The following is a 57,671-nucleotide window of genomic DNA, read 5'->3' as shown; positions in this document are numbered from 1 at the left end:
ACTCGCCGACCTGCGAGAAGGCCGCGAAGTGCAGCACCGCGTCGAAGGAGGGGTCGAGCCACTTCTCGGCGTCGCGGATGTCGCCCTCGACGAAGGCGGCCCCGGCGGGGACGCCCTCGCGGAAGCCGGTGGAGAGGTTGTCGAGGACGGTGACCTCGTGCCCCGCCTCCAGCAGATGCTGGGCGACGACACTGCCGACATAGCCCGCGCCACCCGTCACCAGGTACTTCATGAACTCGCTACCTCTCGCAGTCGCTCGGCCGCGCGCTCCGGCGGCACGTCGTTGATGAAGACGTTCATGCCGGATTCGGAACCGGCGAGGAACTTCAGCTTGCCGGAAGTGCGGCGGATGGTGAAAAGCTCCAGGTGGAGTGCGAAGTCGTCGCGTGTCACCCCGTCGAAGCCGGTGAGTTCACCGAACGGCGCCTGGTGCCAGGCCGCGATGTACGGCGTCGGCGGTTCGTCCACGGTGCTCCCCTCCCCCTCCTGCCGCCCGAAGATCCGGTCGAAGCGCCTCAAGAGTTCCAGATAGACCTGGGGGAACTCTGTGCGCGCGGCCTCGTCGAGAGCGAGCAGATCGGGCACCCGGCGCTTGGGGTACAGGTGGACCTCGTAGGGCCAGTGCGCGGCGAACGGGACGAAGGCCGCCCAGTGTTCACCCTCAAGGACGACCCGGTCCCCCGCGAGTTCCCGTTCCAGGACGGTGTCGAAGAGGTTCTCCCCGCCGGTCCGCGCCTTGTGCTCGGCGAGCGAGCGGAGCATGAGCGCGGTGCGGGGGGTGACGAACGGGTAGGCGTAGATCTGGCCGTGGGGATGACCCAGCGTCACCCCGATCTCGGCGCCCCGGTTCTCGAAACAGAAGACCTGCTTCACGGAGGGCAGATGCGACAGCTCGGCGGTGCGGTCGGTCCACGCCTCCAGCACCAGCCGGGCCTGCTCGTCGGTGAGGGAGGCGAAGGACGCGTCGTGGTCGGAGGTGAAGCAGACGACCTCGCAGCGGCCGGAGTCGCCGGCGAGGGAGGGGAAGCGGTTCTCGAAGACGACCACGTCGTAGCCCGAGTCCGGGATCTCGCTGAGCCGGCCGTCCCGGCTGGGGCAGAGCGGGCACTCGTCGGCCGGGGGGTGGTAGGTGCGGCCCTGTCGGTGGGAGGCGACCGCGACCGAGTCGCCGAGCAGCGGGTCCCGGCGGATCTCGGAGGCGGTAACCGTGGGGTCCAGCGGGCGCCGGTCGACGGCGTCGCGGACCGTGTCGTCCGCCAGGTCGTAGTAGACCAGCTCACGCCCGTCGGCCAGCCGGGTCGAGGTCTTCTTCACGCCGGACTCCTCGCTCTCACTCAACACAATCAAACATAACAAACCACAACTCGACAACAGGCCGTACGATCACAATCGAACAAAGAACACCAACAGAACTGTTCAAATAATGAACGCCGCGGCGTAGGTTCCGCTCTGGATCAGTTCGCGCAACGAAGCGAGTTCTCATGCAGACCCCCCCGACCGGACCCGCGCCCCTGGCGGCGGGCCCCAGCTATCTGGCGGCGGAGCTACGGCTCCCCACCAACTGGCTCGACTACACGATCCTGGCCATCTACTTCGTCGTGGTTCTCGGCATCGGCTTCGCGGCCCGCCGCTCGGTGAAGACCAGCCTGGACTTCTTCCTCTCCGGACGCTCGCTGCCCGCCTGGATCACCGGCCTCGCCTTCATCTCGGCGAACCTGGCGGCCACCGAGATCCTGGGCATGGCGGCCAACAGCGCCCAGTACGGCGCCTACACCGTGCACTGGTACTGGATCGGCGCCATCCCGGCCATGGTCTTCCTGGGCCTGGTGATGATGCCCTTCTACTACGGCAGCAAGGTCCGCTCGGTCCCCGAGTTCCTGCTGCTGCGCTTCGACAAGGCAGCCCACCTGCTCAGTTCGATCCTGTTCGCCTTCGCCGCCATCCTCATCGCGGGCGTGAACCTGTACGCGCTGGCAATCGTGGTGGAGGCCCTGCTCGGCTGGCCGCAGTGGGTGGCCATCGTGGTGGCGGGTGCCTTCGTGCTCGGCTACATCACGCTGGGCGGCCTGTCCTCGGCGATCTACAACGAGGTGCTCCAGTTCTTCGTGATCCTGGCCGCCCTCATCCCGATCACCATCCTCGGCCTGAAGAAGGCCGGCGGCTGGGACGGCCTGACCCACAAGCTGGACGCGGCCCACGGCGCCAACTTCACCACCGCGTGGGGCGGCACCGGAATCGGCAGCGCCAACCCGCTGGGCGCCAACTGGCTGACCATCGTGCTGGGTCTCGGCTTCGTGCTGTCCTTCGGCTACTGGACGACCAACTTCGCCGAGGTGCAGCGCGCGCTGTCCGCGAAGAACCTCTCCGCCTCCAAGCGCACCCCGCTGATCGCGGCCTACCCGAAGATCTTCATCGTCTTCCTGGTGATGATCCCCGGCCTGGTCGCCGCCGCCCTGGTGCCGAAGATCGGCCAGCCCGGCTCCGGGCTCCAGTACAACGACGCGATCCCCTACCTGATGCAGGAGCTGCTGCCCAACGGCGTGCTCGGCATCGCGGTCACCGGTCTGCTCGCCGCGTTCATGGCGGGCATGGCGGCCAACGTGTCGTCCTTCAACACGGTGTTCACCACCGACATCTGGGCCCGCTACGTGAAGCCGGACCAGGAGGACGCCTACTACGTCCGCTTCGGCCGCTGGATCACCGTGATCGGTGTCGCCGCCTCGGTCGGCACGGCGTTCCTGGCGTCGTCGTTCTCGAACATCATGAGCTACCTCCAGACGCTGTTCTCCTTCTTCAACGTCCCGATGTTCGTGGTCTTCATCGTCGGCATGTTCTGGAAGCGCGCCTCGGCCAAGTCCGGCTTCTGGGGTCTGCTCGCCGGCACCGCGACCGCGATGGTCAACTACTTCGTGTTCTACAAGGAGGGCATCATCTCGATCCCCTCCGACCAGGGCGCCAACTTCGTCTCCGCCATCGCCGGCTTCGTGGCGGGCGCGGTCGTGATGGTCGCGGTGTCGCTGTTCACCAAGCCCAAGCCGGCCGAGGAACTCCAGGGCCTGGTCTACGGCACCAGCTCGCCGGGCATGTCCGAGGCGCCCGCCGAGGGCGACGACGCCTGGTACCGCAAGCCCGCCCTGCTCGGCTGGGGCGCGGTCGTCCTGGCCGCCGCCTGCTACATCCCGTTCTCGTTCTGATCGCGGGAGGATGAGGAAACCATGACCGAAGAATCCCCCCGCCCCGAGCACGGCGCGACCGAGCACGACGTCCAGCGCGAGGTCACCGAGCTGGAGGGCAAGTCCGCCACCGCCGCCCGCATCTTCGACCTGCGACGCATCATCGGCGGCCTGTTCGTGGTGTACGGCGTCATCGTCACCATCACCGGCCTCACCGACTCCCAGGCCGCGATCGACAAGGCCGAGGGCGTCAACATCAACCTGTGGACCGGCATCGGCATGCTGCTCCTCGGTGTGTTCTTCCTGGCCTGGCTGAAGCTCCGGCCGACCCCGCCGCCGCTGCCCGCGGAGGGCGCGGGTGACGACGAGCCCGTGCACTAACCGCGCGGGACCGAGCCGGAGCTGTGGACTACAGCTCCGGCTCCGTCGTGTGCGGGGCGGCACCGGCGCGGTCCAGCAGGCCGGTGCGGGCCGCGAGGGCGGCCGCCTCCAGCCGGGACCCGACGCCGAGCTTCATCAGCACCCGCTGCACATGGGTGCGGGCGGTGCTGGGCGCTATCCCCATACCGGCCGCGATCAGCCGGGTGTCCTCGCCGTCGGCGACCCGGACCAGCACCTCCACCTCGCGCGGGGTGAGCAGCCTGAGCAGCCGCTGGCCCTCGTCGTCGGGCTGGACGGCCGGGTTCAGCAGTTCCGCGAAGGCGCCCTGGAGCAGTTGCGGGGCGACGGCGGCCTCACCGGACCTGGCCTTCATGATGGCCCGCTCGACGCCCTCGATGCGCTCGTCGTGCCGTACGTACCCGGCGGCGCCCGCCGCGAAGGCGGCCGCGATGCCGCGCGGGGAGGGCACCGGGCCCAGGACGACCACGGCCACCTGCGGGCGCTCCCGCTTGATGCGGGCCACCGGGTCGAAGGCGCCCGGCTCGGCGGGTGCCGCCGTGCCCAGCAGGCACACCTCGGGCGCCCGCGATATCACCAGCTCGGCCGCGCCCGCGGCCGGCGCGGCCGCCGCGAGCACCCGGTGCCCGCGCAGCTTCAGCGCCGACGCCAACGCCTCCGCCAGCAGGCGGTGGTCGTCGACGACCATGAGCCGCACACCCATAGAGCAACCCCCCAGTCCTCATGTCCCGGAAGTTACACGCTCGGGGCGCCTGCCGTGCGGGCTTCGCTCAGTCGCGGGTGGCGAAGGCCACCACGCAGTTCTTGTCCTTGTCGAAGCTCCCGAGCGGCTTGGCCGCGTTCGGCGCCGCCATGAAGAGCTTGCCCTGCGCGTACCGGTACTCCGCGAGGCCGGGCAGCAGACCGGTCTGGACGCGGGGCTCGGCCATGTCGGGGGGCAGCTCCATCAGCGTCGTGGACCGGAAGGTCCCGCCGTCGATGCTGACGACCTGGCCGCCCTTGTCGTACGGCGGCTTCTTGTACGCGATCAGGTTGCCGCCGTCCATGCGGAGCGGGAACAGTTCGTAGTCCTCGCCGGCCGCGGCGCGCTGGCCGGTCTGCTTGCCGGTGGCGAGGTCGAAGGCCACGATCTCGTTGGTGCGGCTGCTCTTCCCGCTGCCCTTGTGCTCCTTGGTCGCCAGGAACAGCTTGCCCTGGCCCGCGATGACGCCCTTGCACGCCTCGACGACGGTGATGGTGTCGCACTCGCCGTCGTAGGTGTCGCCGGGCACCGGGATACGGGCCAGCAGCCTGCCGGTGCGGTTGTCGAGGGAGAAGTAGTCCGAGACGCCGCTGCCGCCGCTCGCGCTGTGCCCGGCGTCGGCGCCGACCACCAGCGGGTCGGTGGAGATGATGCCCGCGTACTCGATGCCGGCACCCATCTTGTACTCGGAGATCACCTTGCCCGAGGTGGGGTCGATGTTCTGGATGCTCAGGGTGCGGTTGCCGTAGGTGCCGCACTTGCGCACCGCGACCAGCCTGGTGCCGCCGCCGTATCCCGAGTCCTTGCAGTCGTCGCCGGGCTTGGGCTGCCAGAGCACCTTGCCGGTGCCGATGTCCCAGGCGGCGCCGCCGCCGAGGCCGCCGACCGCGACGGTCTTCCCGGCGACGGTGACGTTGGAGAACTGGGTGGCGAAGTCACCCGTGCCGACGGACCTGGTCCACAGCTTGGTGCCGGCACGGACGTCGATCCCCGCGACCTGGGTGCAGCCGGCGCGGTCGGTCTTGGTCGGCATCGAGGGCTGGTAGAGGATGCCCGTGCGGCCGTCGGCGGTGAGGTGCTCGGTGGCCGCGCAGACCGGGCCGGGGAGCTTGAGCGTCCACTTCTTGGTGCCGTCGTCCGGGTCGTAGCCGGTGATCTCGGCGATGCCCGTCTTGGCGTAGACCCGCCCGCTCAGCCAGGAGCCCGGCGTGGTGACGACGTTCTCCTCGGTCTTGGGCTCCGGGACCTTGAAGGCGACGTCGGCGGCCGGGTTGTCCGGCACCTTCTCCTTGCCGCCGGTCGCGGTGGCGGTGCCGTTCCTGCCGCCGCCGGAGTGCGCGGTGCCGCCCGCGTCGGAGGAACGGGCGTACCAGACGCCGGAGCCGATGATCAGCCCGATGGCGACGACGGCCGCGAGGACGATCAGGGTGATGGCGCGGTTCTCCCTGGCCCGGGTGCCGTCGTCCGCGACGACCGTGGGCGGCTGGGCGGGGTAGCCGTAGCCCGGCTGCTGGGGCTGGGCGGGGTAGCCGTAACCGGGCTGCGGCTGCGGCGGGGGTGCCTGCGGGTAGCCGTACACGGGCTGGGCGCCGGCGGGCGGGACGGGTGGCGCCGGCGGGGTGGGCGGCTGGTCCTGGGGCGGGCCGGAGGGCGGCTGGTCGGTCATCGCGGGGTACCTCGAAGCGGCTGGTGGGGACGGAAGGACGCGGGGAGGACGGCTACTTGCCGTAGGCCATCATCAGCTTCTCCTCGGAGTCGTCCTGGCCTCCGAGCCGGTTGGTGGCGATGAAGAAACGGCCGCCGGACCAGACCGTGCCGGCGTCGTAGAAACCGCTCTCGATCTTCGCCGCGCCGTCGGGGTTGCGCAGCAGCGTGGCCGGCCGGTGCGCGCCGGAGCCGGTCGGGATGGAGAGCACCCGGCCGCCCTGGGAGTAGGCGGCGTCGGCGTAGGCGATGAGGCTGCCGCCCTGGATGCCGATCGGGACCGTCGGGCGGTCGACCGGGGACTTCACCCGCCACTTCTCCTTGCCGTCGGCCAGACCGATGGCGACGATCTCGTTCGCGCTGTTGGTGGCCTCGGTGGGCAGGTAGAGGGTGGTGGCGTCCGCGGCGACGTCCCGGCAGCTCTGCAGGCCGCGCCTGAACGAGAGGAAGCCGCAGCCGAGGGCGAACTTCTCGTCCACCTTGACCTCGGCGCGGAAGCGGCCGCCGCTGTCGAGGGCGGAGATGTTCCACGCCTTCTTGTCGCGGTTGGTCAGGTAGACCACGAGCGGGTTCACCGACAGGACGCGCTCGGCCCGCCAGCCCTTGGAGACCGCCCGGGTCCACTTCGTACGGCCGGTGGCGGAGTCCAGTTCGCGGATCTCGTCGCGCTCCTTGGCACCGCCGGCGCCGCAGGAGGCGACCTGGACCAGGCGCCGGCTGTCACCGGCGAACGCGGCCGGGTAGCAGTCCGTGCCGTACTTCTTGAGGTCGTACAGCTTCTTGCCGGTGGCCACGTCGTACGCGGTGCCCGACTGGTCGCGGCCGACGATCAGGCTCTGGCCGGCGAGGGTCAGCTCGATGTCACGGATGCTGTCGAACAGACCGGTGCCCTTGGCGACTTCGGCGTGCCAGCCCTTCTTGCCGGTGTCGAGGTCGATCTGCTGGAGCTGGTTGCAGGTGGCGCGGTCGCTGACGCCGTTCATGTAGGCGACGACTATCTTGCCGTCGGCGTCGGCGCGCTTGGTGACCGCGCACACCTCGTGCGGCAGCGTGACCGGGTCCCAGGCGGGCGTGCCGTCGGCGACGCGGAAGCCGACGACCTCCTTGTACGCGGCCTTCACCGCGGTCTTCTCCGTGACCCACAGACCGGGCGCGTCCGCGCCGTCGGCGGGGGCGTCGGGGGCGGACCTGTACCAGAGGACCTTCGCCTCGCCGGGCTTGCGGCCCGCGTTGAGGTCCTCGACGTCCGTGCGTCCGTCGCCCTTGCCGTCGCCCTCGTCGACGGAGGGAGACGCGGTGGCCGAGTTCTTGGTGTCGCCGGTCGGGTGGGCGACGGGCTTGCCGTCGTCCCCGCCGCCGCTAGTGACGGCGTAGACGGTGCCGCCGACGAGCAGCAGGGCGGCGGCCACGGACCCGGCGACGAGCGCGGTTCGCTTCCGGCCCGGCGGCTTGCCGGGGGCGCCGGGGTACGGGGGCTGCGGGTAGGTCCCGTAGGGGGCGCCGGGCGGCGGTCCGTAGGGACCGGGGGCCTGGCCGTAGGGGCCCGGCTGGGCGTACGGGCCGGGGGGCTGCTGCGGGTAGCCGTAACCGGGCTGCGGCTGCTGCGGGGCGCCGAAACCGCCTTGTGGCGGCGGCTGTTGGGGAGCACCGAAGCCCCCCGGCGCCGGCCGGCCCTGCGGCGGCTGATCCTGCGGTGGCTGGTTCTGCGGTGGGCCGAATCCGCCCTGCGGCGGCTGACCGGGCGGCTGGCTCATCAGCGCTGCTCCCCCTCGTTCACTGATTTTTAGCCCTCGTACGGCCTTTCTATCACCGACCACCGACGGCACAGGGGCCCGTGCGGACCCCTGTGCCCAAGGACGAACCACCCCGTGATGCGCCCGTTACGCGCCCGGCGGTATGGCCGGATTCCGCCCCCTGCCCTACGCGTCCTCGGCCAGCTCCAGCCAGCGCAGCTCCAGTTCCTCGCGCTCGCCGGAGAGTCCGCGCAGTTCGGCGTCGAGTTCGGCGACCTTGGCGAAGTCGGTGGCGTTGTCCGCGATACGGGCGTGCAGCTTGGACTCCTTGTCGGAGATCTTGTCCAACTGGCGCTCGATCTTCTGGAGTTCCTTCTTCGCGGCCCGCTGGTCGGCGGCGCTCTTCTCCGCCACCGCCGGGGCGGGCGCGGCGGCGGCCGTCCGCTGGGCGACGGCCTCCTCCATGCGCAGGCGGCGCTCCAGGTACTCGTCGATGCCGCGCGGCAGCATGCGCAGCGCGCCGTCGCCGAGGAGGGCGAACACCTTGTCGGTGGTGCGCTCGACGAAGAACCGGTCGTGGGAGATGACGATCATCGAGCCGGGCCAGCCGTCGAGGACGTCCTCCAACTGGGTCAGGGTCTCGATGTCGAGGTCGTTGGTGGGCTCGTCGAGGAAGAGGACGTTGGGCTCGTCCATGAGCAGGCGCAGCAACTGGAGCCTGCGGCGCTCACCGCCGGAGAGGTCGCCGACGGGCGTCCACTGCTTCTCCTTGGTGAAGCCGAACGTCTCGCAGAGCTGGCCCGCCGTCATCTCGCGGCCCTTGCCGAGGTCGACGCGCTCGCGGACCTGCTGAACGGCCTCCAGCACCCGCGTGGCCGGGTCGAGTTCGGCGACCTCCTGGGAGAGGTAGGCGAGCTTGACGGTCTTGCCGACGGCGACACGGCCGCCCGCGGGCTGCGTCTCGCCCTCGGTGCGCGCCGCCTCCGCCATGGCCCGCAGCAGGGAGGTCTTGCCCGCGCCGTTGACGCCGACCAGGCCGACGCGGTCGCCGGGGCCGAGCTGCCAGGTGACGTGCTTCAGCAGTTCCTTGGGGCCTGCGGTGACGCTGACGTTCTCCAGGTCGAAGACCGTCTTGCCGAGCCGGGAGGAGGCGAACTTCATCAGCTCGCTGCTGTCGCGGGGCGGCGGCACGTCCTTGATCAGCTCGTTGGCGGCCTCGACGCGGAAGCGGGGCTTGGAGGTGCGGGCGGGGGCGCCCCGGCGCAGCCAGGCCAGCTCCTTGCGGACGAGGTTCTGCCGCTTGGTCTCCTCGGTGGCGGCGATGCGCTCGCGCTCGGCACGGGCGAAGACGTAGTCGGAGTAGCCGCCCTCGTACTCGTAGACGTCGCCGCGCTGCACGTCCCACATGCGGGTGCAGACCTGGTCCAGGAACCAGCGGTCGTGGGTGACGCAGACCAGCGCGGACCGGCGCTCGCGCAGGTGCCGGGCGAGCCAGGCGATGCCCTCGACGTCGAGGTGGTTGGTGGGCTCGTCCAGGACGAGGAGATCGTGCTCCTCGATGAGGAGCTTGGCGAGCGCGATCCGGCGCCGCTCACCACCGGAGAGCGGGCCGATGACGGTGTCGAGCCCCTTGGGGAAGCCGGCCAGGTCGAGCCCGCCGAACAGGCCGGTCAGCACGTCCCTGACCTTGGAGTTGCCCGCCCACTCGTGGTCGGCCAGGTCACCGATGACCTCGTGCCGGACGGTGGCCTCGGGGTCGAGCGAGTCGTGCTGCGTCAGCACCCCGATCCGCAGCCCCCCGGAGTGCGTGACCCGCCCGCTGTCGGCCTCCTCCACCTTGGCGAGCATCCGGATGAGGGTGGTCTTGCCGTCGCCGTTGCGCCCGACGACCCCGATCCGGTCCCCCTCCGACACACCGAGCGAGACACCGTCCAGCAGGGCACGAGTGCCGTAGACCTTGCTGACGTTCTCGACATTGACCAGGTTGACGGCCATTTCACTCCTGCGCAGGGGGATGGATCAGCCTTCAAGCGTAGGCCCTGCGGGGTGGGAGCGGAGCGCGAGGTGTCGGTCACCCTTTGTGATGACGGGGTCGGGACACGGCCGCTACCGTGGAGGGCAGGCAGCAGGATCTCCGTTCATGGGAGGCATGATGACCGCCGAGTCCGCCGAGCACCAGGTCGAGTGGCCGGTGCCGCCGCAGGACGGCTACACCGTGGATGACCTGTTCACGCTGCCCAATCTCCCGCCGCACACCGAGTTGATCGACGGGAGCCTGGTTTTCGTGAGTCCGCAGCGGCGTTTCCACTACCTTGCGATCAACCTGCTGTTCGACGGACTGCGCGCCGCGCTCCCTCCGGAGTTCAGCGCCGAACGGGAGATGACCGTCATCCTTGACGACCGCAACGGGCCCGAACCCGACGTCTGCGTGGTCCGCGCCGACGCGGTCACCGGGCTGGACCAGACCAGGTTCCGGGCCGAGGACGTGCTGCTCGTTGTGGAGGTCGTCTCACCCGAGTCCGGGTCCCGCGACCGCACGACGAAGCCGCAGAAGTACGCCGCCGCGGGAATCCGGAACTTCTGGCGTGTCGAACAGGACGGACCCACCGGCGGTCCACTCGTCCATGTCTATGAGATCGACCCGCTCACCAGCCGATACGTACACATGGGCCTGCACAGGGACCAGCTCAAGGTCGACAAGCCCTACCCGATCGGCGTCGACCTGACCGGCATCGACCGGCGCTGACCGGCTCAGACCACCGTCGCCCCCGGCGCAGGCCCCGCTGCCGTGCGGGTGGTGCGACAGGTGCCGGAGTCGCGAAGGGCCTGCGTCACCTGTGCCGCGGCGTCCGCGTCGCGGCACAGGAAGGCAGTCGTGGGACCCGAACCGGAGACCAGCACCGCCTGCGCACCCGCGCCGCTCCCCGTCTCCAGGGTGGCCGCCAGCTCCGGGTAGAGGGAGAGCGCGGCCGGCTGGAGGTCGTTGGAGAGGGCTGCCGCCAGGGCCTCGACGTCGCCCTTCGCCAGGGCCGTCAGCAGGGACGGGTCGGCCTCAGGGGCCGGGATGTCGTGGCCCTCCGTCAGGCGGTCGAACTCGCGGAACACCGCCGGGGTCGACAGGCCCCGCTCCGCCATCGCGAACACCCAGTGGAACGTGCCGCCGACCTCCAGCGGAGCCAGCTTCTCGCCGCGCCCGGTACCCAGCGCCGCCCCGCCGACCAGGCTGAAGGGGACGTCGCTGCCCAGCTCGGCGCAGATGTCGAGGAGTTCGGCGCGCGAGGCACCCGTACCCCACAGGGCGTCGCAGGCCAGCAGGGCGCCCGCGCAGTCGGCGCTGCCGCCGGCCATGCCGCCCGCGACCGGGATGTCCTTGGCGATGTGGATGTGGACCGAGGGCTCGATGCCCCGGCGCTCCGCCAGCACGAGCGCGGCGCGGGCGGCGAGGTTGGTGCGGTCCAGGGGGACCTTGTCGGCGTCCGGGCCGGAGCAGGTGACCCGGAGTCCGTCGGCCGGGGTGACGGTGACCTCGTCGTACAGGCCGACGGCGAGGAAGACGTTGGCCAGGTCGTGGAAGCCGTCGGGGCGGGCCGCGCCCACGCCGAGCTGGACGTTGACCTTGGCGGGGACCCTCACCGTGACGCTCACGCGGCGGCTCCCCCGTGTCCCTTGTGCTCGGCGATCCGCGCGAACTCCTCCACCGTCAGCGCCTCGCCGCGCGCCTGCGGGGAGACCCCGGCGGCGACCAGCGCGGCCTCGGCGGCGGCGGCCGAACCGGCCCAGCCGGCGAGCGCGGCGCGCAGCGTCTTGCGGCGCTGGGCGAAGGCGGCGTCGACCACGGCGAAGACCTCTGCCCGGGTGGCCGACGTCTTGACCGGCTCGGTCCGCCGGACCAGCGAGACCAGGCCGCTGTCCACGTTCGGCGCGGGCCAGAAGACGTTGCGGCCGATCGCCCCGGCCCGCTTGACCTCGGCGTACCAGTTGGCCTTGACCGAGGGCACGCCGTACACCTTGGAGCCGGGCGCGGCGGCGAGCCGGTCGGCGACCTCGGACTGGACCATCACCAGGGAGCGCTCGATGCTCGGGAAGGTCGCGAGCATGTGCAGCAGCACGGGGACGGCGACGTTGTAGGGCAGGTTGGCGACGAGCGCGGTCGGCGGCGGGCCGGGCAGTTCGTCGACGAGCATCGCGTCGGAGTGGACCAGCGCGAACCGGTCGGCGCGCGAGGGCATCCGGGCGGCGACGGTCGCGGGCAGCGCGGCGGCCAGGACGTCGTCGATCTCGACGGCGGTGACCCGGTCGGCGGCCTCCAGGAGGGCGAGGGTGAGGGAGCCGAGTCCCGGCCCGACCTCCACCACCACGTCGTCGGGGCGTACCTCGGCGGTGCGCACGATGCGGCGGACCGTGTTGGCGTCGATCACGAAGTTCTGGCCGCGCTGCTTGGTCGGCCGTACGCCGAGCACGGCCGCCAGTTCGCGGATGTCGGCGGGACCGAGGAGGGCGTCGGGGGTGGGGCTGCTCACGGGACAAGGGTACGGGGCGGCACGGGCGCCGCCGCCCGCCTCAGCCGCGCAGGCGCGCCCCGCAGTGCGGCCAGGGCGAGGTGCCGTGCCGCAGGTACAGCGTCTTGGCCCGGCGGGTCTGCTCCTCGGACGGCGCGTCCTGGGGGCGTCCGCTGCCGCCGAGGCCGTGCCAGGTGGCGGTGTCGAACTGGTAGAGCCCGCCGTAGGTGCCGGAGGGGTCGACGGCGTCGGGGCGGCCGCCGGACTCGCAGACGGCCAGCGCGTGCCAGTTCAGGCCGTCGGCGCCGGACGCGGTGGCCGGGCGCGGCTTGGTGCCGACGCGGACGACCTGCCGGCGTGGTTCGCGCACCACCTCGGAGCGCTCGCGGCGGGGGCGCTGCCGGACCCCGTTGACGGTGCGCAGCAGGTAGGTGGTGCGGCGCAGCCCGGGGCGCCCGGCCTGGTCGACGACCTCGGTGCCCTTGAGCAGGGTGGGGTCCTCGGTGCGGCGCACGGCGTACGGGATCTCCTCGTCGTGCGTCTCGTGGGTGCCGGTGATCCGCAGCACGGTGACGGTCTGGCCGTCGCGCGGGAAGGCGGTGCCGGGCACGGAGGTGGTGTCCTGGCCGTGCAGGGTGACCCCGGCCTCGCGCAGCACGTCGGCGACGGTGGCGGCGTTGGTGCGGACGGTGCGGGTGCGGCCGTCCGCCATGACCGTGACGGTGCGCTCGGTGCGGACGTCGAGGGCGAGTCCGGCGCGGCCGATGGGCAGGGAGCGGGAGGCGGACAGGTAGGCGCCCTCCGCGCGCACCCCGATCTGTCTGAGCGCGCCGTCGACGGTGTCGGCGGTGGTCCACACCTCGCGGCGTTCGCCGTCGATGGTGAGCCGGACCGGGCGGCCGTGGCGGACGGCGATCTCGTCGCCGTCGGTGAGCGGGGTGCCGGGGGCGGGCACGACGACGTCGTGCCGGCCGACGCGTACGCCCTCCTCGGCGAGGACTGCGGTGACGTCGTCGGCGAAGGTGTGCAGGGTGCGGGGGCGGCCGTCGACGGTCAGCTCGACCGCCTTGTCCTCGGCGACGAAGGCGGCGGTGCCCCCGGCGAGGAAGGCGACGACCAGTGCCTGCGGCAGCAGGCGGCGCACCGGGGACTCGGGCCGGGCGGCGGCCCGGCGTCCGCGCCCCGCCGGTCTCACGCCCTCCGGTGCCCTGCGGGGCGGGGGCACCGCCTCGTAGGCGGGGCGGTAGGTGTCGGCGGGCACGCCGTACGGCAGGGTCAGCGCGCTGTGCACCGACGGCACGGCCGGTTCGTCGCCGAGGGTGCCGTGGGGGCCGTACCGCTCGTAACTCTTGCTCACGCCGCCACGCTCCAGGGGCCTTCGCCGATCGGGCCCCCAGAACCTAGCGGAGCGGGCGTCACTCTCCAAAGCGGCACGACCACGCGCGGTGACGGCTCGAACAGGCGCCCCCGGTACGCCTCAGTAGCCGAAGGCGCGCGCGGTGTTGGCGCCGAGGGCGGCGGCGAGGGTGTCCTCGTCGGTGCCCCGTACGGCGGCCATGGCGCGCACGGTGACCGGGATCAGGTACGGGGCGTTGGGGCGGCCGCGGTAGGGCGCCGGGGTGAGGAAGGGCGCGTCGGTCTCCACCAGGATCAGCTCCGCCGGGGCCACCACGAGGGCGTCCCGGAGGTCCTGGGCGTTCTTGAAGGTGACGTTGCCCGCGAAGGACATGTAGTAGCCCTCGCGGGCGCAGACCTCGGCCATGTCGGCGTCGCCGGAGTAGCAGTGGAAGACGGTGCGCTCGGGGGCGCCCTCCTCCTTCAGCACGCGCAGGACGTCGGCGTGGGCGTCGCGGTCGTGGATGACCAGGGTCTTGCCGTGCCGCTTGGCGATCTCGATGTGGGCGCGGAAGGACCGCTCCTGCGCCTCCTTGCCCTCGGGGCCGGTGCGGAAGAAGTCGAGGCCGGTCTCGCCGACGCCCTTGACCTGCGGGAGCGCGGCGAGCCGGTCGATCTCGGCGAGTGCCTCGTCGAGCGCGGCGTCCCCGCCCGGCACGCGGGCACCCTGGCGGGACCACCCGTCGGGATCGCCGTGCACGATGCGCGGGGCCTCGTTCGGGTGCAGGGCGACCGTCGCGTGGACGCTGTCGTACGCGGCGGCCGTCTCCGCGGCCCAGCGGGAGCCCGCGAGGTCGCAGCCGACCTGCACGACCGTGGTCACGCCGACCGACGCGGCCTTCGCCAGACCCTCCTCGACGGTGCCGGACTGCATGTCGAGGTGGGTGTGGGAGTCGGCCACCTCGACGCCCAGGGGCGCCGGGAGCGGGGGCGGCGCGTTCTTGTCGCTCTTGGGGGCGTTCGCAGGCATGCCCCGATCCTACGAAAGGCGCCGGCTAGCCCGCCTTGCGCTGGAAGGGGTGCAGCAGGTCGGAGAGGTGCCAGTGGTGGGCCTGGGCGGGGATCTCGGGCTCCGGGCGCGTGCCGCGCACGGACGACACCTGTCCGGCGCGCATGATCCGTACGACGTGCCCGTCGCAGTTCTGGCACACCGGCCGGCTCAGCGGGGACGGCACGACGCCGCCCTCGACGACGTAGCGCACGCACTCGTGGCCCTCGGTGTCGGTGTGGTGCTCTATCGCGTACGACTGCTCCCAGCCGTGCCCGCAGCGCATGCAGGCGAACGCGTACGACTCGTGAACGGCGGCGATCTGTCCGGCGATCTCACTCATGCCAGCTCCTGCGGTCCACCGGCGCCCCGGTACGGGACGAGGGGACGGTTTCGGCCCCTTCGCCCAGTGGACGCCCGGACCGCCGCGAACGCACGCGACCTGTCGAGTGTTGGACGCGCCTTGGACGTTCCTTGCCAGAACGCCCCGCCCAGGGCCCGTCCCTTTGCCAGGCCGCACCCCGCGTTTGCCCACCCATGGGGCGCACACCCGCGCGACCCCGGGGGGTCCGGCTCAGCCCGTCGTGCGCTTGGACGCCACCACCGCGTCGAACACCACCCGCTTGGGCAGTCCCGCCTCCGCCGCGACCGCCGCGATGGCCTCCTTGCGGCGCTCGCCGGCCTCCTCGCGGATGCGGACGCGGCGGACGAGCTCCTCGGCGTCCAGTTCCTCGGGACCGGTCTCGGGGGCGCCCTCGACGACGACGGTGATCTCGCCGCGCACGCCCTCGGCGGCCCAGGCGGCCAGCTCGGCGAGGGGGCCGCGCTTGACCTCCTCGTACGTCTTGGTCAGCTCGCGGCAGACGGCGGCCCGGCGGTCGGCGCCGAAGACCTCGGCCATCGCGGCGAGGGTGTCGTCGAGGCGGTGCGGGGCCTCGAAGTAGACGAGAGTGCGCCGTTCGCCGGCGTTCTCACGCAGCCGGGACAGGCGTTCGCCCGCCTTGCGGGGCAGGAACCCCTCGAAGCAGAACCGGTCCACCGGCAGCCCGGACAGGGCGAGCGCGGTGAGCACGGCGGAGGGCCCCGGCACGGCGGTGACCTTGATGTCGTGCTCGACGGCGGCGGCGACGAGCCGGTAGCCGGGGTCGGAGACCGACGGCATCCCGGCGTCCGTGACGAGCAGCACACGGGCGCCGCCGCGCAGCTCCTCCACCAGCTCGGGGGTGCGCGCGGACTCGTTGCCCTCGAAGTACGACACCACGCGGCCGCCCGGACTCACCCCGAGGGCCTGGGTGAGGCGGCGCAGCCGCCGGGTGTCCTCGGCGGCGATCACGTCGGCGTCCGCCAGCTCCTTCGACAGCCGGGGCGGGGCGTCCGCGACGTCGCCGATGGGGGTACCTGCGAGGACAAGGGTTCCAGTCACGTCGACCATCCTCCCAGGGGTGCCGGGCGGGACGGAAAACGATCGCGTCCCAATCGGTACCGCGCTTGCGCGGGACTCACACGGCACGTTTCCCTACCATGGCGCGGTGACCAGTACCGCGTCCTCCACGGACCTCCGGCAGGGCCAGGCGCCGCCCGACGACGAGCGGCCGTCCTGGCAGCGGCGGCTGCGCCGATTCGGCTACGTACCTCCCGCGGGCGCCCCAGCGGCCGATGTACGGGACCGGCTCGTGCCGCCCTACGCGCGGTGCTCGCCGCGGATGTGGCAGGTGCTGGGCGCTCCGCCGCACCTGGCGGACCGGATCGACCGCTGGTCGGGCTGGGGCGGTCCGCTGCTGGTGACGCTGCTCGCGGGCCTGCTGCGGTTCTGGCACCTGGGCAGCCCGCGTGCGGTGATATTCGACGAGACGTACTACGCCAAGGACGCCTGGGCCCTCGTCCACCGGGGCTTCGAGGTCAACTGGGACAAGAACGCCAACGACGTCGTCCTCGCGTCCCACGGCCACCTCGCGATCCCCTCGGACGCGGCGTACGTCGTGCATCCGCCGGTCGGGAAGTACGTGATCGGCCTGGGTGAGCTGATCTTCGGGTTCGACCCGTTCGGCTGGCGGTTCATGACCGCGCTGCTCGGCACGCTGAGCGTGCTGCTGCTGTGCCGGATCGGGCGCCGGATGTTCCGCTCGACCTTCCTCGGCTGCCTGGCGGGCACGCTGATGGCGGTGGACGGCCTGCACTTCGTGATGAGCCGGACCGCGCTGCTGGACGGCGTGCTGATGTTCTTCGTGGTCGCCGCCTTCGGCTGCCTGATCGTGGACCGGGACAGGGCGCGGGAGAAACTCGGCGCCGCGCTCCCGGTCGGCCCGGACGGCGTGGCCCGCCCGGACGCGCGGACCGGGGACACCTTCCGGTTCGGCTGGCGGCCCTGGCGCTGGGGCGCGGGCGTGATGCTGGGCCTGGCCTTCGGCACCAAGTGGAACGGCCTGTACATCCTGGCCGCGTTCTGCGTCATGGCGGTGCTGTGGGACGTGGGCGCCCGCAAGGTCGCCGGCGCCCGGCACCCGTACGAGGCGGTGCTGAAGTACGACACCGGGATCACGTTCCTGGCGACGGTGCCGGTGACCATCGCGGTGTACGTGGCGTCCTGGACGGGCTGGATCCTCTCCTCCGCCGACGGTTCCGGCGGCTACTTCCGCAACTGGGCCGCGACCGACGGCCGGGGCGGTTCCTGGACCTTCCTGCCGGACTGGCTGCGCAGCCTGTGGCACTACGAGCACGAGGTCTACAACTTCCACGTCAACCTGTCGTCCCCGCACACCTACCAGTCCAACCCGTGGAGCTGGATCGTGCTGGGCCGCCCGGTCTCGTACTTCTACGAGTCCCCCACGCCCGGCGCCGGCGGCTGCCCGCTGGGCACGAGCGGGAAGTGCGCCCGCGAGGTGCTGGCGCTCGGTACGCCCGTGCTGTGGTGGGCGGGGTGCGCGGCGCTCCTGTACGTGCTGTGGCGCTGGGCGTTCCGCCGCGACTGGCGGGCCGGGGCCATCGCCTGCGGCATCGCGGCCGGGTACCTCCCCTGGTTCATGTACCAGGAGCGGACGATCTTCCTGTTCTACGCGGTGGTCTTCCTGCCGTTCCTGTGTCTGGGCGTGGCGATGCTGGTCGGCGCGATCATCGGCCCGCCGAACTCCACCGACACCCGCCGCGTGGTCGGCGCGACGGCGGCGGGCGTCCTGGTGCTGCTGATCGCCTGGAACTTCATCTACTTCTGGCCCCTGTACACCGGCCAGGCGATCCCGCTGGACCAGTGGCGGTCGCGGATGTGGCTGGACACCTGGGTGTAGGCCGGGCCGGGGGTCGGCGACACGCCAGGTTTCGCCACCCCCGCGGCGCCCCTGCCTGGGCGTTCGGAATTCGCCATCCGAACACGCCAGTCGAACACCATCGCGTCCGCCACCGGCAAACCCGGGCGAACCCCCATCCGGGGCCGGGTGCGGGCCGCTTGAGCGAGCGGGGCACTTGGGGTTTTCTCGTTCCCGGAGGCCCCAGGGGGAGAGCCTCCATCACGGTCCCCGTACGTGTGGGGCCCGGCTCCGGTCACGCACCCCGGAGCCGGGCGGGCGCGCGGGGACGGGGCGGATCCGGCCGCCTGCGTGCCGGCCGGGTCCGCCCCTCGTGCTTCGCGCCGTCCAACGTCTCCGTTCGGACAAGTATCGGCAACGGCCGCCCCAACTGCCTGCTGGGCACATACAGTTCCTCCGCACCATCTTTTGAACGCGTTCAGGAATCCGGTGCATCACGGGGAAACCACGGGGAGGAACAGCTTCATGGGCAGGGGAGTCAGAGTCGCGGTCATCAGCGGTGTGTGCGCGACGATGCTGGGCGGGGCCGGGTACGGGATGTACAACATCGCCTCCGCGCTGAGCAGCACCACCACCGGCGGCGGCACCGCCGCACCGACGGGGCCGCCCAGCCGCGAGGAGGTCGAGCGGACCACCCGTGCGTTCTTCGCCGCCTGGGAGAAGAACCAGCCGGACGAGGGCGCCGCCCTCACCAACTTCCCCGAGGCCGCGAAGACGCTGCTGACGGCGTACGGCTCGGACGCGCACATCACCGACCTGCACGTCACCCCCGGCAAGGCCAGTGGGGAGACGGTGCCGTTCCAGGTGAAGGCGACGGTGTCGTACGGGGAGCGGTCCCGGCCGCTGGCGTACGCGAGCAGGCTGACCGTGGTGCGCGGGGTGAACTCGCACCGGCCGCTGGTCGACTGGGACCCCGCGCTGGTGCACCCGAAACTGGGGAAGGGCGACTCGCTGACCGTCGAGGAGTCCGCCACCCCGCAGATCGAAGCCGTGGACCGGGACGGCAAGGTGCTGACCAAGGAGGAGTACCCCTCCCTCGGCCCGGTCCTGGACGAGCTGCGCAAGCGCTACGGGGACAAGTCCGGCGGCCGGTCCGGGGTGGAGCTGGTGATCCGGCACACCGAGAGCGGCACGGCCGACACCACGCTGATGACACTGGCCAAGGGCAGGGCGGGCAAGCTGCGCACCACCCTCAGCGCGGGCGCGCAGGCGGCGGCCGAGGCGGCCGTGAGCAACTACACCAACTCCTCCGTGGCGGCGGTCAAGCCCAGCACGGGCGAGATCCTGGCCTTCGCCAACCACCGCGACGACGGCTTCAACGCGGCCTTCCTCGGTGAACTGGCACCCGGCTCCACGATGAAGATCATCAGCGCCGCGACCCTCATCGACTCCGGCCTGACCACGGCGAGCGGTCCGGCGCCCTGTCCGCCGTCCGCCGTCTCGCAGAGCCAGACCTTCACCAACCTCAAGAACCTCGCGCCGAACGAGAACGCCACCCTCTCCGAGAGCTTCGCCCGCTCCTGCAACACGGCGTTCGTGAAGTTCGCGGACTCGGTGAGGCCGGACTCCCTGGCCACGGAGGCCGCGCAGCGGTTCGGCATCGGGCGGAACGACTGGAAGGTGGGCGTGCCCTCCTTCGACGGCCGGGTGCCCGCGCCGGACGGCCCCGACAAGGCGGCCGGGCTGATCGGGCAGGGCCAGGTCCAGATGAGCCCGCTGAACATGGCCTCGGTGACCGCGACCGCGAAGACCGGGACCTTCCGCCAGCCGGTGATCGTGCCGCTGGGTCTGGACGGCCGCGTGGCCGCCACCGCGCGGGGGCTGTCGCCGGCCACGTCGCAGCAGTTGCGGGTGATGATGAACCGCACCGCGCGCAGCGGCACCGCGGCGGGCGTGATGGCCGGTCTGAGCGGGAACGTCGGCGCGAAGACCGGCTCGGCGGAGGTCGACGGGCAGTCGCGGTCCAACAGTTGGTTCACCGGATACCGGAACGACATGGCCGCCGCCGCGATGACCGAGGACGGCGGACACGGCATCGACGCGGCCGGTCCGATTGTCGCAAGAGTGCTACGGAGTGCGGGCTGAGATCAGCCGAGTCCGCGAGGACTCTAGTCTGTTGAGGTCGTTGCGGACGTGTGAGGGCTGCGGGGACCCTGGGGAGAGCGCGGAGGACTTGGGACTGTGGGCAAGAGAAGGCGTGCCGCCGAACGGCCGAAGCGGAGACCCGCCGTACTCGGCGGCATGATCGCCGTCGTGGTCGGCGGCGCCGGGGTAGGCCTCTACGCGCTGTACGGCGGCGGGGCGTCCGCCGACGAGGCGACCACGCTGTCGGACCACAAGAAGACCGGACCGCCCAGCGCGCTGGAGGTGAAGACGGTCACCACCCGCTTCCTGACCGCCTGGCAGGGGGGCCGGATCGCCGAGGCCGCGGCCGCCACCGACGACGCGCCGGCGGCCACCGCGCTGCTCACCGGCTACACCAAGGACGCCCGGCTGATGGGCGTCACGCTCACCGCCGGAAAGCCCACGGGCGCGAAGGTGCCGTTCTCCGTCAAGGCGAACCTCGCCTACCGGGGCGTCAGCAAGCCGATGGCGTACGGCAGCTCGCTCACCGTCGTACGGCGGGCGAGCGACGGCGCGGCGCTGGTCGACTGGCGGCCCGGTGTCGTGCACCCGGAGCTGAAGGACGGCGACACGCTGGTCACCGGCGAGTCGGGCACCCCGCCGGTCAAGGCGCTGGACCGCACCGGGGCCGAGGTGACGGCCGCGAAGTACCCCTCGCTGGGCACCGTGCTCGACGGGCTGCGGGAGAAGTACGGCAAGACGGCCGGCGGCAAGGCGGGCGTGGAGCTGCGCGTGGTGCGCGGCAAGGCGTCGGAGAAGGCCGGGCTGTCCGACAAGACGCTGGCGGAGCTGAGCGAGGGCACGCCGGGCACGGTGAAGACCACGCTGGACCCCGAGCTCCAGGCGGCGGCCGAGCAGCAGGTGGCCAAGCGCAAGCAGGCGTCGGTGGTGGCGCTGCGCGCCTCGACCGGGGAGATCCTCGCGGTCGCCAACAGCGGGCACGGCTTCAACATCGCCTTCCAGGGCTCGCTGGCCCCCGGCTCCACGATGAAGGTCATCACCTCCTCGCTGCTGATCGAGAAGGGCCTGGCCGGGGCGGACAAGAAGCACCCCTGCCCGAAGACGTTCACCTTCGGCGGCTGGAAGTTCCACAACGACGACGACTTCGAGATCAAGAACGGCACGTTCAAGGCGAGCTTCGCCCGCTCCTGCAACACCGCCTTCATCAGCCAGGCGAAGAAGCTGAAGAACGACGACCTGACCAAGCAGGCCCAGCAGGTCTTCGGTCTCTCCATGAACAACTGGTCGGCCGGTGTGCCCACGCTGGACGGCTCGGTCCCGGTGCAGTCGGCGGCCCAGATGGCGGCCTCCCTGATCGGGCAGGGCGGGGTGCGGATGAACCCGCTGAACATGGCCTCGGTGGCGGCGACGGTGAAGACCGGCACGTTCCACCAGCCCTACCTGGTCGCTCCGTCCGTGGACCACCGCACCCTGGCGACGGCGTCGCGCACCATGTCGGCGAAGACCCTCGGGCAGCTCCGCGAGCTGATGAACTTCACCGCCGCGTACGGCACGGCGGCCGAGGCGATGTCGGGGCTCGGCCCCGACTTCGGCGCCAAGACCGGCTCGGCGGAGGTCGACAACCAGAAGAAGCCCAACGGCTGGTTCACCGCCTACCGGGGCGACCTGGCCTCGGCGGGCGTGGTGCAGGCGGGCGGCCACGGCGGCGACACGGCCGGACCGATCGTCGCCACGCTGCTGAAGACCGGCGGCTGATCAGTTCCGGACAGGTTCGGCCGTGTAGGTGCTCAGCAGGAACCGGGTCAGGGACTTCACGTCGAACTGGACCACGTCCACGTGCTGCGGGGAGTGGAACTCCAGCACGGCCTGCACGCGCCCGCACGGCCAGACCCGCACGTCCCCGCTCTCGACGGGGGCCCGCAGCCCGTCCTCCAGGAGGGCGCGCGAGAAGGTCCACTCGGTGGGGCCGGGCAGTCCGACCTGGACGGAGGAGGGGTCGGCGTCGGGGTCGTAGCGCAGCACCACGCGTACCGCGTCCGGGTCGTCCTCGGCGTCCGTGACGATGTGGGCGCGGGTGTACTGCTCGACTACGGACATCGGATCGCCCTCTCACGTTCGGTGACCCTCAGGAAGGCCGCAAGAGCCACTCCGTCTCTAATGTCGCATATTTTCCTATTTGCGCCTCAGGAGAATGCGGGCCGAGCCAGCCGAGACCACCTCGCTCTTGCAAGGCATTCGCAACAAGCGCTTAAAATCGAACGGTGCATGTACCCGACGGATTCATCGACGCCCCCACCTCCGCTGTCACCGGGGTGGTCGCCGCAGGCGCCCTCGCGGTGAGCCTGCGCGGCGCCCGCCGCGAACTGGACGAGCGCACCGCGCCGCTGGCCGGCCTGGTCGCCGCGTTCATCTTCGCCGTACAGATGCTCAACTTCCCCGTGGCCGCCGGAACAAGCGGCCACCTGCTGGGAGGTGCGCTGGCCGCGATACTCGTCGGCCCCTATACGGCCGTGCTGTGCGTGTCGGTCGTGCTGCTCATGCAGGGCGTGCTGTTCGCGGACGGCGGGCTGACCGCGCTCGGCGTGAACATCACGGACATGGCGATCGTCACGACCGTGGTGGCGTACGCCGTCTTCAAGGGGCTGCTCGCGGTGCTGCCGCGCTCCCGGCGCTCGATCACCGCGGCCTCCTTCGTCGCCGCGCTGCTCTCCGTGCCGGCCGCGGCCGTCGTGTTCACGCTGATCTACGCCATCGGCGGCACCACCGACGTGTCCATCGCCAAGGTGGCCACCGCGATGATCGGCGTCCATGTGCTGATCGGCATCGGCGAGGCCGTGATCACCGCGCTCACCGTGGCCGCGGTCGTCGCCGTCCGCCCCGACCTGGTGTACGGCGCGCGGGGCCTGCGGCAGAAGCTCCGGCTCCGGGTGAACGGCGAGCTGGTCGACGCGCCCGACACCGCCCCGGCCCCGGCCGCCGCGCGCACCTCCCGGCGCACCCTGTGGATCACCGGCCTGGTGACCTCGCTCGTCCTCGCCGGGTTCGTCAGCTTCTACGCCTCCGCCAACCCGGACGGTCTGGAGAAGGTCGCGCACGACAAGGGCATCGACAGGAAGACCGAGCCGCACCACTCCTCGGACTCCCCGCTGGCCGACTACGGCGTCAAGGACGTGACGAACGCCCGGCTGTCCGGCGGTCTCGCGGGCGTGATCGGCGTCGGCATCACCGTCGTCGCCGGTACCGCGGTCTTCTGGGCGGTGCGCCGCCGCCACGACCACGACGCCTCCCCCGCGAACACGAGCGTCTGACATGGGTGCCGGCCACGCCCACAAGCTCTACCGGCACGGGCACTCCCCCGTGCACCGGCTGCCCCCGCACACCAAGCTGGCGGCCGTCTTCGCCTTCGTCGTGGTGGTGGTCTCCACCCCGCGCGAGGCGATGTGGGCGTTCGGGGCGTACGCGCTGCTGCTGGGTTGCGTCGCGTACCGGGCCCGCGTGCCCGCCGGCTTCCTGCTGAAGCGGCTGCTGATCGAGGTGCCGTTCGTCGCGTTCGCGGTGCTCATGCCGTTCGTCGCGGAGGGCGAGCGGGTGCACGTCCTCGGGCTCTCGCTGAGCGTCAACGGCCTGTGGGGCGCCTGGAACGTGCTGGCCAAGGGCACCCTGGGCGTCGCCGCGTCCGTGCTGCTGGCCGCCACCACCGACCTGCGCGAGCTGCTGCTCGGACTGCAGCGGCTGAAGCTGCCGCCGCTGCTGGTGCAGATCGCCTCCTTCATGATCCGCTACGGCGACGTCATCACCGACGAGATGCGCCGGATGCGGATCGCCCGCGAGTCGCGCGGCTTCGAGGCGCGCGGGATCGGGCAGTGGGGCGTGCTCGCCAAGTCCGCGGGCGCGCTGTTCATCCGCTCCTACGAGCGCGGCGAGCGGGTCCATCTGGCCATGGTGAGCCGGGGCTACGCCGGGTCGATGCCGGTCATCGACGAGGTGAGCGCGACCCGTGCCCAGTGGTCGTACGCCCTGGCCCTGCCCTGCTCCGCCCTCGTCGTCTGTCTGCTGGGATGGTTCCTGTGAGTACCGCATCGCTCGAGGTCTCCGGCCTCGCCTTCGCCTATCCCGACGGCCACCAGGCCCTGTTCGGCGTCGACTTCACCGTGCCGCGCGGCGAGCGGGTCGCGCTGCTCGGCCCCAACGGCGCGGGCAAGACCACCCTCGTGCTGCATCTGAACGGCATCCTGTCCGGCGGCACCGGCACGGTGACGGTCGCCGGACTGCCGGTCGGCAAGCGGCACATGGCGGAGATCCGGCAGAAGGTCGGCATCGTCTTCCAGGACCCCGACGACCAGCTCTTCATGCCGACCGTGCGCGAGGACGTGGCGTTCGGACCGGCGGCGGCCGGACTGAAGGGGGCGGCGCTGGAGGAGCGGGTGCGGACCGCGCTGGAGCAGGTCGGCATGGCCGGGTTCGCCGACCGGCCCCCGCACCATCTCTCCTTCGGGCAGCGGCGCCGGGTGGCGGTGGCGACCGTGCTGGCGATGGAGCCGGAGATCCTCGTCCTCGACGAACCCTCCTCCAACCTCGACCCGGCCTCCCGGCGCGAACTGGCCGACATCCTCCGGTCGTTGGACGTGACGGTCCTCATGGTCACGCACGACCTGCCCTACGCCCTTGAGCTGTGCCCGCGCGCGCTGATCCTCAGCGACGGGGTGATCGCGGCCGACGGCCCCACCGGCAAGCTGCTCTCCGACGACACCCTGATGCGGGCGCACCGGCTGGAGCTGCCCTTCGGGTTCGACCCGCGCACGGTGGCGCTGGACGCGTAAGGCTCCCGCCAGGGCCGAGGAATCCAAGGCCGTACGCCCGTGTTTCACTCATGAGTGCGGGCGAGGAAAGGGATACGGCGTGGATGTGAACGTGCACGGCACGGTGGCCGAGGGCTTCGAGCCGGTCAGGGAGGCGTTCGCGGCGAACTTCTCCCGGCTCGGGGAGCGGGGCGCGGCCGTCGCCGTCTACCGGGACGGACACCGGGTCGTGGACCTGTGGGCGGGCACCCGTGACGTGGACGGCACGGCGCCCTGGGAGCGCGGTACCGCGCAGGTCGTGCGCTCCGCCACCAAGGGCGTGGCCGCCGCCGCGCTCCTGCTGCTGCACCAGCGGGGCCTGCTGGACCTGGACGCCCCCGTGGGCACGTACTGGCCGGAGTTCAAGGCGGCGGGCAAGGAGCGCACCCTCGTGCGCGACCTGCTCGCCCACCGGGCGGGGGTGCCGGTGCTGGACCGGCCGCTGACGCCCGAGGAGGCCGCCGACCCGGACCTCGGTGCGGCGGCCGTCGCCGCCCAGGCGCCGGTGTGGGAGCCGGGCACGGACCACGGCTACCACGCGCAGACCTATAGCTGGCTCACCGGCGAACTGATCCGGCGCGTCACCGGGCGTCCGGCGGGCGAGTTCGTCGCGGCCGGGATCACGGCGCCGGCGGGGGCCGGGATGTGGCTGGGGCTGCCCTCCTCGGAGCAGTCCCGCGTGGGCCGGGTGGGCCCGGTGACGGCGCCCGAGGCGGCCGGCGCCCTGAAGGTGCGGCCCAAGCGTGCCGTGGCCGACGCCTATGCCGACCCGGACTCCCTCACCCGGCGCGCCTTCGCCGCGATCACCCCGCTGCCGGACGAGAACGCGCCCGCGTACCGCGCCGCCGCGCTGCCCGCCTCCAACGGCATCGCCACCGCCGACGGGCTGGCCCGGGTGTACGCCTCGCTGATCGGTGAAGTGGACGGCGGAACGCGGCTGTTCACCCCCCGGACGGTGGAGCTGGCCCGCGCCGAGGCGTCGGCGGGGCCGGACCGGGTGCTCGTGGTGGGCACCCGGTTCGGCCTCGGCTTCATGCTCCACGGCCCCGCGTCCCCGCTGCTCGGCCCCGGCTCCTTCGGCCACCCCGGCCGGGGCGGCGCCCTCGCCTTCGCCGACCCCGGTTCGGGCATCGCCTTCGGCTACGTCACCAACGGCTTCCGCGGCGGAGCGACGGCGGACCCGAGGGCGCAGTCGCTGGTACGGGCTCTGCGGGACGTACTGGGCCGGGGCTGACCGCTAGACATGGATCGGGTGCGAGACGCGCCCGGAGTCCGCGTCGATCTCCTCGTGCGCCTTGGTCAGCAGCCGCATGGCCAGTTCGTTCAGGGCGCGGGCGCCGGCGATCTCCTCGCCGACCCTCGGCTGGTTGGCGTCGACCCGGTGCCGGGTGGCGTGCCCGTGCGCCCGCACCTCGCTGCCGTCCGGCAGCCGCACCATCGCCGCCGCGCGCGTGTGCAGGTCGTCCTCCTCGAACTCCAGCTCGATGTGCCAACCCACGGAGTCGTGCATCATCCCGACCACCTCCGAAAACCACCGTGACCCCTGCTTCCAGGGTGCTCCCGCGTCCGGTGAAGTTCATGTCGGCCGGTGCCGGTCAGCCTTCGGTCTTCTCCTCGAAGCTGGCGAAGTAGGCCGCCGCCATGTCCTCGTCGGCGTGGCCCTGGGCGGCGGCGCGGGCGAAGCGGTCGGCGGTGGCCTCGGCGAGGTCGAGGCGGACGCCGCCCCGCTCGGCGGCGGCCACGATGAGGCGGGCGTCCTTCTCGGCGGTGGCCACGGCGAAGGAGGCCGGGGACAACTGCCCGTCCAGCACCAGCGCGGACTTGGCCCGCAGATAGCCCATGTCCAGCGGTCCGCCCTCGATCAGGTCGAAGAACGAGCGCGGGTCGACGCCGAGGGCCTGGGCGAGGGCCAGCACCTCTCCGGTGGCCGCGGTGATCGCGAGCACCCAGTTGTTGGCGACCAGCTTGAGCCTGCTGGCGCTGCCCTCGGCGCCGTCCTCGCCGGTCCACACCGTGCGGGAGCCGACCGCGTCGAAGACCGGTGCCAGGGTGCTCCGGCCCGCCTCGGGTCCGGCGGCCAGCACGGTGAGCAGGCCGTCCTCGGCGGGCTTGCGGGTGCCGAGCACGGGCGCGTCGTAGAACTCCAGGCCGTGCTCGCGGGCGAAGGCGGCGAGGCGGCCGGTCAGTTCGGTCCCGGCGGTGGTGCTCTGCACCCACGGCGTGCCCGGACGCAGCGCGGGCGCCGCCTCGCGCATGACCTCCAGCACCGTGTCGCCGTCGTACAGCATGGTCAGGACCACGTCGGCGCCCTCGACCGCCTCGGCGGGCGTGCCGGTGACGCGGACGCCGTCGGCGGCCAGCGGCTCGGCCTTGGCGCGGGTCCGGTTCCAGGCGCGTACCGGGAGCCCGGCGGCGGCGAGGTTGCGGGCCATGGCGGCGCCCATGATGCCGGTGCCCAGCACGGCGACGGTCGGCCGGTCGGTGACGGTCATACGGTGGCTCTCCTTCTCACGAGGTCTCGTCGATCATGTCCCTCGCCCCCCATCCTGCCCGCAAACCCCGCCCGCCCCGCCGTGGCTCAGCGGGCCTGCTCGTCCTGCGTGAAGAATTCGATCAGTTCCGCGGACGTCGGCTTGTGGTGGGCCTCCGCGGCGGCGTCGGCACTGCGCGGGAACAGCACGCGCTCGTACGCGGCCAGCGCGGCCTCGGTGTCGCCGGGGTGCGCGGCGAGCGCCTCGCCGAGTTCGGCGGCGTCCAGCATGGCGAGGTTGGCGCCCTCCCCGTTGGGGACGGAGATGTGGGCGGCGTCGCCGACCAGGGTCACCCCGGGCACCCGGTCCCAGCGGTGGCCGATGGGCAGCGTGAGGTGGGGACGCAGGAACGGGGCGGTGTCGGACCCGGTGACGAGGGCGCCGAACTCCGGCGCCCAGCCCTCGAACTCCGCCGCGATCCGCGCGGTCGCCCCGGCGAGGTCGGTGAAGTCGATGCCGTCGAACCAGTCCAGGGGCCTGGCGAGCGTGACGTAGGCGTGGATCGTCTCGCCCTTCTCGCGGTGCGCCCCGATCCACTGCCCGTCCCCGTCCGGGTCGACCGCGCCGAACATCCCGCCGCCGACCATCTCGGCGACGGCCGGGTGCCGGGTCTCGACGTCGAAGAGGTAGGTCTCGACGAACGCCTCGCCGGCGTACTCGGGGACCGCGTCGGAGAGCAGCGGCCGGACCCGCGACCATGCGCCGTCCGCGCCGACGAGGAGGTCGGCCGTGACACAGGTGCCGTCGGCGAAGGTGACCTCGTGGCGGCCGTCGGCCAGGGTGCGGGCGCCGCTGACCTTGCGGCCCCAGCGGACGGTGCCCTCGGGAAGCGAGTCCAGCAGGATCTGCCGCAGCTCACCGCGCTGCACCTCGGGGCGGCCGCCCGTACCGTCGTCGGCCTTGTCGAACAGGAGCGTGCCGTCCCGGTGGAAGAACCGCATCGCCTGGCGGCCCTCCAGGATGATGGCCCGGAACTCCTCCATCAGGTCGGCCGCTTCGAGGGCCAGTTGGCCGTTGTAGTCATGGATGTCGAGCATCCCGCCCTGCGTACGCGCGCCCGCCGACGCCTCCGCCTCGTACACGGTCGACGCGATCCCGTGCACGTGCAGCACCCGGGCCAGCGTCAGCCCGCCGAGACCCGCACCGATGATCGTGACGTGGGTGGACATGGCTTCTCCTCGCCGTGGAGTTCCCGCCGGGCGGTCACCCGGTCGGCTCCACCAAGGTCGCAACCCGTCCCGACAGCCGGCCGACACCGCCCCGACAGCCCCGACAGCGGGCCGACAGAGCGGCGGCTCATCCCGCGTGCAGCATCAGCCCGATGCCCACGACCAGCAGACCGGCCGCCGCGATCCTCGGCGCCCCGAAGCGCTCCTTGAAGAACAGCGCCCCGATGGCCGCCCCCACGATGATCGAGGACTCCCGCAGCGCGGCGACGGGGGCGAGCGGGGCCCGGGTCTGCGCCCAGAGCACCAGCGCGTACGCGGCGACGGAGAGGACGGCGCCGAGCAGCCCGAGCACGGCGTACGGCTTGAGCTGGCGCACCATGTCGCCGCGTACCCGGGCGTACATGTAGGCCGGGATGAAGATCCCCTGGACGACCATCAGCCAGGCGATGTACCCGAGCGGGGTGTCCGCGTGCCGTACCCCGACCCCGTCGAGGACGGTGTAGACGGCGATGGTGAGGCCCGTGGCGACCGCGGCCCCGATGGCCTTCCAGTCCGGCTTCCGCCCCCGCAACCCCCACAGGCTCACCCCGGTCAGCCCGACGCACGACACGGCGACCCCGGCCGCCGCCCATCCGCCGGGCACCTCGTGCGCGAACAGCGCGGCCAGCACGGTCACGACCAGCGGCGCGGTACCGCGCGCGATGGGGTACGCCTGCCCGAAGTCGCCGAGCCGGAAGGAGGTCATGAGCAGGGCGTAGTACGCCACATGCACCCCGGCCGACACCAGCAGATACGGCCAGGCGGGCCCCGCCGGCCACGGCGCGAACAGCCCCATCACCAGCCCGACGACGAGCCCGCCCCCGGCGATGAGTGTGAACCCGGTCAACTTGTCGCTTATTCGGTGCGCGATGGCGTTCCACCCGGCGTGGGTGAACGCGGCCAGCAGCACGGCAGCGGTGACGATCGGCGTCACCGGGCGATCCCAGACGTCGTCATACCCGGCACGCTAACGGATCACCGCATGGCCTGTACAAGGGGTTGAGCCCCGCCATCCGCGCCGCCGGGGACGGACGGTCGGGCGGGCGGGGAGACGGCGGACGGCCGGCGGGATTCGCTCCTCACCGGCCGTCCGTGTCAAGTGTCCTCAGGCGCTGACCAGTTCGCGGTCCTCGTCCGGGTCGGACTGCGTCTTCAGACCCTCGCCCTCCACGTCCACGTTCGGAAGCACGCGGTCCAGCCAGGCCGGCAGCCACCAGGCGCGGCGGCCGAGGAGGGCCAGGACGGCCGGGACTATGGCCATGCGGACGATGAAGGCGTCGAAGAAGACGGCGATGGCGAGGCCGAAGCCGATCATCTTGATCATCGACTCGCTGGAGCCGATGAAGCCGGAGAAGACGGCGACCATGATGACGGCGGCGGCGGTGACGACACGGGCGCTGTAGCGGAAGCCGGTGACGACCGCCTGGCCCGGGTTCTCCCCGTGCACGTACGCCTCACGCATCCGGGTCACGAGGAACACCTCGTAGTCCATGGCGAGTCCGAAGACCACGCCGACCATGAAGATCGGCATCATCGACATGACCGGCCCGGTCTGCTCGACGTTCATCAGGCCGGACAGCCAGCCCCACTGGAAGACCGCGACGACCGCGCCGAGGGCCGCCAGCACGCTGAGCAGGAAGCCGAGGGCCGCCTTCAGCGGGACCAGGATCGAGCGGAACACCACGATGAGCAGCAGGAAGGCGAGGCCGACCACCAGCGCGAGATACGGCAGCAGCGCGTCGTTCAGCTTCTGGGAGACGTCGATGTTCATCGCCGTCGCCCCGGTGACCAGCAGCGTCGCGTCCGTCGCGGAGGCGATGCCCGCGCTCCTGCCCCGGATCGCGTGCACCAGGTCCTCGGTGGTGGCCGAGGACGGCTGGGACTTCGGTACGACGGTGATGATCGCGGTGTCGCCCGCCTTGTTGGGCGCGGGCGGGGTGACCGTGACGATGTCCTTCAGGCCCTTGATCTCGTCGCCGACCTTGGTGAACGCGGCCTTGGGGTCGTCGCTGCCCTTGGCGTCGACCACGACCATCAGGGGGCCGTTGAAGCCGGGGCCGAAGCCGTCGGAGAGCAGGTCGTAGGCGCGGCGCTGGGTGGTGGAGACGGGCTGGGAGCCGTCGTCGGGCAGGCCCAGTTCGAGCGAGGCGGCCGGGACGGCGGCGGCACCGAGGCCGACGACACCGAGCAGCAGCACGGCGACCGGGCGCCGGACCACGAAACTCGCCCAGCGGGTGCCCATGTTGGGACGTCCGGCCTTCTTGGCCGCGCGGCCCCCGCCGAGCAGCTTGCTCTTCTCCCCGGCCGGCTTGACCGTACGGCCCGCGTACCCGAGCAGCGCCGGGATCATGGTGAGCGCGATCAGCACGGCGATGGCGACCGTGCCCGCCGCCGCGACGCCCATCTTGGTCAGCATCGGGATGTTGACGACGGACAGACCGACCAGCGCGATGACGACGGTCAGCCCCGCGAACACCACCGCCGAGCCCGCCGTTCCGACAGCCCGGCCCGCCGCCTCCTCGCGCTCGCGGCCCTCGGCCAGTTCGGCGCGGTAGCGGGAGACGATGAAGAGGGCGTAGTCGATGCCGACCGCGAGGCCGATCATCGTGGCCAGGGTGGAGGTGGTGGAGCCGAGGTCGAGCGGGTTGGCGAGCGCGGCGATGGCGGAGACGCCGATGCCGACGCCGATGATCGCGGTCAGCAGGGGCAGCCCGGCCGCGATGAGCGAGCCGAAGGTGATGACAAGGACGACGGCCGCCATGGCGATGCCGATGACCTCGCTCGACCCGGTCTCGGGGGTGGCGGTGAGCGCGTCGCCGCCGATCTCGACGGTCAGCCCCGCGTCCCGCGCGTGCCCGGCGCTCTCCTTGAGGGCGTCACGGGAGGCGTCCTCCAGCTCCATGCCGGAGACCTTGTACTTCACCGAGGCGTAGGCGATCGTGCCGTCCCGGCTGACCGCCTTGCCGGTGTAAGGGTCGGCGACGGACGCGACCTCGGAGCCGGAGGCCAGCTCCTTGACCGTCTTCTCCACCGCGGCCTTGTTGCCGGCGTCGGTCATCTTCCGGCCCTCGGGCGCCTTGAAGACGACACGGGCGGTCGCGCCGTCGGCGCTCATGCCCGGGAAGCGCTGTTCCAGCAGGTCGAAGGCGCGCTGGGCCTCGGTGCCGGGGATGGAGAAGGACGAGTTGCCGGCGGGCGGCGCGGAGGCGGCGCCCACCCCGGCGAGGGTGAGCAGCGCGACCCACAGCAGGGCGACGAAGTGCCGTCGCCGGAAGGCGAATCGGCCGAGTTTGTAGAGATACGTGGCCACGAGGGCGTACTCCCGATCAGGTCGTGAAAAGCGTCTGGGCAGGGGTGGTCAGCCCGGCGACGTGAGCGGTGACGTCAGGTGGTGGGCTTGCTGGGGAGAGAGCTAGGTCGGTCAGACGGTGGGGACGCCGAGGGCGGGGAGGACCACGGCGTCGATGTAGGAGCGCAGGAAGTCCTGCGTGGGCGGCTGCTCGTCGATGAGCGCCCGCGTGGCGAACGCGCCGATCATCATGTGCACCACGAACGGCAGCGCCGGGTTGTCCGGAGCCACCTCGCCGCGGTCCACGGCCCGGGTGAGCATCCGGCGCAGTTCCGTGACCTCGGGCTCGATGACCTGCTCCCGGAACGCCTGCAGCAGGTCCGGGTTGGTGTGGGTGGCCATGGCCAGGCCCCGCATCAGGGCGCTGTTCTGCTCCATGGCGCAGTCGTCCTCGCGGCGCACGACGGCGTGGAAGTCGCCGCGCAGCGAGCCGGTGTCCACGTCGGAGATCCGGCCGGGTTTGCTGTGCCGGATCGCGCGGGCCACCAGTTCGGCCTTGCCGCCCCACTGGCGGTAGAGCGTGGCCTTGCTGGAGCGGGTGCGGGCGGCGACGGCGTCCATGGTGAGGGCGTCGTAGCCGACCTCGCGGAGCAGGTCGAGGACCGCCTCGTACAGCTCGGCCGCCCGCTCGGGCGTGAGTCTGCTGCGACGCGCGGTGGCGGCATCGGTCATCCGCCTCACCCTTCCCGCTTCGAACGACACGGCGTGCGTACGGGACTCCGTCACGGGACTCCGTACGGGATGAAGGTACCCCGGCCATCAGCGAAACGAAACCGTTTCGTACGGGGTCGGCGGGTGTCCTGCGTCACTGGGTGCCGGGCCGCACGAGTTGCTGTGCCCCTCGTGCCGGAAAAGCATGGGTAGGTGAGCTATCTGCGGCTTCCCCACATCAGCGACGATCTGCTGTGCTTCGTGGCCGAGGACGACCTCTGGCTGGCGCCGCTCGACGAACCGGGCCGCCCCTGGCGGCTCACCGCGGACCGCACCAAGGCCGGACACCCCCGCTTCTCGCCCGACGGCAGGCAGATCGCCTTCACGAGCTGGCGCAGCCTGGTGCCCGAGATCCACGTCGTGGACGTGGCCGGCGGCCCCGCGCGGCAGTTGACGTACTGGGGCAGTGCCGACACCCAGGTGTGCGGCTGGACGCCCCCGGACCAGCACGGGAACAGCGACATCCTGGCCGTGGCCTCGCACGGGCAGCCCTTCTCCTACTTCACCTGGGCCCACAAGGTCCGCACGGACGGCGACCCCGGCGGCCGGCTGCCCTGGGGCCCGGTCGGTGACATCCAGGTCGCGGACGTGGCCGGGGAACACCGGACCCTGCTGCTCACCGGCACCCCGCCGCACGAACCGGCGTCCTGGAAGCGGTACCGGGGCGGTGCCATGGGCCGGCTGTGGCTCCAGGGGCAGCGGCTGCTGGAGGACATCGACGGCCAGCTCTCCTCCCCGATGTTCGTCGCCGGACGCGTCGCCTTCCTCTCCGACCACGAGGGCATCGGCAACCTCTACTCCGTCGCCCCCGACGGCACCGACCTGCGCCGCCACACCGACCACGACGCCTTCTACGCCCGGCACGCCTCGACCGACGGCGAGCGGGTCGTCTACCAGTGCGCCGGTGACATCTGGATCGTGGACGACTTCTCCCCCACCGGCACCTCGCGCAAGCTGGACATCGACCTGGGCGGCTCCGCCCCCGGCCGCCGCCCCTACCAGGTGCCCGCCGCGCACAACGTGGACGGCCTCTCCGTGGACGAGACCGGCCGGGCCAGCGCGGTCACCGTCCGGGGCAGCCTGTACTGGCTCACCCACCGCGACGGCCCGGCCCGCACCATCTCCGACACCCCCGGCGTCCGGGTGCGCCTGCCGGAGATGCTGGGCTCCACCGGCCAGATCGCCTACGTCACCGACGCCGAGGGGGACGACGCCGTCGCCATCTCCCAGCTCCCCCGCGCCAGCGGCGGCCGCGAGCCCCGCCTGCTCGGCGAGGGCAGGCTGGGCCGGGTGCTGGAGCTGGTCTCCGACCCGGAGGGCGAACGGCTGGCCGTCGCCTCACACGACGGCAGGCTGCTGCTGATCGACGTCGCCGAGGACACCGAGGGCACCGACGGCGTGGAGGCGGGCACCGTCACCGAGCTGATCCGCTCCGACAACGGGCCCGTCCGCGACCTCGCCTTCTCCCCCGACGGCGCCTGGCTCACCTGGTCCCACCCCGGCATCGGCCGCTCCCTGCGCCAGATCAAGCTGGCCCGCATCAAGGACCGCCTCGTCGTCGACGTCACCAACGGCCGCTTCGAGGACGAGAACCCCGTCTTCACCAGCGACGGCCGCTACCTCGCCTTCCTGTCCTGGCGCGGCTTCGACCCGGTGTACGACGTGCACACCGGCGACCTGTCCTTCCCGCTCGGCTGCCGCCCCTACCTGGTCCCGCTGAACTCGGCCACGCCCTCCCCGTTCGCGCTCAGTCCCGAGGGCCGTCCGGCCGCGGGCGGGCTCGATCCGCTGGAGGCGGGGTCCGGCGAGGGCGGCACGGTGACGGTGGAGGTGGAGGGGCTGGAGAACCGCGTCACGCCGTTCCCGGTGATGTCCTCCAAGTACTCCGCGCTGCGTCCGGTCGCGGGCGGCGGGCTGGTGTGGCTGCGCTGGCCGATCTCCGGCGCGCTGGGCGAGACCTTCGTCAACCCGGCCGACATCAGCGGCCGGCCCACGCTGGAGCACTTCAACATCAGCAAGGCGAAGAAGTCCGAACTGGTCGGCCACCTCGACTGGTTCGAGGTGAGCGGCGACGGCACGCGGCTGGTCGTGGTGGACGAGGGCGATCTGCGCGCGGTACCCGCCACCGAGCCCGGCGACAGCGACAGCACGGTCTGGATCGACCTGCGCCGCATCCTGCACGAGGTGGACCCGGCCGCCGAGTGGCGGGGCGCCTACGCCGAAGGCGGCCGGATCATCCGGGACTACTTCTGGGACCCCGGCATGTGCGGGATCGACTGGGCCGCGATCCTGGAGCAGTACCGCCCGCTGGTCGAACGGGTCACCTCCCCCGACGAGTTCGCCGACCTGATGCGTGAGGTCCTCGGCGAACTGGGCACGTCGCACGCCTACGTCACCCCGGCCCGCCGCAACGAGGGGCCGCCCCACTACCAGCGCCGCCAGGGCCTGCTGGGCGCCAACTTCGTGTGCCGGGACGGCTCCTGGGTGGTCAAGCGCATCCTGGACGGCGACTCCTCCGATTCCCGCGCCCGCTCCCCGCTGGCCGGTACCGGCATCCGCGAGGGCGCCGTGCTGACCCACGTCAACGGCCGCCCGGTGGACCCGGTGGCCGGTCCGTACCCGCTGCTCGCGGGCTCCGGCGGCACCACCGTGGATCTCACCTTCACCCCGCCGGCGGGCGAGCCCGGCCCCGCCCGCCGGGTGGCCGTGGTCCCGCTGATCGACGAGCGGCCGCTGCGCTACCAGGACTGGGTGGCCAAACGCCGCGAGGTGGTCCGGGAGTTGAGCGGCGGCGAGTGCGGCTATCTGCACATCCCCGACATGGGCGGCTCGGGCTGGGCCCAGTTCAACCGCGACCTGCGCCTGGAGGTGTCCCGGCCCGCGCTGATCGTGGACGTACGCGGCAACGCGGGCGGCCACATCAGCGAGCTGGTGATGGAGAAGCTGACCCGGACCATCCTCGGCTGGGACCTCACCCGGGACGCGCAGCCGGTGTCGTACGCCTCCAACGCGCCGCGCGGGCCGGTCGTGGCGCTCGCGGACGAGGCGACCTCCTCCGACGGCGACATGATCACCGCGGCGTTCAAGCTGCTCGGGCTCGGTCCGGTGGTCGGACAGCGCACCTGGGGCGGGGTCGTCGGCATGACCGGTCGGCACCGGCTCGGGGACGGCACGGTCATCACGGTGCCGATGAACGCGGCCTGGTTCGACGAGTACGGCTGGTCGGTGGAGAACCGGGGCGTCACCCCGGACCTGGAGGCGCTGCGCACCCCGCTGGACTGGGCCGAGGGCCGCTACGCCCAGCTCGACGACGCGGTGGGGCTGGCGCTCGACATGCTGCGGACGACTCCGGCGGCGGTCCCGCCGGACTACAGCGACGTACCGGACCGTTCACGGCCCAAACTGCCGCCGCGCGAGGAGGGGTGAGGCCAACGGTGTACACACTCCCCGCCACTTACAACGTATAGCGCAAGGGGGGCCTTGCGGCAAGGCCCCCCTCATGACGCAGAATCGCTGGTCAAGCCCAGAACCTGCGGAAATGAGTGATCCACGACATGTGTGCGCGTCCCGTGCTCGATCCCGCGCCCGAGTCCCGCGCGTTCGAGCTGCCCGACCGGCTCGCCGCGAAGGCCGACCCGGCACTGATCGCCGCCGACGAGCGGCACTTCGCGGAGATCGCCGCGAGCCTGGAGCAGACCGTCGCCGAACTCTCCGAGAACCTCGACCGCCTGCGCCGGGCACCCGGCGGAGCGGGCCGGGAGGTGCTGGAGCGGGACCTGGAGATCCACCGGCTGACCGCCCAGTTGCGCGCCCTGCGCCGCTTCGGCCTCGACCTGTGCCTGGGCCGCATCGTCCACGCCGACGATCCGGAGCCGATGTACATCGGACGGCTCGGCCTCACCGACAGCACCGGCCGCCGCCTGCTGATCGACTGGCGCTCCCCCGCCGCGGAACCGTTCTTCGCCGCCACCCACGCCCACCCGATGGGCCTGGCCAGCCGCCGCCGCTACCGCTGGACGCGTGGCCGGATCAGCGACTACTGGGACGAGGTGTTCACCGCCGACGGCCTGGAGCACCACGCGGCGCTGGACGACCAGTCCGCGTTCATCGCCACCCTGGGCGGCAACCGCTCGGAGCGGATGCGGGACGTGCTCGCCACCATCCAGGCCGACCAGGACGCGATCATCCGGGCCTCCTCGCGCGGCGCGCTGGTCGTCGACGGCGGCCCCGGCACCGGCAAGACCGTCGTCGCCCTGCACCGCTCCGCCTACCTGCTCCACTCCGACCCGCTCCTCGGGCACCGCCGCGGCGGCGTGCTGTTCGTCGGCCCGCACCAGCCGTACCTGAACTACGTCGCCGACGTGCTGCCCAGCCTCGGCGAGGAGGGGGTGCGCACCTGCACCGTGCGGGACCTGGTCGCCGAGGGCCCCGCGGCGGGCGTCGAGGCGGACCCGGAGGTGGCCCGGCTGAAGTCCTCGGCGGACCTGGTGAAGTCGGTCGAGAAGGCGGTGCGCTTCTACGAGACCCCGCCCACCGAGACCCTGACGGTCGCCACCCCCTGGGGCGAACTGCGGCTGACCGCCGCCGACTGGGCCGAGGCCTTCGAGGCCGCGGAGGCGGGCGTACCGCACAACGAGGCCCGCGACCTGATCTGGGAGGCCCTCGTCACGATCCTCCATGACCAGCTCGACAAGGAGGTCCCGGCCAAGCTGTTCCGCCGGGCCCTGGCCTCCGACGGCGAGCTGACCGGCACCCTCCGGCGCGCCTGGCCCCTGCTCGAAGCGGCCGACGTGGTCGGCGACCTGTGGACGGTCCCGGCCTATCTGCGGATGTGCGCCCCCTGGCTCACCCCCGACGAGGTGCGCCTGCTGCGCCGCGCCGACCCCGCGGCGTGGACGGTGTCCGACCTGCCGCTGCTGGACGCGGCCCGGCAGCGGCTCGGGGACCCGGAGACCTCCCGGACGAAGCGCCGCCAGGCCGCCACGGTGGCCGCCGAGCGCGAGCGGATGGCCGCCGTCATCGACAGCGTCATCGCGGCCGACCCCGACGGCGAGGGCGCGGTGACGATGCTGCACGGGCAGGACCTCAAGGACAGCCTGGTCGACGAGGGCGCGCTGCCCGCGATCGAGACGGACGCGCTCGCCGGCCCCTTCGCGCACATCGTGGTGGACGAGGCCCAGGAGCTGACCGACGCCGAGTGGCAGATGCTGCTGCTGCGCTGCCCGTCCCGGAGCTTCACCATCGTCGGTGACCGTGCCCAGGCCCGGCACGGCTTCACCGAGTCGTGGCGGGAGCGGCTCGCGCGGGTCGGCCTCGGCCGGATCGACGTGGCGTCGCTGAGCATCAACTACCGCACCCCGGAAGAGGTGATGGCGGAGGCGGAACCGGTGATCCGGGCCGCGCTCCCCGACGCCAACGTGCCGACCTCGGTGCGCGCCAACGGCATCCCGGTCACCTACGGCCCGGTGTCGGACCTGGACTCCGTCCTCACCGGCTGGCTGTCCGAGAACACCGAAGGGACCGCCTGTGTCATCGGCGATCCCGCGTTCGAGGAGCGCCCCCGCGTCCGGTCGCTGACCCCGGAGCTGGCGAAGGGGCTGGAATTCGATCTGGTGGTCCTGGTGGACCCGGACGCCTTCGGCGAGGGCATCGAGGGTGCGGTGGACCGCTATGTGGCGATGACCCGCGCGACCCAGCGGCTGGTCGTCCTGACCTCCGCCTAGGCGAGCCGGGGCGGGGCGCCCGGTCGTACCGGGTGCCCCGCCGCGTGGCTCTCGCCGGATCTGCCGCGTCAGGCGGTGTGGTCCGGGTCGAAGCGGTCCTCCGCCTCACGCATGCCGCCCTCGGCGCGGTCACGCTGGGGCTGGTGGGCGCGCTCCTGGTGGTCACGCCCCTGCGGGCCGCGCTGACCGGCCTTCTCGCGGGCCTGGCCGGCCTTCTCCTTGGCCTGGTCCTGCATCTTGCGGGACTTCTCCTGGAACTGGTCCTTCATACCCATGTGGGTTCACATCCCTGGTGAGACGGGGTTTCGGCCCTCGGTGGGGCCTCGACCAGATTCACACGGGCGAACACCCTCCGCATGTCGATCAGTTACGCTGCGTAGCGCGGGCCGCTTCGTCGGCGGCGCCGCCCGCTCCCACCAGCCCCGAGCGCATGCCGGTCAGCCGGTCCGCGTACCTGCGCATCTCCCGCTGGCCGACCGTGCCGATGAGCGCAGGGAGGTAGCCTCGGATGCCCTGCATCCCGCGCAGCCACCACTGCCCGTACACATGCGCCGACCGCCGCTCGATCCCGTCCACCAGCCGGTCGACGGCCGGGCCGAGCGGGTACGTCTTGTTCGACGGCCACGGCAGCCGCTGCCTCAACTCCCGCATCACGTCGTCCTGGTCGGCGCCGCGCACCATGTCGGTGTCGGTCCAGGACAGGTAGGCGACGCCCACCCGCACGCCCAGGTAGCCGACTTCGCCGCGCAGGCTGTGCGCGTACGCCTCCACGCCGGACTTGGAGGCGCAGTACGCCGTCATCATCGGCGCCGGGGTGATCGCGGCGAGGGAGGCGATCTGGAGCAGGTAGCCGCGGCTCTCGGTGAGCACCGGGAGGAAGGCGCGGGCGGTGACGGCCGAGCCGATGAGGTTGACCTCGATCACCCGCCGCCAGGCCACCGGGTCGGAGTCGGCGAACGGACCGCCGCTCGCCACACCGGCGTTGGCCACGACGATGTCGACCTTGCCGAACCGCTCCTTCACCTCGGCGGCGACCCGGCCCATCGCCTCGTGGTCGGTGACGTCGGCGTACCAGTAGGCACTCTCGCCGTACAGCCGCTCGGAGACGGCCTTCAGCTCGTCCTCCTCCAGGCCGACCAGGGCCACCCTGGCGCCGCGCGCTGAGAGTTTGCGGGCGAGCAGCTCCCCGACCCCGCGCGCCGCACCGGTGACGACGGCCACCTGTCCTTCGAGACCGACCCTGCTCATGCGCCCTCCTCCAGGCGGACGGGGATGCTCCCCGTGACGTACGTGGTGACGAGTTCCCGTATCCGTCCGGTCACCGCCTCCGGTGCCTCCACCGGTGTCATGTGCCCGACGCCCGTCAGTTCGGTCAGGCCCGCGCAGTTCGGCAGCGCGGCCACGAGCGCACGGGCGTGCACCGGGGGCGTGAGCCGGTCGGCGGTGCCGTGCAGCACGGCGGTGGGCAGGGTCAACCGCCCGACACCGTGGTCGAGATCGAGTCCGGCCAGCACCGCGCCCCAGGCGTACCGGGCGGCGCGCGGGCAGGCGTGCACGATCCGGGCGCACGCGTCCACCATGTGCGGGGCCGAACCGGGGCCCATGGTCGCGTACTTGAGGATCTTCTTCGCCATGGGCGTGACCGGTCCGAGCGGCAGGGACGAGCCGAGGATGTGCCCGGTGAGCCAGGTGCGGGCACGTCCGGCGCGCAGCGGCACCACGCGCGCCTCGGCGGTCAGCCGTCCGCTGCCGGTGCTGCACAGCAGCGCGGCGGCCGCGTGCTCCTGGAAGCGGGGGCGGCTCGCGGCGGCCATGATGGTCATGCCGCCCATGGAGTGGCCGACGACGAGGGCGCGTTCGCCCCGCGCGAGGGTGGCGGCGAGGACCGCTTCGAGGTCGTCCGCGAGCGCGTCGGTGGAGCAGGCCGGGCTGTACGGACTGCGGCCGTGTCCGCGCTGGTCGTAGGCGATGACCCGGTGGTCCCGGGCCAGCTCCTCGATCTGCGCGGCCCAGAAGGCGGTCGAGCAGGTCCAGCCGTGGGAGAGGACGACCGGGGGCGCGCCCTCGGCGCCGTGCACCTCGACGTGCAGGCGGGCGCCGCCGGTGGAGGTGACCTCCAGGGTGCGGCTCATGCGGTGGCCTCGCTCCGGGCGGGGGTCTGCTGGTCGGACACCGGCTTGCGCAGCACCTCGTACTCCGTGAGGTCCACGCGGCGGGTGGCCTGGCGGAACTCGGTGGTGGTGCCGGGCCAGACGGTGGTGTTGCGGCCACTGGCGTCCAGGTACCAACTGGTGCAGCCGCCGGTGTTCCAGACGGTGCGCTTCATCCGCTCCTGCACCCGCCGGTTCCAGCGGTCGACGGCGGCGGGGCGGGCGTCGAGCGCGGTGCGGCCGCCGAGGGTGTCGAGCTGGCGCATGTAGTCGGCGAGGTAGTTCAACTGGGACTCGATCATGAGGATCATGGAGGAGTTGCCCAGGCCGGTGTTGGGCCCGATGACGCTCAGCCAGTTCGGGAACCCGGCGGCCGAGCCACCGCGCAGCGCCTCCATCCCGCCCTTCCACGCCTCCGCGAGCGTGACGCCCCCGGCGCCGACCACGCGCTCGGCGATGGGCATGTCGGTGACGTGGAAGCCGGTGCCGAAGATGATCGCGTCGACCTCGGTCTCGGTGCCGTCGGCCGCGACCACGGTCGAGCCCCGGATCTCGCTGACCCCGCTGGCGACCACGTCCACGTTGGGCCGGGCCAGCGCCGGGTAGTACGTGCTGGAGAGCAGGATGCGCTTGCAGCCGATGCGGTAGTCGGGGGTCAGCTTGGCGCGCAGAGCCGGGTCCTTGACGGCGCGGGCCATGTTGCGCTTGGCGAGCCGCTCGACCAGGCCGAGTTCGTCGGGGTGCTTGGTGAACGCCTGCACCTGGAGCTCCCGGATGCCCCACAGCAGCCCTCGCCGCAGCCGCGCGGTGAAGGGCAGCGCCTGGTGCAGCCTGCGCTCGGCGGTGCCGATGGCCCGGTCCATGCGGGGCATCACCCAGGGCGGGGTGCGCTGGAAGACGGTGAGCTTGCCGACCTCGGGCTGGATCGAGGGGACGATCTGGATGGCGGAGGCGCCGGTGCCGACCATGGCGACGCGCTTGCCGCGCAGGTCGTAGTCGTGGTCCCAGCGGGCGGAGTGGAACACCCGGCCGGGGAACGAGTCCAGCCCCGGGATCGCGGGGATCTTCGGGTCGGACAGCGGGCCGGTGGCGGAGACGACCACGTCGGCGGTGAGCGAGCCGCTCGCGGTCTCGATGTTCCAGCGCAGCTCCACCTCGTCCCAGGTCATCAGCTTGACCTCGGAGTCGAAGCGCAGATGCGGGCGGAGCCCGAAGTCGTCGGCGACGCGCTCCAGGTAGGCGCGGATGTGCTCCTGCCCGGAGAAGGTGCGCGGCCAGTCGGGGTTGGGCGCGAAGGAGAAGGAGTACAGGTGCGAGGGCACGTCGCAGGCACAGCCGGGGTAGCTGTTGTCTCGCCAGGTGCCGCCCACGCCGCCGGCCCGCTCCAGGACGACGAAGTCGGTGATCCCCTCCCGGCGCAGCCGCACGGCGGCCCCCAGCCCGCCGAAGCCGGACCCGATCACCGCCACCCGTACATGCTCGTGCTCGGCCATCCCGACGCCTCCACGCATCCTCGGACTCTGCCAGTGAACACTGGCGCAATGGGACTGTAGAACAGCTCCGTACCGAGCGGTAGGGGGCGCGGGAAGGAAAGTTACCGACGGTACGCCATAGGCTGCGGGCGTGGCAGAAGACGGCGGACACAGCGGCGGGCAGCCCGGCGGGCGCGAGTACCGCATGGAGGAGCTGGCGCGCGTCGCCGGGATCACCGTGCGCACCCTGCGCTTCTACCGCGAGCGCAGACTGATCCCGCCGCCCCGCCGCGAGGGCCGTATCGCCTGGTACGACGACCATCACCTGGCCCGGCTGCGCACCATCGCGGCGCTGCTGGAGCGCGGGCACACCCTGAACGGCATAGCCGAGCTGGCCGAGGCGCTGGACCACGGCCGGGACGTGGCCGACGTGCTGGGCGTCACCCCGCCCACCGAGGAGGAGCCGGTCCGGCTGACCCCGGAGGAGCTGGCGGCCCGCTTCGAGGGCGACGTGACCCCGGAGAACCTCGCGGCCGCGATGGACCTCGGCTACCTCGGCACCGACGGCGACGAGATCGTCCACATCAGCCGCCGCCTGCTGGACGTCTCCTCGGCGCTGGTCCGCGAGGGCATCCCGCTGGCGGAGGTGCTGGCGGCGGGCGCACGGGTGCGCGAGCACGCGGACGCGCTGGCGGCCCTGTTCGGCGAGCTGATCCTCCGCCACGCCCCCGAGGACTCCCTGCACCGTCTGCGCCCGCTGGCCCGCAGCGTGGTGGAGGCGGAACTGTCCCTGGCGCTGGACCGGCGCCTGAACAAGCGGGACTAGCGCTCGTACACCACGGTCACCGGTGCGTGGTCGGACCAGCGCTCGGTGTGGGTGGCCGCGCGCTCCACGTACCCCTTGACCGCCTTCGCGGCGAGGCCCGGGGTGGCCAGGTGGTAGTCGATGCGCCAGCCGGAGTCGTTGTCGAAGGCGCGGCCCCGGTAGGACCACCAGCTATAAGGGCCCTCGGTGTCGGGGTGCAGGGCGCGGACGACGTCCACGTAGCCGCCGTCGCCAGGGGCGAGCACCCGGCTCAGCCACTCCCGCTCCTCGGGCAGGAAGCCGGAGTTCTTGGTGTTGCCGCGCCAGTTCTTCAGGTCGGCCTGCTGGTGGGCGATGTTCCAGTCGCCGCAGACCAGGACCTCGCGGCCGTCGGCGGCGGCCCGCTCGCGCAGCCCCTTGAGGTGGGCGGAGAACTCGCCCATGAAGCGGACCTTCTCGTCCTGCCGCTCGGTGCCGACCTCGCCCGAGGGCAGGTACAGCGAGGCGACGGTCACACCGGGCAGGTCGGCCTCGACGTACCGCCCCGAGCCGTCGAACTCAGCCGAGCCGAAGCCGACCCGGACGCGGTCGGGCTCACGGCGCGTGTAGAGGGAGACGCCGGCGCGGCCCTTGGCGGCGGCGGGCGCGTGCACGACGTGCCAGCCGTCGGGCTGCCGTACGTGCTCGGGGAGTTGCTGCGGCTCGGCGCGCACCTCCTGCAGGCAGACCACGTCCGCCGAGGTCCGCTCCAGCCACTCCACGAAGCCCTTCTTCGCGGCGGCCCGCAGTCCGTTCACATTCACCGAGGTCACAGTCAGCACCAGGGCACGATACCGGCACACTGGTGGAGTCCGATGCCCACTCGCCGCATAGAAGTACGATACCCAGCATGAATATACGTCGCGTTCGCTTCGATCACCCCGACGCCGTGAAGCTCAACGACGAGGTCCAGGCCGAATACCACGTGCGCTACGGCGACGGCGGCGACGCCACCGCCCTGGACCCCGCGGACTTCGACCCGCCCAGAGGCGTCTACCTGATCGCGTACGACGCGCTGGACCGCCCGGTCGCCACCGGCGGCTGGCGCAGCCAGGACCTGAACGACGAGGGCAACAGGGACGGCGACGCGGAACTGAAGCGCATGTTCGTCATCGAGCAGATGCGCGGCCAGGGCCTCGCCCGCCGCATCCTCGCGGAACTGGAGGCGGACGCCCGCGCGGCCGGCCGCACCCGCATGGTCCTGGAGACCGGCACCGAACAGCCGGAGGCCGTCGCCCTGTACGCCTCCAGCGGCTACACCCCGTGCGCCAAGTTCGGCTACTACCGCCACCACGACAACAGCCTCTGCTACGCGAAGCCGCTCTAGACGTGCAGAAGCCCCAGCCGACTTAGCCGGCTGGGGCTTCATGATGCGTGGACCTGTGGGGATTTGAACCCCAGACCCCCTCGATGCGAACGAGGTGCGCTACCAGACTGCGCCACAGGCCCTTGCAACGAGTGAAACTCTAGCATCCCGATCGGGGTGCTCGGAAATCCGCTCCCGGACTGGTCAGGGCGCGGGTCACTCGTTGGCGGCCCGCGGGCGGTCGCCGTCCTCGTACTGGTCGAACAGCGGGGTACGGCCGCGCTCGCGGGCCCGGCGGGCCGAGGCGCTGCGGCGGGCGTCGCCCCGGCCGTCCTCCGGGCGCCCCTCGGCCTGCGCCGGATCGGCGGCCGGGACTTCGGGGCGCTGGTCCGGGGTGACGGCGCTGGAGCGTGCCGAACTCCAGGTGCCGGGTGCGCCGAGGTCCACGTCGGCGGTGGCGCGCGGGGCGACCGGCGCGGTCACGTACGTGGGCAGCGGCACCGGGACCGGGTCCCAGCTCTCGCCGTGTCCGGGGCGGCGCTGCCGCTCGCGCTGCTGGTCGACCCACTCGGCGTGGTCGGTCTGCTCGACCAGGGCACGCCGGTCGGCGGCGAGGGCGGCGGACAGAGCGGGGTCGGTGTGCGGCCCCGTCCCCTCCTCCGGCTCGTCGACGACGACCGCCTCGGCGGCCGCGCGGCGGCGCGGCTGGCGGGCGCGCTCACGCAGCCGCGCCGCCGCGTCCTCGGCGCTCCTGCGGTCCATCTGGAAGGCGAACCTGCGCCGTTCCTGCTGGCGCAGGTAGCCGATGTACGCGCTGAGCAGGACCGCGGGCACGGCGGGCACCCAGAGGAAGGCCAGGCCCCCCACCGCGGCGGCGATCGCGCCGACCGTGAAGGCGAGGAAGAGCACCACGGTGGTGCGCCGCCTTCGCGCGAGCACCTTCGTGCGCTGGGCGCGCGCCGCGGCCGCCTGCGCCGAGGGCGCGCGCCGGGCGGGCGGAAGGACGTGTTCGGGTTCGGGCGCCGGGGCTGAACGGGGCGGATGCGCCTGCGCGGAGGGCGACTTGGGGGCCGGCACGGCCACCTCCTCGCGCGGGGCTTCCGCCCGCACCTGCCGCTCCGGCTCGATGTCCGCCCGGACCTGACGGCGCGTCGGAGGCATGGCGAAGTCCCGGACGTCCACCGAGTCGGTGGCGACGTCCGGGTCACCGGCGTCCGGCTCCCCCTCCTGGGTGGAGCGCGCCCGCAGGTCCTTGGCGTATCGGCGCTCCATCCCCGCCCTTCCGGACAGCAGCCGGATGGCGGTGCTGAAGCGTTCCGTCGGACGGGCCTCGTTCAGCTCGTCCTGCCTACGGAGCCACATCGGCACCAAGTAGGCGGCCCAGGCCCCGACAATGACTGCGTAGATGAGGCCGCTGCTGCTCACGACTCACACGGTAGAGGGGTTTCCCCGAGGCCATCCGCCAATTGAGTCGGTGTGTCGCACGATCTGGCTGATATTTCCAGCTTTTTTTGCGACCGATGCGATCAGCGGACCGTCGAAGGGCGGAATTGAATGCCCGGAGACGGACCCGAGACGGTCCACTCACGCATTAATTCGAACAGATATTCAATTTCCCGTGCTGTTCGCATTCCCCGGCCGGCCGGCACGCGCGCGCCGCCAGCGGTCGACCAGGCCGTCGGGGACCTCCTCGGCGGTGAGCGCGTAGACCAGATGGTCGCGCCAGGCACCGTCGATGTGCAGATAGCGCGGCCGCAGCCCCTCCTCGCGGAAGCCGAGCTTCTCCACCACCCGGCGACTGGGCCGGTTCTCCGGACGGATGCAGACCTCCAGCCGGTGCAGACCCACCGAGCGGAAGCAGTGGTCCGACACCAGCGCGACGGCGGTCGGCATCACCCCGCGCCCGGCGACGGACTCGTCCACCCAGTAGCCGATGTGCCCGGAGCACATGGAACCCCAGGTGATCCCGGCGACGGTGAGCTGGCCGACCAGGCGCCCCTGGTACTCGATGACGAACGGCAGCATCCGGCCCGCCCCCGCCTCCGAGCGCAGGTGCCGGATCATCTGGCGGTAGGTGGGCCGGTGCGTGATCGGCCCGCTCGGGGTGGGCGGCGGGATGGTCGCCTCCCAGGGGCGCAGCCAGTCCCGGTTGCGCCGGTTCACCTCGCGCCAGGCACGCTGGTCGCGCGCCCGTATCGGCCGCAGGACGACATCCCCGTCCACCAGCACCACGGGCCAGGATCTGCCGGTCAGCTCGCACCCCCGGCGCCCGCGTGACCCGGTGCGTCGGGCCGGGGGTGGTCGCCGCCGCGGATCTGGTCGACGGCGTGCGTCAGCAGCGGCTCCAGCACGGCGAGCCCGTCCCGCACTCCCCCGCTCGAACCCGGCAGGTTCACGATCACCGTGGTGCCCGCGACCCCGGCCAGGCCCCGTGAGAGCGCGGCGGTGGGCACCTTCTCGCGCCCGTACGCGCGGATCGCCTCGGCGATGCCCGGCACCTCGTAGTCGAGGACCGCGCGGGTCGCCTCGGGGGTGCGGTCGGTGGGCGAGATACCGGTGCCGCCGGTGGTCACGACCGCGTCGTACCCGGCCGCCACGGCCGCGCGCAGGGCGGCCTCGACCGGGTCGCCGTCCGGGACCACCTCGGGCCCGTCCACGGCGAAGCCGAGGCGCGTGAGGCCCTCGGCCACCGCGGGGCCGCCCTTGTCGGCGTAGACGCCGGCGGCGGCGCGGTTGGAGGCGGTGACGACCAGCGCCCGGTACGCCGGGGCGCCGGTCACGCCCGGCTCCAGTGGCCGGACTTGCCGCCGGTCTTCTCCTCCACCCGCACGTCGGTGATGACGGCGCCCTTGTCGACCGCCTTCACCATGTCGACCACGGTGAGCGCGGCGACGGAGACGGCCGTGAGCGCCTCCATCTCCACGCCCGTGCGGTCGGTGGTCTTCACGGTGGCCAGGATCTCCACGCCCTCGTCCGTGACGGCGAGGTCCAGCGTCACGCCGGACACCGACAGCGGGTGGCACAGCGGGATCAGGTCCGGGGTGCGCTTGGCGCCCATGATGCCCGCGATCCGGGCGGTGGCCAGGGCGTCGCCCTTGGGCACCCCCTCGCCGCGCAGCAGCTCGACCACGCGCGGTGACACGAGCACCCGGCCACTGGCACGGGCGGTGCGCGCGGTCACTTCCTTCCCGGATACGTCGACCATGCGGGCCGCGCCCGCCTCGTCGATGTGCGTCAGTCGGTCGTGCGTACTCATGGTGTGCGGTGCTTCCCGTTTGCGGCCCGCCGGCGCTTGCGGTGCGCGGGCCTCGTGTGCGCGCCACGGTACCGCCAAGTCGGCCCGGACACCGGCCCGGGCTCCCGCGACGGCCCGCCGAGGACCCGCGCGGGTGCCTTCCGGTCAGCCGAGCAGGACGACCTCGACCTCGGTGCCGGGCTCGGCCGTGGCCATGTCCTCGGGGAGCACGATCAGCGCGTTGGCGTGTGCCAGCGCGGCGATCAGATGGGAACCGCTGCCGCCCACCGGGGCGACCTCGCCGTCCTCGTAGTTGCCGCGCAGGAACTGCCGGCGGCCCTCGGGCGAGCGCAGCGGCTCGTCCACCTTGAGAGTGGCCCGCGTGCGCGGCCGCTGGACGTCCGCGAACCCCATCAGGGCGCGGATGGCCGGGCGGACGAACAGCTCGAAGGAGACGTACGACGACACCGGGTTGCCGGGCAGGGCCAGCAGCGGGGTGTGGTCGGGGCCCACCGCGCCGAAGCCCTGGGGCTTGCCGGGCTGCATGGCGAGCTTGCGGAAGTCGACCCCGCCGCCCTCCTCGTCGCCGACCTCGGTCAGCGCCTCCTTGACCACGTCGTACGCGCCGACGCTCACCCCGCCGGTGGTGACGAGCAGGTCGGCGCGGACCAACTGGTCCTCGATGGTGGAGCGCAGCACGTCCGCGTCGTCCGCGACCGCGCCGACCCGGTAGGCGATGGCCCCCGCGGCGCGGGCCGCGGCGGTGAGGGCGAAGCTGTTGGAGTCGAAGATCTGACCGTGCGCCAACGGCTCGCCCGGCTGGACGAGTTCACTGCCGGTGGACATCACGACGACGCGCGGGCGCGGGCGCACCCGGACCGTGCCCCGGCCGATCGCGGCCAGCAGTGCGATCTGGGAGGGGCCGAGGACCGTACCGGCGGCGAGCGCCCGGTCACCGGCGCGGACGTCGCTGCCGCTGGGCCGGACGTGCGCCCCGGTCTCGGCGGGCCGGAAGACGCGCACCTGCCCCTCGGCGCCCTCGGGCGCCTGGGCGCGGGCGCGCATGCCGCTGGCGGGGCCGCCGCCGAGCCCGGCGTCCGTCCACTCGACGGGGACGACGGCCTCGGCGCCGGGCGGCAGCGGCGCACCGGTCATGATGCGCGCCGCCTGGCCGGGGCCGACCTGGACGGGGGCGGCGTCGCCCGCGGCGACGTCACCGACCACGTCCAGGACCGCCGGGTACTCCTCGCTCGCACCGGTCACGTCCGTGACCCGTACCGCGTAACCGTCCATGGAGCTGTTGTCGAAGGGCGGCAACGACACCGGCACCATGACGTCGTCGACCAGCGCACAGCCCTGCGCGTCGGGGAGCTGGAGCTCGATGGGGTCGAGCGGGCGGACGGTGCTGAGAATGTCCTCCAGGTGCTCGTCCACCGACCACACGTGGTCCGGTCCGACGGGACGGTTCGCGGCGGTGCTCAACTTTCCTGCATCTCCTCGGCGACGAAACTGCGCAGCCAGGTCCTGAAGTCCGGGCCCAGGTCCTCACGTTCGCACGCGAGGCGGACAATGGCACGCAGGTAGTCGGCGCGGTCGCCGGTGTCATAACGGCGGCCCTTGAAGACGACGCCGTGCACCGGACCGCCGATCTTCTCGTCCTCGGCGAGCTGCTGGAGCGCGTCGGTGAGCTGGATCTCGCCGCCCCGGCCGGGCTCGGTCTTGCGCAGTATGTCGAAGATGTGCGGGTCGAGGACGTAACGCCCGATGATCGCATAGTTGGACGGGGCGTCGGCCGGGTCCGGCTTCTCGACCAGGCCGGTGATCTTGACGACGTCGCCCTCACCGGTGCTCTCCACGGCCGCGCAGCCGTAGAGGTGGATCTGCTCGGGGGCGACCTCCATGAGGGCGATCACACTGCCGCCGTGCTGCTCCTGCACGTCGATCATGCGCTGGAGCAGGGGGTCGCGGGGGTCGATCAGGTCGTCGCCGAGCAGGACCGCGAAGGGCTCGTGGCCCACGTGCGGCGCGGCGCACAGCACGGCGTGGCCGAGGCCGCGGGGGTCGCCCTGGCGGACGTAGTGCATCGTGGCCAGGTCGCTGGACTCCTGCACCCTGGAGAGCCGGTCGGCGTCGCCCTTCTTCTGCAGGGCCGACTCGAGCTCGTAGTTGCGGTCGAAGTGGTCCTCCAGCGGACGCTTGTTACGCCCGGTGACCATCAGTACGTCCTCAAGGCCGGCTGATACCGCTTCCTCGACCACGTACTGGATCGCCGGCTTGTCCACGACCGGCAGCATCTCCTTCGGAGTGGCCTTGGTGGCGGGCAGGAAACGGGTGCCGAGCCCGGCTGCCGGGATGACAGCCTTGCTGATCCTTGGGTGCGACTGAGTCATGCGCGCCACTCTAACCGGTGTCCTTTGCGGAGAATCCGCTGCTCCGCTTAGGTGAACGTGATACGGGCGGAACGAGAGAAAGCCGGGACGGGTTGTGGAATACGACGGACGTGCGGCCGACCCCGGAAAGCGGGAGCTGCGCCGTGAACTCCTGTCCGCCAGAAGGGCATTGACGCCGGACGAACGCGCCGGTGCGGGCACCGCGCTGGCCGCGCACGCCCTCCTGCTGCCCGAACTCGCCGGCGCCGGCACGGTCGCCGCATACGTCTCGGTGGGCACCGAACCCGCCACCACCGAGCTGCTGGAGGAGCTGCGTCTGCGGGGCACCCGCGTGCTGCTCCCGGCGCTGCTGCCCGACGACGACCTCGACTGGGGCGCGTACGCCGGACCCGGCTCGCTGGCGGCCGTCCGGCACGGCGGGCGGATGGAGCTGTCCGAGCCCGCCGGCGCGCGCCTCGGCCCGGACGCGGTCCTCTCGGCGGACGTGGTGCTGCTGCCCGGCCTCGCGGTGGACGCGCGCGGGATGCGGCTGGGGCGGGGCGGGGGGTCGTACGACCGGGTGCTCGCGCGCCTGGAGCGCGCGGGCGCGCGCCCGTCGCTCGTCGTGCTCCTGTACGACACGGAGGTGGTGGCACGAGTGCCCGCCGAGGCGCACGACCGCCCGGTGCACGCCGTGGTGACGCCGGGGGGCGTACGCCGTTTCGCGCGCCCCTGAAAGCGTCCCGGTACGGGGGAAGGCCCCCCACGCGCGTGGAGGGCCTTCACCGTCGGTACCGCCGTCAGCGGCTCACGGCCGCAGGCTCAGCGTGTCCTTCGTGCTTCCGTCGACCGACTTGTCGGTGAACGACCAGGGCAGCAGATCGCCGTCGGCCCACTTGTCGGTCTGGTCGGTGTAGTGGGCGCTGAAGGCGTGCCCGGAGGCACCGCTGAGGTTGATCCAGCGGGACTTGTCGAGGTCCGCCATGTTGACCACCATCCGCATGGACGGCACCCACACCACGCCGTAGCCCCCGGCCGCGTTCCAGCCGGTCGCGTTGACGGTGGCCTCGCCGCCGCTGAGCTTCCAGGGGCCGCGGTTGAGCGCGTACCGGACCAGTTCCGGGCCCTCGAGGCCGAGCGTCTGGTTCTTCAGGAACAGCCGGTGCAGGCGTCCCCAGCTCCAGGTGTCGATGTCCTTGCCGAGCTTGGCGGTCAGCTCCCAGCGGGCGTCGATCATGGCCCGGGTGAACAGCTCGTCGCGGTCGTGCGCGGCCGGGCGGTTGCCCGACTTCGGCGCCTGCCACCACTGGCTGTCCGGCTTGTCCATGAGCGTGCGCACGACCTCGAACCAGCGGTCGCCGCCGTCCGGCTGCGCCTGGTCGGCGTCGCGCCGGCCGCACTCGCGGACCTTGCCCTCGTCGTCCAGCGGCCCGGTGCTGCCCGCCTTCTCCACCCACAGGCACTGGCCCTTGGCGCGCAGCTCCTTGGGGAGCTTGTCGCCGAAGCCGAGCTTGAGGATGTTGCGCCACACGGCGTTGAAGTACGCGGCGGCGGCCGAGTCGGCGTCCTGGGTGTAGTCCCAGCCCTCCAGCAGCTTCTGCGCCTTGCGGACCTCGGGGTCGTCCAGGTCCAGCTTCAGCAGCTTGGGCACCAGCAGCTTGGCGATCTCGCTGCTGTTGTCGAGCTGCATCTGGCGCATGTCGTCGGTGGAGACCTTGCCGCCGTCCTTGATCTTGGACTCGATCAGATCGGCGATGCGCTGGCTGCGGGTGCCGTAGCCCCAGTCGGTGGTCAGGGTGTACGGGTACTTGTCCTTGTCGACCACGGCCTGGTTGGCGGTGACGATGTAGCCGCGCTCCGGGTCGTACTCGTAGGGCAGCTCGTCCTTGCCGATGAAGCCGGTCCAGCGGTACTTGGAGTCCCAGCCCGGCGCCGGCACGGAGCCGTCGTCGCCCGCGGAGCGGGTCGGGATCTTGCCGGGCAGGGTGTAGCCGATGTGCCGGGTGTCCGCGTAGATCAGGTTCTGCGAGGGCACGTCGAACAGGGCGGCTGCCGAGCGGAAGCTCGTCCAGTCGGACGCCTTGTCCATGGCGAACACGGCGTCCATGGAGGTGCCGGGGTCGAGCGCGGTCCAGCGCAGTGCGATGCCGTAGCCGTCGCCGCGGTCGGGGGCGGCGGTGTCGACGTCCGCCTTGCGGCCCACCTCGACGAGCTCGTCGTCGCGGTCGGAGAGCAGCGGCATGCCGTCGGCGGTCTGGCGGACGACGATCTTCTTGGAGCCGCCCCCGGCGACCTTGATGGTCTCCTCACGGGTGCGGAAGGGGCGGACCTTGCCGTCGTAGAGGTAGCCGTCGCCGGAGAGCTTCTCCAGGTAGAGGTCGCTGACGTCGACGCCGGAGTTGGTCATGCCCCAGGCGATGCGTCCGTTGTGGCCGATGACCACGCCGGGCATCCCGGCGAAGGTGTAGCCCGCGACGTCGAACTGGCACTTGCTGGAGACGCTCCGGCAGTGCAGGCCCATCTGGTACCAGACCGAGGGCAGCGACGCCGACAGGTGCGGGTCGTTGGCCAGCAGCGGCTTGCCGGTGATCGTGTGCTCGCCCGAGACGACCCACGAGTTCGAGCCGATGCCCTGGCCGTTGACGCCGACGGCGGTGGGGAGGTCGTCGAGGACCTTGGAGAGGCTGGTGAGCTGGCCGGTGAGGCCGGTGCCGGTGGCGCCGGTGGTGCCGGTGCCGCCCGCGGTGCCGGTTCCCGTCGTTCCCGTGGTCCCCGTGGTCCCGGTGGTCCCGGTGGTCCCCGTCGCGCCCTGGGTGCCCGTGCCGCCCTGCGTGCCCGTGGTGGTGCCCGCCGGGGCGCCGGCCTGCTGGAAGCTCTTGCTCAGCGCGCTGTACTGGCCCTCGCGCACGATCGGCTTGTTCCGGTCGTAGGGGTAGTCCGGGTACAGCTCGCGGATCTGCTTCGGGTCCAGGCGGCTGGTCATCAGGGCGCGGTCGGTCTCGTCGCGCATGTTGCCGCGCAGGTCCCAGGCCATCGCCTTCAGCCACGCGACGGAGTCGACCGGGGTCCACTCGGCGGGCTTGTAGTCGTTGGTGAACCCGAGGGCCGCGTACTCCAGGGAGACGTCCTGGGCGTCCTTGCCCTTGAGGTAGGCGTTGACCCCCTTGGCGTACGCCTGGAGGTACTTCTTCGCCGACGGCGACAGCTTGGTGTCGTACTCCTGCTTCGCCACCCGGTCCCAGCCGAGGGTGCGCAGGAAGGAGTCGTTCTTGACCTGGCTCTTGCCGAACATCTCGGACAGGCGCCCGGAGGTGAGATGGCGGCGCACGTCCATCTCGTAGAACCGGTCCTGCGCCTGGACGTAGCCCTGCGCCATGAAGAGGTCCGCGTCGGAGGACGCGTAGATCTGCGGGATGCCGTAACCGTCGCGCTTGACGTCGACGGGGCCGGACAGGCCCTCGAGCGTGAGTGATCCCTTGGTCTGCGGGAAGGAGGCACGCACGGTGCTGATGGACCAGAACGCCCCGAAGGCTATGCCTCCGATCAGGGCCAGGACCAGCAGAAGCACGACAAGTCGGGCTTTGCGCCCCTTCTTCCTGCCGGACTTGCCGGGCTTGTCGCCCGATGTGGCGGTGGTGTTGGGGGGCATCGCTGTCCTTGCTGTCCTAACGCGAGCGGCAGGTCGGGCTGTGACTTTGAATGAGCGCTGGAGCAACCATAGGCGCAGGGCCCGGAACCACTTGACGCGGAGTCGGGAACCGGCGTGCACGGGCGTTCGATCTTGCCAACGCGAGCGTCAAGGAAACGTCAAGAGTTAGGTAAGGTAACGAAGTAGTCGGGTGCGGTCCGCCGCCCCCTCAGTGTCTTGTGTACGCGAGCCCACGTGCGCCCCCGCGCGGGCCAAGGAAGGGATGCGCCGCTGACTGTCCACCACCTCAACCAGCTCCTGTTCGCCTGCTCGCTGGTCCTCCTGGTCGCGGTCGCGGCCGTGCGGATCTCCTCGCGCAGCGGGCTCCCCAGCCTGCTCGTCTACCTGGGGATCGGCGTCCTCATGGGCTCCGACGGGATCGGGAACATCCACTTCGACAACGCCGAGATGACCCAGGTCATCGGGTACGCGGCCCTGGTCGTGATCCTCGCCGAGGGCGGTCTCGGCACGAAGTGGAAGGAGGTACGGCCGGCGTTGCCGTCCGCCTCCGTGCTGGCGACGGTGGGCGTCGCGGTCAGCGTCGGCGCGACGGCGGCGGGCGCGCACTATCTGGTCGGGCTGGAGTGGCGGCAGGCGTTCATCGTCGGCGCGGTCGTCTCCTCGACCGACGCGGCCGCCGTGTTCTCCGTGCTGCGCAGGATTCCCCTCCCCTCGCGCGTGACGGGCACGCTGGAGGCGGAGTCCGGCTTCAACGACGCCCCGGTGGTCATCCTGGTCGTCGCCTTCTGCCAGGCGGGCCCGGTCGAGCACTGGTACGTCCTGCTGGCCGAGATCGTGCTGGAGCTGGCCATCGGCGCCGCTCTCGGTCTCGCGGTGGGCTTCCTCGGCTCCTGGGGGCTCAAGCACGTCGCCCTGCCCGCCTCCGGTCTCTACCCGATCGCCGTCATGGCCATCGCCGTCACCGCGTACGCGGCGGGCGCCCTGGCCCACGGGAGCGGCTTCCTCGCCGTCTACCTGGCGTCGATGGTGCTGGGCAACGCCAAGCTGCCGCACTGGCCGGCCACGCGCGGGTTCGCCGAGGGGCTCGGCTGGATCGCGCAGATCGGCATGTTCGTCCTGCTCGGCCTGCTGGTGACCCCGCACGAGCTGGGCGACGACGTGGTGCCCGCGCTGATCATCGGGCTGGTGCTGACCATGGCCGCCCGCCCGCTGAGCGTGGTGCTCAGCCTGACCCCGTTCCGGGTGCCGTGGCAGGAGCAGGCCCTGATGTCCTGGGCCGGGCTGCGCGGCGCGGTGCCCATCATCCTGGCGACCATCCCGATGGTGAGCGGCATCGACGGCAGCCGCCGCATCTTCAACATCGTCTTCGTACTGGTCGTCGTCTACACCCTGGTCCAGGGCCCGACCCTGCCCTGGCTGGCCCGCAAGCTGCGGCTCGGCGAGGAGGGCGAGGCGTCCGACCTCGGCATCGAGTCCGCGCCGCTGGAGCGGCTGCGCGGCCATCTGCTCTCGCTGACCGTCCCCGACGACTCCCGGATGCACGGCGTTGAGGTCGGCGAGCTGCGGCTGCCGCCGGGCGCCGCCGTCACGCTGGTCGTGCGCGACGGCAAGTCGTTCGTGCCGTCGCCGACGACCGTGCTGCGGCACGGGGACGAGCTGCTGGTGGTCGCCACCGACCCGGTCCGTGACGCGGCGGAACGGCGGCTGCGCGCGGTCACCCAGGGCGGCAAGCTGGCCGACTGGCTGGGCACGAGCGGCCAGGCGCACCGGCACTGAGCGTGCTCGTTCTCACAGGGCCGGCGGCGGGGGGCCGCCTGTACGATCAAGGCACCTGATCGAACCAACTCTGTCCGATCTGTCTGACGCAGAGCTGGCGCGACCGTATGGCGGCCGGACGAAGCCCTTGAGCACACCGGTATCTACCGCAGTCCCGCGCAAGAGGACAGCTCTCGGTGCCCCCCGCACGGGCGCGCTACCAGGCGGAAGAGAGGCACGGGCCGTGGCATCCACGGTCACCACCGAGCAGTCGGCGCCGCCCCGTCCGGGCTACGGACAACTGCTGCGCACCAAGCGCGCGTGGACCTTCCTGGTCCCCGGCTTCGCAGCACGCCAGCCGTTCGCCATGCTCACCATCTCCATCGTGCTGCTGGTGCGGCACACCACCGGCTCGTACGGCGCCGCCGGTGCCGCGGCGGCCGTCACCGGGGTCTCCATGGCCCTGTTCGCCCCCTACAGCGGCCGTCTCGCGGACCGCCACGGCCAGCGGACCGTGCTGATGCCCGGTGTCGTCGTGCACGCGGCGGCGGGGCTCACCCTGACGGCGCTCGCGCTGGCGCACGCCCCCCTGTGGGCGCTGTTCGTGGCGGCCGTGCCGACCGGCGCCTCGGTCCCGCAGGTCGGGCCGATGGTGCGGGCCCGCTGGGGCACCCGGCTGAAGGGGTCGCCGCTGATGAGCACGGCGGCGGCCTTCGAGTCGGTCACGGACGAGCTGACCTTCGTGGTCGGCCCGCTGCTGGCGACCGCGCTGTGCACCGCCGTCACCCCTTCGGCCGGACTGGTCACGGAGGCCGCGCTGACCCTGGTCGGCGGCCTGCTGTTCGCCGCCCAGCGGGGCACACAGCCCCCGGTGCCGCCGCGCGGAGCCCTCGCGGCGGCCGAGGGTGAGGCGACCGCGCCGGTGTCCGCCCTCCGGGTGCCCGGTGTACGGGTGCTGATCGTGACGTTCCTGGGCATCGGGTCGGTCTTCGGCGGGATGCAGGTCTCCCTGGCCGCGTTCACCGAGTCGATCGGCGAGCCCGGTCTGAACGGCGTCCTCTACGGCGTCTTCGCCGCCGGGAACATGCTGTCCGGGGTGGTGTGCGGCGCGGTCGCCTGGAAGTCCACGCCCCGGCGCCGTCTCACCGTGGGCTACGCGGGTCTCGCGCTGGCCACGTCCGTGCTGTGGACGGTGCACTCGGTGCCGTTGCTGGCCGGGCTCGGGCTGCTGGTCGGCATGTGTGTCGCGCCCGCGCTGATCACCGGCTACACCCTGGTGGAGGACCTGGTGCCGGCGGGTGCCCGGACGGAGGCGTTCACCTGGCTGACCGGCGCGGTCGCGCTGGGCCAGGCGGCCGCCGTCACGGTCGCGGGACAATGGGAGGACCGGCTGTGGGACGGCGCCGGGTTCCTGGTCCCGATGGCCGGGACCGTGCCGGCGCTGGCGACGATTGTGGCGCTGCGCTCCCTGCTGGTCGCCCGGGGCCGGAACCGCACCGTGGCGCGTGGCGTCGGTCACCGCGAGCCCGTCACGGTGGACTGATCCACGGGAATGCGTCACTATGGAGCATCGTTAGCACTCATTGAGTGAGAGTGCCAGGAGGAAGACAGTGCCGACCTACCAGTACCAGTGCAAGGACTGCGGCGAGGGCCTCGAGGCGGTGCAGAAGTTCACCGACGACGCCCTGACCGAGTGCCCCAACTGCGGTGGCCCCTTGAAGAAGGTGTTCTCCGCGGTCGGCATTGTCTTCAAGGGCTCCGGTTTCTACCGCAACGATTCGCGCGGTGCGTCGTCGAGCAGCAGCCCGGCCGCGAAGTCGTCCGGCTCGTCGTCGTCGGACTCGAAGTCCTCTTCGACGTCGTCGTCTTCGTCGTCGTCCTCGTCGTCTTCTTCGACGTCGTCCTCGACCGGCTCCGCCGCCTGAGACCCCGTTTTCCCGGACCCTGCCGTCATACGACGGCGGGGTTCTCGGCGTAGGTGCGCACGGGATGTCCCGGTGAGCGGCACCCGGGGGTCCCGCGTCCGCCTGGCCCGTTAGGGTGCTGGGCATGGCGAACGCAGAGATCGGCGTAATCGGCGGCTCGGGCTTCTACTCGTTCCTGGACGAGGTGACCGAGGTCCGGGTGGACACCCCCTACGGGGCGCCCTCCGACTCCGTCTTCGTGGGCGAGGTCGCCGGCCGACGGGTGGCCTTCCTGCCCCGGCACGGTCGCGGCCATCACCTTCCGCCGCACCGCATCAACTACCGGGCCAACCTGTGGGCGCTGCGTTCGCTGGGCGTCCGGCAGGTTCTCGGCCCGTGCGCGGTGGGCGGGCTGCGGCCGGAGTACGGGCCGGGCACGCTGCTGGTGCCGGACCAGATGGTCGACCGCACCAAGGCGCGGCACCAGACCTATTTCGACGGGGTCCCGCTGCCGGACGGCACGGTGTCCAACGTGGTGCACGTGTCGATGGCCGACCCCTACTGCCCGACCGGGCGGAGCATCGCGCTGAAGGCGGCTCGCGCGCGGGAC

Annotated in this window: 50 protein-coding genes and 1 tRNA gene (2 of these 51 cut by a window edge); 19 read left to right on the top strand and 32 right to left on the bottom strand. The window is 72.2% G+C overall.

Translation table 11 applies throughout. The features are described from left to right. On the bottom strand, nt 1-232 hold the start of the coding sequence (gene galE, locus HEK131_RS02970) for a UDP-glucose 4-epimerase GalE (RefSeq protein WP_244333570.1). It extends 731 nt beyond the left edge of the window; the window shows 232 of its 963 coding nt (coding positions 1-232); the start codon lies at nt 230-232; the stop codon falls past the left edge of the window. Next, complete coding sequence (galT, locus tag HEK131_RS02965; protein ID WP_244333569.1) at nt 229-1,314, bottom strand: galactose-1-phosphate uridylyltransferase; 1,086 nt, start codon at nt 1,312-1,314, stop codon at nt 229-231. Before galT ends, galE begins: the two co-directional genes overlap by 4 nt. A gap of 167 nt (nt 1,315-1,481) precedes the next feature. Between galT and HEK131_RS02960 the strand changes: the two genes are divergently transcribed. Next, entirely contained in the window at nt 1,482-3,194 is a 1,713-nt protein-coding gene (locus HEK131_RS02960) for a sodium:solute symporter family protein (protein ID WP_031184249.1), read from the top strand. 21 nt (nt 3,195-3,215) lie between these two features. Further along, the gene (locus HEK131_RS02955) at nt 3,216-3,554 is read left to right on the top strand and encodes a hypothetical protein (protein WP_217461211.1); all 339 of its coding nucleotides are present in this window, start codon (nt 3,216-3,218) and stop codon (nt 3,552-3,554) included. A gap of 28 nt (nt 3,555-3,582) precedes the next feature. Here HEK131_RS02955 and HEK131_RS02950 read toward each other — a convergent pair whose 3' ends face one another. The 4 genes from HEK131_RS02950 to HEK131_RS02935 all read right to left on the bottom strand — a co-directional run bounded on the left by HEK131_RS02950 (nt 3,583) and on the right by HEK131_RS02935 (nt 9,746). Beyond that, on the bottom strand, nt 3,583-4,275 hold the full coding sequence (locus HEK131_RS02950; RefSeq protein WP_217461212.1) for a helix-turn-helix transcriptional regulator: 693 nt from the start codon (nt 4,273-4,275) through the stop codon (nt 3,583-3,585). A 67-nt stretch (nt 4,276-4,342) separates the two neighbouring features. Further along, nucleotides 4,343-5,980: a PQQ-binding-like beta-propeller repeat protein gene (locus HEK131_RS02945; protein ID WP_217461213.1), complete on the bottom strand. Its 1,638-nt coding sequence runs from the start codon at nt 5,978-5,980 to the stop codon at nt 4,343-4,345. Nucleotides 5,981-6,032: 52 nt separating this feature from the next. Next, on the bottom strand, nt 6,033-7,772 hold the full coding sequence (locus HEK131_RS02940) for a PQQ-binding-like beta-propeller repeat protein (protein ID WP_244333568.1): 1,740 nt from the start codon (nt 7,770-7,772) through the stop codon (nt 6,033-6,035). A 165-nt stretch (nt 7,773-7,937) separates the two neighbouring features. Then, on the bottom strand, nt 7,938-9,746 hold the full coding sequence (locus HEK131_RS02935) for an ABC-F family ATP-binding cassette domain-containing protein (protein WP_244333567.1): 1,809 nt from the start codon (nt 9,744-9,746) through the stop codon (nt 7,938-7,940). Between the two features lie 145 nt (nt 9,747-9,891). Between HEK131_RS02935 and HEK131_RS02930 the strand changes: the two genes are divergently transcribed. Continuing rightward, nucleotides 9,892-10,497 (top strand): Uma2 family endonuclease, encoded by a 606-nt coding sequence (locus HEK131_RS02930; RefSeq protein ID WP_244333566.1) that lies wholly within the window; start codon nt 9,892-9,894, stop codon nt 10,495-10,497. 5 nt (nt 10,498-10,502) lie between these two features. Here HEK131_RS02930 and HEK131_RS02925 read toward each other — a convergent pair whose 3' ends face one another. The 6 genes from HEK131_RS02925 to rsmI form a co-directional block, all read right to left on the bottom strand. After that, the gene (locus HEK131_RS02925; RefSeq protein WP_244333565.1) at nt 10,503-11,396 is read right to left on the bottom strand and encodes a 4-(cytidine 5'-diphospho)-2-C-methyl-D-erythritol kinase; all 894 of its coding nucleotides are present in this window, start codon (nt 11,394-11,396) and stop codon (nt 10,503-10,505) included. Then, entirely contained in the window at nt 11,393-12,271 is an 879-nt protein-coding gene (gene rsmA / locus HEK131_RS02920) for a 16S rRNA (adenine(1518)-N(6)/adenine(1519)-N(6))-dimethyltransferase RsmA (RefSeq protein WP_244333564.1), read from the bottom strand. Before rsmA ends, HEK131_RS02925 begins: the two co-directional genes overlap by 4 nt. A 40-nt stretch (nt 12,272-12,311) precedes the next feature. Then, nucleotides 12,312-13,607: a resuscitation-promoting factor gene (locus tag HEK131_RS02915; protein ID WP_244333563.1), complete on the bottom strand. Its 1,296-nt coding sequence runs from the start codon at nt 13,605-13,607 to the stop codon at nt 12,312-12,314. 120 nt (nt 13,608-13,727) lie between these two features. Next, nucleotides 13,728-14,615 (bottom strand): TatD family hydrolase, encoded by an 888-nt coding sequence (locus tag HEK131_RS02910; RefSeq protein ID WP_244333562.1) that lies wholly within the window; start codon nt 14,613-14,615, stop codon nt 13,728-13,730. Nucleotides 14,616-14,640: 25 nt separating this feature from the next. Then, the gene (locus HEK131_RS02905; RefSeq protein WP_244333561.1) at nt 14,641-14,976 is read right to left on the bottom strand and encodes a hypothetical protein; all 336 of its coding nucleotides are present in this window, start codon (nt 14,974-14,976) and stop codon (nt 14,641-14,643) included. 231 nt (nt 14,977-15,207) lie between these two features. Then, entirely contained in the window at nt 15,208-16,056 is an 849-nt protein-coding gene (gene rsmI, locus HEK131_RS02900) for a 16S rRNA (cytidine(1402)-2'-O)-methyltransferase (protein ID WP_217461221.1), read from the bottom strand. Between the two features lie 106 nt (nt 16,057-16,162). Here rsmI and HEK131_RS02895 point away from each other — a divergent pair, with 106 nt between their 5' ends. From HEK131_RS02895 to HEK131_RS02885, 3 genes are all read left to right on the top strand, one after another. Then, on the top strand, nt 16,163-17,914 hold the full coding sequence (locus HEK131_RS02895) for a dolichyl-phosphate-mannose--protein mannosyltransferase (protein WP_244333560.1): 1,752 nt from the start codon (nt 16,163-16,165) through the stop codon (nt 17,912-17,914). Nucleotides 17,915-18,397: 483 nt separating this feature from the next. Beyond that, the gene (locus tag HEK131_RS02890) at nt 18,398-20,017 is read left to right on the top strand and encodes a penicillin-binding transpeptidase domain-containing protein (protein WP_244333559.1); all 1,620 of its coding nucleotides are present in this window, start codon (nt 18,398-18,400) and stop codon (nt 20,015-20,017) included. A 96-nt stretch (nt 20,018-20,113) separates the two neighbouring features. Continuing rightward, nucleotides 20,114-21,772 carry a penicillin-binding transpeptidase domain-containing protein gene (locus tag HEK131_RS02885; RefSeq protein ID WP_244333558.1) on the top strand — a complete coding sequence of 553 codons (1,659 nt, stop codon included), beginning with the start codon at nt 20,114-20,116 and terminating at the stop codon, nt 21,770-21,772. On the opposite strand, the gene HEK131_RS02880 is transcribed toward HEK131_RS02885, so the two are convergent. Further along, on the bottom strand, nt 21,773-22,114 hold the full coding sequence (locus tag HEK131_RS02880) for an SsgA family sporulation/cell division regulator (RefSeq protein ID WP_217461225.1): 342 nt from the start codon (nt 22,112-22,114) through the stop codon (nt 21,773-21,775). It abuts the gene before it with no gap. Between the two features lie 164 nt (nt 22,115-22,278). Here HEK131_RS02880 and HEK131_RS02875 point away from each other — a divergent pair, with 164 nt between their 5' ends. The 4 genes from HEK131_RS02875 to HEK131_RS02860 all read left to right on the top strand — a co-directional run bounded on the left by HEK131_RS02875 (nt 22,279) and on the right by HEK131_RS02860 (nt 26,089). Continuing rightward, nucleotides 22,279-23,325, top strand: a complete 1,047-nt coding sequence (locus tag HEK131_RS02875; protein ID WP_244333557.1) for an energy-coupling factor ABC transporter permease — start codon at nt 22,279-22,281, stop codon at nt 23,323-23,325. Nucleotide 23,326: 1 nt separating this feature from the next. Then, the gene (gene cbiQ / locus HEK131_RS02870; RefSeq protein WP_217461227.1) at nt 23,327-24,088 is read left to right on the top strand and encodes a cobalt ECF transporter T component CbiQ; all 762 of its coding nucleotides are present in this window, start codon (nt 23,327-23,329) and stop codon (nt 24,086-24,088) included. Next, on the top strand, nt 24,076-24,837 hold the full coding sequence (locus tag HEK131_RS02865) for an energy-coupling factor ABC transporter ATP-binding protein (protein WP_217461228.1): 762 nt from the start codon (nt 24,076-24,078) through the stop codon (nt 24,835-24,837). The genes cbiQ and HEK131_RS02865 overlap by 13 nt, the downstream gene beginning before the upstream one ends. 85 nt (nt 24,838-24,922) lie before the next feature. Continuing rightward, nucleotides 24,923-26,089, top strand: a complete 1,167-nt coding sequence (locus HEK131_RS02860) for a serine hydrolase domain-containing protein (protein ID WP_244451927.1) — start codon at nt 24,923-24,925, stop codon at nt 26,087-26,089. Between the two features lie 3 nt (nt 26,090-26,092). On the opposite strand, the gene HEK131_RS02855 is transcribed toward HEK131_RS02860, so the two are convergent. The 6 genes from HEK131_RS02855 to HEK131_RS02830 form a co-directional block, all read right to left on the bottom strand. After that, complete coding sequence (locus HEK131_RS02855; protein ID WP_244333556.1) at nt 26,093-26,368, bottom strand: DUF1876 domain-containing protein; 276 nt, start codon at nt 26,366-26,368, stop codon at nt 26,093-26,095. Nucleotides 26,369-26,450: 82 nt separating this feature from the next. Beyond that, nucleotides 26,451-27,347, bottom strand: a complete 897-nt coding sequence (locus tag HEK131_RS02850; RefSeq protein WP_244333555.1) for an NAD(P)-dependent oxidoreductase — start codon at nt 27,345-27,347, stop codon at nt 26,451-26,453. An 86-nt stretch (nt 27,348-27,433) separates the two neighbouring features. Then, the gene (locus HEK131_RS02845) at nt 27,434-28,555 is read right to left on the bottom strand and encodes an FAD-dependent oxidoreductase (RefSeq protein ID WP_244333554.1); all 1,122 of its coding nucleotides are present in this window, start codon (nt 28,553-28,555) and stop codon (nt 27,434-27,436) included. A 127-nt stretch (nt 28,556-28,682) separates the two neighbouring features. Beyond that, the gene (locus tag HEK131_RS02840) at nt 28,683-29,528 is read right to left on the bottom strand and encodes an EamA family transporter (RefSeq protein ID WP_217461232.1); all 846 of its coding nucleotides are present in this window, start codon (nt 29,526-29,528) and stop codon (nt 28,683-28,685) included. Nucleotides 29,529-29,699: 171 nt separating this feature from the next. Next, complete coding sequence (locus tag HEK131_RS02835; RefSeq protein WP_244333553.1) at nt 29,700-31,904, bottom strand: MMPL family transporter; 2,205 nt, start codon at nt 31,902-31,904, stop codon at nt 29,700-29,702. Nucleotides 31,905-32,015: 111 nt separating this feature from the next. Further along, nucleotides 32,016-32,615 (bottom strand): TetR/AcrR family transcriptional regulator, encoded by a 600-nt coding sequence (locus HEK131_RS02830; protein ID WP_217461234.1) that lies wholly within the window; start codon nt 32,613-32,615, stop codon nt 32,016-32,018. Between the two features lie 192 nt (nt 32,616-32,807). Between HEK131_RS02830 and HEK131_RS02825 the strand changes: the two genes are divergently transcribed. Further along, nucleotides 32,808-36,080 (top strand): S41 family peptidase, encoded by a 3,273-nt coding sequence (locus HEK131_RS02825; protein WP_244333552.1) that lies wholly within the window; start codon nt 32,808-32,810, stop codon nt 36,078-36,080. 128 nt (nt 36,081-36,208) lie between these two features. Further along, a complete protein-coding gene (helR, locus tag HEK131_RS02820) occupies nt 36,209-38,377 on the top strand; it encodes an RNA polymerase recycling motor ATPase HelR (protein WP_244333551.1) in 2,169 nt (722 codons plus the stop codon). Between the two features lie 68 nt (nt 38,378-38,445). On the opposite strand, the gene HEK131_RS02815 is transcribed toward helR, so the two are convergent. The 4 genes from HEK131_RS02815 to HEK131_RS02800 all read right to left on the bottom strand — a co-directional run bounded on the left by HEK131_RS02815 (nt 38,446) and on the right by HEK131_RS02800 (nt 42,020). Next, the gene (locus HEK131_RS02815; protein ID WP_161145919.1) at nt 38,446-38,652 is read right to left on the bottom strand and encodes a hypothetical protein; all 207 of its coding nucleotides are present in this window, start codon (nt 38,650-38,652) and stop codon (nt 38,446-38,448) included. 88 nt (nt 38,653-38,740) lie between these two features. After that, on the bottom strand, nt 38,741-39,625 hold the full coding sequence (locus tag HEK131_RS02810; RefSeq protein WP_244333550.1) for an SDR family oxidoreductase: 885 nt from the start codon (nt 39,623-39,625) through the stop codon (nt 38,741-38,743). After that, the gene (locus HEK131_RS02805) at nt 39,622-40,509 is read right to left on the bottom strand and encodes an alpha/beta fold hydrolase (RefSeq protein WP_244333549.1); all 888 of its coding nucleotides are present in this window, start codon (nt 40,507-40,509) and stop codon (nt 39,622-39,624) included. The genes HEK131_RS02810 and HEK131_RS02805 overlap by 4 nt, the downstream gene beginning before the upstream one ends. Further along, entirely contained in the window at nt 40,506-42,020 is a 1,515-nt protein-coding gene (locus HEK131_RS02800; protein ID WP_244333548.1) for a flavin-containing monooxygenase, read from the bottom strand. The genes HEK131_RS02805 and HEK131_RS02800 overlap by 4 nt, the downstream gene beginning before the upstream one ends. A gap of 184 nt (nt 42,021-42,204) precedes the next feature. Between HEK131_RS02800 and HEK131_RS02795 the strand changes: the two genes are divergently transcribed. After that, the gene (locus tag HEK131_RS02795; RefSeq protein ID WP_217461475.1) at nt 42,205-42,825 is read left to right on the top strand and encodes a MerR family transcriptional regulator; all 621 of its coding nucleotides are present in this window, start codon (nt 42,205-42,207) and stop codon (nt 42,823-42,825) included. On the opposite strand, the gene HEK131_RS02790 is transcribed toward HEK131_RS02795, so the two are convergent. After that, nucleotides 42,822-43,625 (bottom strand): exodeoxyribonuclease III, encoded by an 804-nt coding sequence (locus HEK131_RS02790; RefSeq protein WP_244333547.1) that lies wholly within the window; start codon nt 43,623-43,625, stop codon nt 42,822-42,824. The two genes, HEK131_RS02795 and HEK131_RS02790, sit on opposite strands and share 4 nt — an antisense overlap. A 68-nt stretch (nt 43,626-43,693) precedes the next feature. Between HEK131_RS02790 and HEK131_RS02785 the strand changes: the two genes are divergently transcribed. Then, the gene (locus HEK131_RS02785) at nt 43,694-44,170 is read left to right on the top strand and encodes a GNAT family N-acetyltransferase (protein WP_217461241.1); all 477 of its coding nucleotides are present in this window, start codon (nt 43,694-43,696) and stop codon (nt 44,168-44,170) included. 48 nt (nt 44,171-44,218) lie between these two features. Here the strand turns inward: HEK131_RS02785 and HEK131_RS02780 are convergent. From HEK131_RS02780 to galU, 7 genes are all read right to left on the bottom strand, one after another. Beyond that, nucleotides 44,219-44,292 (bottom strand) — tRNA-Ala (locus HEK131_RS02780). Nucleotides 44,293-44,365: 73 nt separating this feature from the next. Further along, entirely contained in the window at nt 44,366-45,574 is a 1,209-nt protein-coding gene (gene sepX / locus HEK131_RS02775; RefSeq protein ID WP_244333546.1) for a divisome protein SepX/GlpR, read from the bottom strand. A gap of 183 nt (nt 45,575-45,757) precedes the next feature. Continuing rightward, nucleotides 45,758-46,381, bottom strand: a complete 624-nt coding sequence (locus HEK131_RS02770) for a GNAT family N-acetyltransferase (protein WP_217461243.1) — start codon at nt 46,379-46,381, stop codon at nt 45,758-45,760. Nucleotides 46,382-46,398: 17 nt separating this feature from the next. Then, nucleotides 46,399-46,929, bottom strand: coding sequence for a MogA/MoaB family molybdenum cofactor biosynthesis protein (locus tag HEK131_RS02765; protein WP_244333545.1), 531 nt, complete (start codon nt 46,927-46,929; stop codon nt 46,399-46,401). Then, nucleotides 46,926-47,405 carry a cyclic pyranopterin monophosphate synthase MoaC gene (gene moaC, locus HEK131_RS02760; protein ID WP_030814523.1) on the bottom strand — a complete coding sequence of 160 codons (480 nt, stop codon included), beginning with the start codon at nt 47,403-47,405 and terminating at the stop codon, nt 46,926-46,928. Before moaC ends, HEK131_RS02765 begins: the two co-directional genes overlap by 4 nt. 144 nt (nt 47,406-47,549) lie before the next feature. Then, a complete protein-coding gene (glp, locus tag HEK131_RS02755) occupies nt 47,550-48,866 on the bottom strand; it encodes a molybdotransferase-like divisome protein Glp (protein ID WP_217461244.1) in 1,317 nt (438 codons plus the stop codon). Next, nucleotides 48,863-49,774 (bottom strand): UTP--glucose-1-phosphate uridylyltransferase GalU, encoded by a 912-nt coding sequence (galU, locus tag HEK131_RS02750; protein WP_161145951.1) that lies wholly within the window; start codon nt 49,772-49,774, stop codon nt 48,863-48,865. Before galU ends, glp begins: the two co-directional genes overlap by 4 nt. A 94-nt stretch (nt 49,775-49,868) precedes the next feature. Between galU and HEK131_RS02745 the strand changes: the two genes are divergently transcribed. Then, complete coding sequence (locus HEK131_RS02745) at nt 49,869-50,489, top strand: 5-formyltetrahydrofolate cyclo-ligase (protein WP_244333544.1); 621 nt, start codon at nt 49,869-49,871, stop codon at nt 50,487-50,489. Between the two features lie 72 nt (nt 50,490-50,561). Here HEK131_RS02745 and HEK131_RS02740 read toward each other — a convergent pair whose 3' ends face one another. After that, nucleotides 50,562-53,402, bottom strand: a complete 2,841-nt coding sequence (locus HEK131_RS02740; RefSeq protein WP_244333543.1) for a penicillin acylase family protein — start codon at nt 53,400-53,402, stop codon at nt 50,562-50,564. A 234-nt stretch (nt 53,403-53,636) separates the two neighbouring features. On the opposite strand from HEK131_RS02740, the gene HEK131_RS02735 reads away from it, so the two are divergent. The 4 genes from HEK131_RS02735 to HEK131_RS02720 all read left to right on the top strand — a co-directional run. Further along, the gene (locus HEK131_RS02735; RefSeq protein WP_244333542.1) at nt 53,637-55,178 is read left to right on the top strand and encodes a potassium/proton antiporter; all 1,542 of its coding nucleotides are present in this window, start codon (nt 53,637-53,639) and stop codon (nt 55,176-55,178) included. Between the two features lie 223 nt (nt 55,179-55,401). Beyond that, complete coding sequence (locus tag HEK131_RS02730) at nt 55,402-56,700, top strand: MFS transporter (protein ID WP_244333541.1); 1,299 nt, start codon at nt 55,402-55,404, stop codon at nt 56,698-56,700. Nucleotides 56,701-56,767: 67 nt separating this feature from the next. After that, on the top strand, nt 56,768-57,082 hold the full coding sequence (locus HEK131_RS02725; protein ID WP_217461249.1) for an FmdB family zinc ribbon protein: 315 nt from the start codon (nt 56,768-56,770) through the stop codon (nt 57,080-57,082). Between the two features lie 124 nt (nt 57,083-57,206). Continuing rightward, nucleotides 57,207-57,671, top strand: partial view of an S-methyl-5'-thioadenosine phosphorylase gene (locus HEK131_RS02720; RefSeq protein WP_217461250.1) — the 5' portion only. It continues 369 nt past the right edge of the window; the window shows 465 of its 834 coding nt (coding positions 1-465); the start codon lies at nt 57,207-57,209; its stop codon lies off the right edge, out of view.

This window comes from Streptomyces seoulensis, assembly GCF_022846655.1.
Taxonomy (GTDB): Bacteria; Actinomycetota; Actinomycetes; order Streptomycetales; family Streptomycetaceae; genus Streptomyces.
Note: the sequence above shows the minus strand (reverse complement) of the source record. Positions and strands in the feature narration are given on the sequence as shown.

Coding starts and splice junctions, on each gene's coding strand:
- HEK131_RS02785 (WP_217461241.1), top strand. CDS start 43,694: ATGAATATACGTCGCGTTCGCTTCGATCACCCCGACGCCGTGAAGCTC.
- cbiQ (WP_217461227.1), top strand. CDS start 23,327: ATGGGTGCCGGCCACGCCCACAAGCTCTACCGGCACGGGCACTCCCCC.
- HEK131_RS02960 (WP_031184249.1), top strand. CDS start 1,482: ATGCAGACCCCCCCGACCGGACCCGCGCCCCTGGCGGCGGGCCCCAGC.
- HEK131_RS02815 (WP_161145919.1), bottom strand. CDS start 38,652: ATGGGTATGAAGGACCAGTTCCAGGAGAAGTCCCGCAAGATGCAGGAC.
- HEK131_RS02865 (WP_217461228.1), top strand. CDS start 24,076: ATGGTTCCTGTGAGTACCGCATCGCTCGAGGTCTCCGGCCTCGCCTTC.
- HEK131_RS02830 (WP_217461234.1), bottom strand. CDS start 32,615: ATGACCGATGCCGCCACCGCGCGTCGCAGCAGACTCACGCCCGAGCGG.
- HEK131_RS02855 (WP_244333556.1), bottom strand. CDS start 26,368: ATGATGCACGACTCCGTGGGTTGGCACATCGAGCTGGAGTTCGAGGAG.
- HEK131_RS02845 (WP_244333554.1), bottom strand. CDS start 28,555: ATGTCCACCCACGTCACGATCATCGGTGCGGGTCTCGGCGGGCTGACG.
- HEK131_RS02940 (WP_244333568.1), bottom strand. CDS start 7,772: ATGAGCCAGCCGCCCGGTCAGCCGCCGCAGGGCGGATTCGGCCCACCG.
- HEK131_RS02740 (WP_244333543.1), bottom strand. CDS start 53,402: ATGCCCCCCAACACCACCGCCACATCGGGCGACAAGCCCGGCAAGTCC.
- HEK131_RS02910 (WP_244333562.1), bottom strand. CDS start 14,615: ATGCCTGCGAACGCCCCCAAGAGCGACAAGAACGCGCCGCCCCCGCTC.
- HEK131_RS02930 (WP_244333566.1), top strand. CDS start 9,892: ATGGGAGGCATGATGACCGCCGAGTCCGCCGAGCACCAGGTCGAGTGG.
- HEK131_RS02850 (WP_244333555.1), bottom strand. CDS start 27,347: ATGACCGTCACCGACCGGCCGACCGTCGCCGTGCTGGGCACCGGCATC.
- HEK131_RS02805 (WP_244333549.1), bottom strand. CDS start 40,509: ATGAGCCGCACCCTGGAGGTCACCTCCACCGGCGGCGCCCGCCTGCAC.
- HEK131_RS02795 (WP_217461475.1), top strand. CDS start 42,205: ATGGAGGAGCTGGCGCGCGTCGCCGGGATCACCGTGCGCACCCTGCGC.
- HEK131_RS02950 (WP_217461212.1), bottom strand. CDS start 4,275: ATGGGTGTGCGGCTCATGGTCGTCGACGACCACCGCCTGCTGGCGGAG.
- HEK131_RS02905 (WP_244333561.1), bottom strand. CDS start 14,976: ATGAGTGAGATCGCCGGACAGATCGCCGCCGTTCACGAGTCGTACGCG.
- HEK131_RS02810 (WP_244333550.1), bottom strand. CDS start 39,625: ATGAGCAGGGTCGGTCTCGAAGGACAGGTGGCCGTCGTCACCGGTGCG.
- HEK131_RS02945 (WP_217461213.1), bottom strand. CDS start 5,980: ATGACCGACCAGCCGCCCTCCGGCCCGCCCCAGGACCAGCCGCCCACC.
- HEK131_RS02890 (WP_244333559.1), top strand. CDS start 18,398: ATGGGCAGGGGAGTCAGAGTCGCGGTCATCAGCGGTGTGTGCGCGACG.
- HEK131_RS02955 (WP_217461211.1), top strand. CDS start 3,216: ATGACCGAAGAATCCCCCCGCCCCGAGCACGGCGCGACCGAGCACGAC.
- moaC (WP_030814523.1), bottom strand. CDS start 47,405: ATGAGTACGCACGACCGACTGACGCACATCGACGAGGCGGGCGCGGCC.
- HEK131_RS02800 (WP_244333548.1), bottom strand. CDS start 42,020: ATGGCCGAGCACGAGCATGTACGGGTGGCGGTGATCGGGTCCGGCTTC.
- HEK131_RS02880 (WP_217461225.1), bottom strand. CDS start 22,114: ATGTCCGTAGTCGAGCAGTACACCCGCGCCCACATCGTCACGGACGCC.
- helR (WP_244333551.1), top strand. CDS start 36,209: ATGTGTGCGCGTCCCGTGCTCGATCCCGCGCCCGAGTCCCGCGCGTTC.
- HEK131_RS02935 (WP_244333567.1), bottom strand. CDS start 9,746: ATGGCCGTCAACCTGGTCAATGTCGAGAACGTCAGCAAGGTCTACGGC.
- galU (WP_161145951.1), bottom strand. CDS start 49,774: ATGACTCAGTCGCACCCAAGGATCAGCAAGGCTGTCATCCCGGCAGCC.